Source organism: Komagataeibacter xylinus (genome assembly GCF_004302915.1).
Lineage (GTDB): Bacteria > Pseudomonadota > Alphaproteobacteria > Acetobacterales > Acetobacteraceae > Komagataeibacter > Komagataeibacter xylinus_C.
On the sequence record NZ_QQBI01000027.1, the window covers coordinates 1 to 43,434 of the forward strand.

At 63.5% G+C, this 43,434-nt stretch carries 43 protein-coding genes; 16 read left to right on the top strand and 27 right to left on the bottom strand.

The genetic code is table 11. The features are described from left to right. Nucleotides 1-91 precede the first annotated feature (91 nt). Nucleotides 92-256, top strand: a complete 165-nt coding sequence (locus DV027_RS17645; protein ID WP_165399200.1) for a hypothetical protein — start codon at nucleotides 92-94, stop codon at nucleotides 254-256. Here DV027_RS17645 and DV027_RS13190 read toward each other — a convergent pair. After that, the gene (locus DV027_RS13190; protein WP_130732461.1) at nucleotides 233-427 is read right to left on the bottom strand and encodes a hypothetical protein; all 195 of its coding nucleotides are present in this window, start codon (nucleotides 425-427) and stop codon (nucleotides 233-235) included. The genes DV027_RS17645 and DV027_RS13190 overlap by 24 nt on opposite strands. 58 nt (nucleotides 428-485) lie before the next feature. Between DV027_RS13190 and DV027_RS13195 the strand changes: the two genes are divergently transcribed. The 6 genes from DV027_RS13195 to DV027_RS13220 all read left to right on the top strand — a co-directional run bounded on the left by DV027_RS13195 (nucleotide 486) and on the right by DV027_RS13220 (nucleotide 5,697). Further along, on the top strand, nucleotides 486-1,118 hold the full coding sequence (locus tag DV027_RS13195) for a type 1 glutamine amidotransferase domain-containing protein (RefSeq protein WP_130732462.1): 633 nt from the start codon (nucleotides 486-488) through the stop codon (nucleotides 1,116-1,118). Between the two features lie 15 nt (nucleotides 1,119-1,133). Then, nucleotides 1,134-1,904: a hypothetical protein gene (locus tag DV027_RS13200; protein WP_130732463.1), complete on the top strand. Its 771-nt coding sequence runs from the start codon at nucleotides 1,134-1,136 to the stop codon at nucleotides 1,902-1,904. Nucleotides 1,905-2,156: 252 nt separating this feature from the next. Then, complete coding sequence (locus DV027_RS13205; RefSeq protein WP_130732464.1) at nucleotides 2,157-3,299, top strand: type I restriction endonuclease; 1,143 nt, start codon at nucleotides 2,157-2,159, stop codon at nucleotides 3,297-3,299. A gap of 357 nt (nucleotides 3,300-3,656) precedes the next feature. Then, nucleotides 3,657-3,980 (top strand): hypothetical protein, encoded by a 324-nt coding sequence (locus DV027_RS13210; RefSeq protein ID WP_242621905.1) that lies wholly within the window; start codon nucleotides 3,657-3,659, stop codon nucleotides 3,978-3,980. Next, nucleotides 3,980-5,425 (top strand): PepSY-associated TM helix domain-containing protein, encoded by a 1,446-nt coding sequence (locus DV027_RS13215; protein ID WP_130732465.1) that lies wholly within the window; start codon nucleotides 3,980-3,982, stop codon nucleotides 5,423-5,425. The genes DV027_RS13210 and DV027_RS13215 overlap by 1 nt, the downstream gene beginning before the upstream one ends. Beyond that, on the top strand, nucleotides 5,422-5,697 hold the full coding sequence (locus DV027_RS13220; RefSeq protein ID WP_130732466.1) for a hypothetical protein: 276 nt from the start codon (nucleotides 5,422-5,424) through the stop codon (nucleotides 5,695-5,697). Before DV027_RS13215 ends, DV027_RS13220 begins: the two co-directional genes overlap by 4 nt. Before the next feature lie 44 nt (nucleotides 5,698-5,741). On the opposite strand, the gene DV027_RS13225 is transcribed toward DV027_RS13220, so the two are convergent. After that, complete coding sequence (locus DV027_RS13225) at nucleotides 5,742-6,158, bottom strand: hypothetical protein (protein ID WP_207303491.1); 417 nt, start codon at nucleotides 6,156-6,158, stop codon at nucleotides 5,742-5,744. Nucleotides 6,159-6,457: 299 nt separating this feature from the next. On the opposite strand from DV027_RS13225, the gene DV027_RS13230 reads away from it, so the two are divergent. The 6 genes from DV027_RS13230 (at nucleotide 6,458) to DV027_RS13255 (ending at nucleotide 14,363) form a co-directional block, all read left to right on the top strand. Beyond that, nucleotides 6,458-6,739: a hypothetical protein gene (locus DV027_RS13230; RefSeq protein ID WP_130732467.1), complete on the top strand. Its 282-nt coding sequence runs from the start codon at nucleotides 6,458-6,460 to the stop codon at nucleotides 6,737-6,739. 214 nt (nucleotides 6,740-6,953) lie between these two features. Continuing rightward, nucleotides 6,954-9,293 (top strand): TonB-dependent receptor plug domain-containing protein, encoded by a 2,340-nt coding sequence (locus DV027_RS13235; protein WP_242621906.1) that lies wholly within the window; start codon nucleotides 6,954-6,956, stop codon nucleotides 9,291-9,293. Nucleotides 9,294-9,307: 14 nt separating this feature from the next. Beyond that, nucleotides 9,308-10,954 (top strand): TIGR04028 family ABC transporter substrate-binding protein, encoded by a 1,647-nt coding sequence (locus DV027_RS13240; protein ID WP_242621907.1) that lies wholly within the window; start codon nucleotides 9,308-9,310, stop codon nucleotides 10,952-10,954. 15 nt (nucleotides 10,955-10,969) lie between these two features. Further along, nucleotides 10,970-11,917 carry an ABC transporter permease gene (locus DV027_RS13245; protein WP_130732469.1) on the top strand — a complete coding sequence of 316 codons (948 nt, stop codon included), beginning with the start codon at nucleotides 10,970-10,972 and terminating at the stop codon, nucleotides 11,915-11,917. Next, entirely contained in the window at nucleotides 11,914-12,738 is an 825-nt protein-coding gene (locus DV027_RS13250; RefSeq protein ID WP_130732470.1) for an ABC transporter permease, read from the top strand. Before DV027_RS13245 ends, DV027_RS13250 begins: the two co-directional genes overlap by 4 nt. Then, nucleotides 12,735-14,363 carry a dipeptide ABC transporter ATP-binding protein gene (locus DV027_RS13255; protein ID WP_130732471.1) on the top strand — a complete coding sequence of 543 codons (1,629 nt, stop codon included), beginning with the start codon at nucleotides 12,735-12,737 and terminating at the stop codon, nucleotides 14,361-14,363. Before DV027_RS13250 ends, DV027_RS13255 begins: the two co-directional genes overlap by 4 nt. Before the next feature lie 131 nt (nucleotides 14,364-14,494). Here the strand turns inward: DV027_RS13255 and DV027_RS13260 are convergent, their stop codons facing one another. From DV027_RS13260 to urtA, 8 genes are all read right to left on the bottom strand, one after another. Continuing rightward, nucleotides 14,495-15,478, bottom strand: coding sequence for a LysR family transcriptional regulator (locus DV027_RS13260; RefSeq protein ID WP_165399201.1), 984 nt, complete (start codon nucleotides 15,476-15,478; stop codon nucleotides 14,495-14,497). 59 nt (nucleotides 15,479-15,537) lie between these two features. Next, nucleotides 15,538-17,013, bottom strand: coding sequence for an NAD(P)-binding domain-containing protein (locus DV027_RS13265; protein WP_130732473.1), 1,476 nt, complete (start codon nucleotides 17,011-17,013; stop codon nucleotides 15,538-15,540). A 283-nt stretch (nucleotides 17,014-17,296) separates the two neighbouring features. Continuing rightward, nucleotides 17,297-18,262, bottom strand: coding sequence for a HoxN/HupN/NixA family nickel/cobalt transporter (locus DV027_RS13270; protein ID WP_130732474.1), 966 nt, complete (start codon nucleotides 18,260-18,262; stop codon nucleotides 17,297-17,299). A 23-nt stretch (nucleotides 18,263-18,285) separates the two neighbouring features. Then, nucleotides 18,286-18,981, bottom strand: a complete 696-nt coding sequence (urtE, locus tag DV027_RS13275; protein ID WP_130732475.1) for an urea ABC transporter ATP-binding subunit UrtE — start codon at nucleotides 18,979-18,981, stop codon at nucleotides 18,286-18,288. 35 nt (nucleotides 18,982-19,016) lie between these two features. Then, on the bottom strand, nucleotides 19,017-19,757 hold the full coding sequence (gene urtD, locus DV027_RS13280; protein ID WP_130732476.1) for an urea ABC transporter ATP-binding protein UrtD: 741 nt from the start codon (nucleotides 19,755-19,757) through the stop codon (nucleotides 19,017-19,019). After that, entirely contained in the window at nucleotides 19,754-20,893 is a 1,140-nt protein-coding gene (urtC, locus tag DV027_RS13285) for an urea ABC transporter permease subunit UrtC (RefSeq protein WP_130732477.1), read from the bottom strand. The genes urtD and urtC overlap by 4 nt, the downstream gene beginning before the upstream one ends. Further along, a complete protein-coding gene (urtB, locus tag DV027_RS13290) occupies nucleotides 20,890-22,494 on the bottom strand; it encodes an urea ABC transporter permease subunit UrtB (RefSeq protein WP_130732478.1) in 1,605 nt (534 codons plus the stop codon). Before urtB ends, urtC begins: the two co-directional genes overlap by 4 nt. After that, complete coding sequence (gene urtA, locus DV027_RS13295) at nucleotides 22,487-23,827, bottom strand: urea ABC transporter substrate-binding protein (protein ID WP_130732479.1); 1,341 nt, start codon at nucleotides 23,825-23,827, stop codon at nucleotides 22,487-22,489. The genes urtB and urtA overlap by 8 nt, the downstream gene beginning before the upstream one ends. A gap of 139 nt (nucleotides 23,828-23,966) precedes the next feature. Between urtA and DV027_RS13300 the strand changes: the two genes are divergently transcribed. Further along, entirely contained in the window at nucleotides 23,967-27,278 is a 3,312-nt protein-coding gene (locus tag DV027_RS13300) for a hybrid sensor histidine kinase/response regulator (protein ID WP_130732480.1), read from the top strand. Next, entirely contained in the window at nucleotides 27,275-28,168 is an 894-nt protein-coding gene (locus tag DV027_RS13305) for a response regulator transcription factor (RefSeq protein ID WP_130732481.1), read from the top strand. The genes DV027_RS13300 and DV027_RS13305 overlap by 4 nt, the downstream gene beginning before the upstream one ends. A 56-nt stretch (nucleotides 28,169-28,224) precedes the next feature. Here DV027_RS13305 and DV027_RS13310 read toward each other — a convergent pair whose 3' ends face one another. Both DV027_RS13310 and DV027_RS13315 read right to left on the bottom strand, forming a co-directional pair. Then, nucleotides 28,225-28,665, bottom strand: coding sequence for a hypothetical protein (locus DV027_RS13310; RefSeq protein ID WP_130732482.1), 441 nt, complete (start codon nucleotides 28,663-28,665; stop codon nucleotides 28,225-28,227). A 67-nt stretch (nucleotides 28,666-28,732) separates the two neighbouring features. Next, a complete protein-coding gene (locus tag DV027_RS13315) occupies nucleotides 28,733-29,683 on the bottom strand; it encodes a porin (protein WP_207303492.1) in 951 nt (316 codons plus the stop codon). 244 nt (nucleotides 29,684-29,927) lie between these two features. On the opposite strand from DV027_RS13315, the gene DV027_RS13320 reads away from it, so the two are divergent. Beyond that, nucleotides 29,928-30,188, top strand: coding sequence for a hypothetical protein (locus tag DV027_RS13320; protein ID WP_130732483.1), 261 nt, complete (start codon nucleotides 29,928-29,930; stop codon nucleotides 30,186-30,188). Here DV027_RS13320 and ureG read toward each other — a convergent pair. The 15 genes from ureG to pstC form a co-directional block, all read right to left on the bottom strand. After that, nucleotides 30,166-30,780 (bottom strand): urease accessory protein UreG, encoded by a 615-nt coding sequence (gene ureG, locus DV027_RS13325; protein WP_130732484.1) that lies wholly within the window; start codon nucleotides 30,778-30,780, stop codon nucleotides 30,166-30,168. The two genes, DV027_RS13320 and ureG, sit on opposite strands and share 23 nt — an antisense overlap. Continuing rightward, complete coding sequence (locus tag DV027_RS13330; protein ID WP_242621913.1) at nucleotides 30,777-31,442, bottom strand: urease accessory protein UreF; 666 nt, start codon at nucleotides 31,440-31,442, stop codon at nucleotides 30,777-30,779. Before DV027_RS13330 ends, ureG begins: the two co-directional genes overlap by 4 nt. A gap of 10 nt (nucleotides 31,443-31,452) precedes the next feature. Beyond that, nucleotides 31,453-31,968, bottom strand: coding sequence for an urease accessory protein UreE (locus DV027_RS13335; RefSeq protein ID WP_130732485.1), 516 nt, complete (start codon nucleotides 31,966-31,968; stop codon nucleotides 31,453-31,455). After that, nucleotides 31,968-33,674 (bottom strand): urease subunit alpha, encoded by a 1,707-nt coding sequence (ureC, locus tag DV027_RS13340; RefSeq protein ID WP_130732486.1) that lies wholly within the window; start codon nucleotides 33,672-33,674, stop codon nucleotides 31,968-31,970. Before ureC ends, DV027_RS13335 begins: the two co-directional genes overlap by 1 nt. Further along, complete coding sequence (locus tag DV027_RS13345) at nucleotides 33,671-34,015, bottom strand: urease subunit beta (protein WP_130732487.1); 345 nt, start codon at nucleotides 34,013-34,015, stop codon at nucleotides 33,671-33,673. Before DV027_RS13345 ends, ureC begins: the two co-directional genes overlap by 4 nt. Beyond that, the gene (locus DV027_RS13350) at nucleotides 33,999-34,301 is read right to left on the bottom strand and encodes an urease subunit gamma (RefSeq protein ID WP_078527481.1); all 303 of its coding nucleotides are present in this window, start codon (nucleotides 34,299-34,301) and stop codon (nucleotides 33,999-34,001) included. Before DV027_RS13350 ends, DV027_RS13345 begins: the two co-directional genes overlap by 17 nt. Nucleotides 34,302-34,335: 34 nt before the next feature. Beyond that, nucleotides 34,336-35,169 carry an urease accessory protein UreD gene (locus DV027_RS13355; protein ID WP_242621909.1) on the bottom strand — a complete coding sequence of 278 codons (834 nt, stop codon included), beginning with the start codon at nucleotides 35,167-35,169 and terminating at the stop codon, nucleotides 34,336-34,338. Between the two features lie 167 nt (nucleotides 35,170-35,336). After that, the gene (locus DV027_RS13360; protein ID WP_130732488.1) at nucleotides 35,337-36,311 is read right to left on the bottom strand and encodes a threo-3-hydroxy-L-aspartate ammonia-lyase; all 975 of its coding nucleotides are present in this window, start codon (nucleotides 36,309-36,311) and stop codon (nucleotides 35,337-35,339) included. Between the two features lie 120 nt (nucleotides 36,312-36,431). After that, nucleotides 36,432-37,802, bottom strand: coding sequence for an NAD-dependent succinate-semialdehyde dehydrogenase (locus DV027_RS13365; protein WP_130732489.1), 1,371 nt, complete (start codon nucleotides 37,800-37,802; stop codon nucleotides 36,432-36,434). A 413-nt stretch (nucleotides 37,803-38,215) separates the two neighbouring features. Then, a complete protein-coding gene (locus tag DV027_RS13370; protein ID WP_130732490.1) occupies nucleotides 38,216-38,572 on the bottom strand; it encodes a hypothetical protein in 357 nt (118 codons plus the stop codon). Between the two features lie 100 nt (nucleotides 38,573-38,672). Further along, on the bottom strand, nucleotides 38,673-39,719 hold the full coding sequence (locus tag DV027_RS13375; RefSeq protein ID WP_130732491.1) for an aldo/keto reductase: 1,047 nt from the start codon (nucleotides 39,717-39,719) through the stop codon (nucleotides 38,673-38,675). A gap of 115 nt (nucleotides 39,720-39,834) precedes the next feature. After that, a complete protein-coding gene (phoU, locus tag DV027_RS13380) occupies nucleotides 39,835-40,530 on the bottom strand; it encodes a phosphate signaling complex protein PhoU (RefSeq protein ID WP_205836730.1) in 696 nt (231 codons plus the stop codon). Between the two features lie 17 nt (nucleotides 40,531-40,547). Next, nucleotides 40,548-41,348, bottom strand: a complete 801-nt coding sequence (gene pstB / locus DV027_RS13385) for a phosphate ABC transporter ATP-binding protein PstB (RefSeq protein WP_242621910.1) — start codon at nucleotides 41,346-41,348, stop codon at nucleotides 40,548-40,550. Continuing rightward, a complete protein-coding gene (gene pstA, locus DV027_RS13390) occupies nucleotides 41,345-42,241 on the bottom strand; it encodes a phosphate ABC transporter permease PstA (protein ID WP_130732492.1) in 897 nt (298 codons plus the stop codon). Before pstA ends, pstB begins: the two co-directional genes overlap by 4 nt. 14 nt (nucleotides 42,242-42,255) lie before the next feature. Beyond that, nucleotides 42,256-43,233, bottom strand: coding sequence for a phosphate ABC transporter permease subunit PstC (gene pstC / locus DV027_RS13395; protein ID WP_130732493.1), 978 nt, complete (start codon nucleotides 43,231-43,233; stop codon nucleotides 42,256-42,258). Nucleotides 43,234-43,434: the final 201 nt, after the last annotated feature.

Genomic DNA, 43,434 nt, shown 5'->3' on the forward strand with positions numbered 1-43,434 from the left:
ATCCGGTTTACGGCTATCCGCCGCCGCCCTACCCGGTCTATGCCTATCCGCCGCCCCCACCCCCGCCACTGCAGAACAAGGACGCATGATCATGAACAGCAGTCCCGACCCCAAGGAAGAAAAGCCGCCCACCCCCGCCGAGGAACATGAAGACGAGGGCCGCGACGAAGCGCTTGACGAGAGCTTTCCGGCCAGTGACCCACCCTCGCAGGGGCGCACCACCGGTCCGCGCTCACAGCCGCACAATACGAAGTGAGCCGTCATCCTCATTCAAGATGAGGATAGCCGTTAAAAGGGCGCCACCTTTTTTCGAAGCTTTTTGAAAAAGCTTCAGCAAAAACTTTTTAGCGGCAGGCAGGCCCTCTGCCTGCCAGACCCTTTCGAGGCGGGAACGCGAGCATCCCGCCCTTTTGCGGGCGCGGTTCATGCCTGTGCAGGCACCAGCCCACAGTAACATTCTATTTTACAGCACACGGAGAACAGTCATGGCCATCCATGCATCCGGCGCGATGTCAGCCTCATCCACACACAATTCCAGCCCGCAGGCTCCCACGGCCCACGGCACGCTGGCCGGGCGCACCATTGCCTTCCTGGCCACCAATGGCGTGGAGGATGTGGAATTGAGCGAACCGGCGGCGGCCCTGCGCGCGGCGGGCGCCCATACGGTGCTTGTGGCGCCCGAAGCGGGTGAAATCCAGGCCATGAAGGCCGATGTAAACCCCACCCGGCGGCTGCATGTGGACATGCCGGTCAATGAGGCCAAGGCCGATGATTTTGACGGTCTTGTCCTGCCCGGCGGCACGACCAGCCCTGATCACCTGCGCATGGACGAGCAGGCCGTAGGCTTCGTGCGGGCGTTCGTGCAGGCTGGCAAGCCCATTGCCGCCATCTGCCACGGCGCATGGACGCTGATCAACGCCGGGGGCGTGCGCGGGCACACGCTCACCTCATGGCCCTCGCTGCGCATGGACCTGACCAACGCAGGCGCGCACTGGGTGGACCGCGAGGTGGTAAGCGATGGCACGCTGGTCACGTCGCGCAACCCGCATGACCTCAAGGCGTTCTGCCCGGCCATCATCACCCTGTTTGCCCAGGCTCCCCACCGCGCAGCACATTAAACGGAGGGCAGCGAGATGATGAAGAACCCGACTTTCCTGCGTTATTATGCCTCCACCATGCTGTGCGCGGGTGCTGCCACGCTGGGGGCCGGTTTCGTGGCCTGGTGGCGCGGGCGCAAGGTTGCAGCCGATGCCCCCGTGGCCACGCCGCATGCCGCCCCACCTGCAGCCCACCCCGAACCCCATGAGCGCGAACCCGCCGAGACCGACACGACACGGCAGGTCGCGCGCAAGATGATACAGTATTTTGTCATTCCGCTGTGGCTGACAGCGGGCCTGACCGACTGGTGGTGCCACCGCCGCACGGATATCGAGCACACGACCGGGCTGAAAGAAACCGGCATCCATCTGCTCATGCTCGGCGAGGCCGCCTTCCCTGTGCTGGCGGGCCTGTTCCTGGAAATCGACGCCCCGGTGCTGTCACTGATGATCGCCTCATTTTTCGTGCATGAAGCCACGGCGATGTGGGATGTAAGCTATGCCGTAACCCGGCGCGAGGTGCAGCCCGTCGAGCAGCATGTGCACAGCTTCCTGGAAATGGTGCCGCTGCTGGCCGTGGCGCTGGTGGCCGTGCTGCACTGGCCGCAGCTTCAGGCGCTGCTGGGGCGCAAGGTGATCCGCTCCCACCCCATCCGCCTCAAGCGCGTGCCGCTGGGCCTGCGCTATGCCCTGGGCGCGCTCGGGGCCATGGCCGTGTTCGAGGTGCTGCCCTATTGCGAGGAAGCCCTGCGCGACTGGAAAGCCAATCCCGGCCGCCTCACGCCCCCTGCGGCGCAGCCGGTATAAAATATTTTCAATATCATTTATTGTTCAGACGATATAGTTGGATAATCATTGATTATCCAACTATATTTTTATCTACTTTTTATAAAATACAATAAAAATGTAATTTGCCGTATTTATTATTTACCTATCAGAAAATTCAAAATACTTAAAGAATTATTATATTTAAAAACTGAATATCTGTAATTTCCTGAAAAGATTTCCATAAAAACGCCTTAATTCGTAACTTTTAAAAAATTTCCAGGCGAGACAGATATGTCAGACGATTTTCGGCAAAAATTTAAAGTATTTTCAGAACGTATGGTTGGTCTCGCACCACGTTGCAGCAATGAAGAAGCCACTAAAATGTTTCTTGTGCTGCCATTTTTGCAATTCCTGGGTTATGATATCATGAACCCGGATGAAGTCTGCCCGGAGCATCATGCAGACTTTTCAGAAAAATATAAAAACAGAGTTGATTATGCGGTTCTCCGTGAAGGTCATCCCGTCATTGCTATCGAATGCAAGGCGCTTGGCGCGCCGCTCAAAGATGACAGAGGCCAACTGAAATCATATTTCAATGCAGCCCACACTGTAAAAATGGGTGTCATTACCGATGGTCTGGTTTATGAGTTCTATGCGGACTCTGACGAGCCTAACATGATGGATCCAAATGCTTTCCTTTCATTTGATCTACGCGAAATTGCCAAAGGCAAAATTGAAGATTCCGTTGTTGACGGGCTGAAAAGCCTACAGAAATCCAACTTTGACCCAGAAAATATTGGCGCTGAAGCCAAGCGCAAACTTGTTTTCCAAAATCTGGTTCAACAGATTGAAGAACTGGCTGTTACCCCCAGTGAGGCTTTCGTCCGCCTTCTTTTGCAAAATATTGGACTTAAACATGTCCGGGCCAAGGCGGTTGTCGAATATACGGAATTAACCAAGAACGCATTTGCTGAATTTGTAAATTTACGCATCCTTCAGCGATTGGACCTGCCGGTAAAAGATAAAGAAACGGACAAGCCTGTTCTCGTTCCAGATACATCAAAAAGCGATGCGGATACAAAACCGGGCGATGGGCCGGTTATTACCGATACAGAATTGCAGGTATATGAGTATGCCAAGAGACGTTTGGCATTTTTATCCGATAATGATGATCTTTTTGATGCAATTCCAGGAGTGGAATACAAAAATTACAAAGGTAAATTTGTTGTTTTTTATCGAAAAGAACGTGCTGGTCGTCTTTTCGATTTTTACGAAAACAAAGGCACGAAATATACATTTGATTTTGGTGAAGAATTCGGTGGGGAGTTTGGTTCTGATGAACTAGGCGGCCTGGACGAACAACTTCTTAAGGTTTTTAAAACGCGCGTCGAAGCCATGGGTATTAAAGGAAAGCGCATAAAAGGAGAGAACTGACAAAAGAAATGGTTCTTTCCTAACCCTGCGGAACAGCAAGCATGGCGGAGGCATTCTGAATCGGCACAAGCAGGATTGTGATCGTGACTGAGAGAATGCCTTCCGACACCAAATAGCAGGCCCCTGACCGACCTTCATATAGAAGGATATCGTAATGGTCGCTGCCGTCATGTTCATACTGCTACACTGAGTGCCGGATCAGATATACTGCCCCTCTCAAAACACATATAGAAAACTCCAAGCCACGCATGGAAACATGACGTGGCGTCATGTTAAGCCCCCCGCCCCTGTGGCATGGAATAATATCGTTCTGGGGTTCGCAGTGCAGGCATTATGTGGCATAGGCACATAATGCAAATGCGTCGCATTCATGAGCCTGCCTCTCACCCGCGCTCCACCATGGCCCCTGACCGGCGCGCGCGCGCCGCACGCCTTGAGCGCAACAGGGTGGCCTGCGCCGTGGTGGCCTGCCTGCTGGCCTATGGGGTCGCCCGCCTGCTGGTAGCGGGCATTGCCGCAGATGGCGGGACCGACCGCGTCCATCTGGGCCAGATGATCGCGCTTTTGGGCCTGCCGGTCATGGTGGTGGTGGGCTTTGGCGCATGGAAACGGCACGCGGGGCTGCTGATGGTAGGGGCCTGTGGCTGCCTTGCCGCGGGCCTGGGGCTGTTCGCAACCTGATGCGCGAAACCCTGCGTACCCGCCTTGGCTGGCTGCATGGCTGGCTTGGCTATGGAGCCGGGCTGGTGCTGACCTGCATCTTCGCCACCGGCAGCGTGGCGGTGTTCAATATGGAAATCACGCGCTGGATGCAGCCGGAAGTGCAGCTGGCGGCCCCTGCGCCACCCAGTCCCCCCGCGCTCGATGCGGCGGCGCGCCTCGTCGCGGCTGGGCAGGCCCATGGCGTATCGGCCTTTATCGCCCTGCCCTCGGCCCGCTCGCCAACGCTGGACGTGCTGCATTACAACGGCCATGAATTTGTTGGCGCGCGGCTCGACCCGGCCACGGGCGCGGTCATACCGGCGCGGATTACGGCGGGGGGCGGGCTGTTCTACAATTTTCACCACACCCTGTTCCTTGGCCCACAGATGGGCACCATTATTGTCAATATTGCCGGAATGGCCCTTCTGGTGGCCGTTGTGTCCGGCGTGGTCATTCATATCCACGCGCTGGTGCCCGATATCATCATGCTGCGCCTGTCTGCGGCCCGGCTGCGGGCCTGGCTTGATGCGCATCTGCTGGCGGGCGTGCTGTTCCTGCCCTTCATCGTCATGATGGCCTATACGGGCGTACTGGTTAAGGCGGACATGATCGTGCCCGCGCCCGTACGGCCCATGCAGGCAAACGCCCCCGCCCCCGCGCCGATGCCGGACATGACGCAACTGCCACTTGCCCCCCTGCTGGCCCAGGCGCGCGCCAGCCTGCCGGGACAGGCGCCGGGTTTCATCCTTTTTGCGCCGCAGCGCGTGTCCATCTCCGCAAGCGATGCCAGCAGCGCGTTCCTGACCCGTGACCATGCCGATTTCAGCCTGCCCGGGGGCCGCCCCCTCCCGGTTGATACAACCGCCACACCCATCGCCCGCACCATGCAGTTCATGCACGGGTTGCATTATGCCCGTTTTGCCCCGCCGGGCTTGCGGTGGCTGTATTTCCTGTCCGGGCTGTGCGGCACCGCCGTCATGGCCAGCGGGCTGGTCCTGTTCGTGATGAAGCGCCGCCGCCATGCGGGCCACAGATGGGCCCACCGGCTAGCCGATGGGCTGAACGTGGCCGTCATTGCAGGGCTACCCGCCGCCATGCTGGCGTTTCTAGAGGGCAATCGGCTTGTCCCCGCCAGCCTGCCCGGGCGTGAGGACTGGGAAACCAGGATTTTCTTTAGCGTATGGGCGCTGTGTGCGCTGCATGCGCTGTTTCAGGCCCTGCGGGGGCAGGCACGCCTGGCATGGCGGGCGCAGCTTGGCCTTGTCGGGCTGCTGGGGGCCGCCCTGCCGGTGCTGGACGTGCTGGGCTGCCCCGCCGCATTCCGTGCGCTGCCGATGCTGCATATGGCGGTGGATGGCATGGGGTCAGGGGTCGCGATCATGGCACTTTACGCCCGCCACAGGCTGGGGCGGCGGGGGGCATGACCTTCGTGCTTCTTCTCGCGCTGTGGCTGGCAGCCTTCATGTGCCATGCCGTCCTGTGGTCCGCACGCTACAGGCTGCCCGCTCCCGGCCCTGGCGGCCAGCGCCTCGCCCGCATGATGCGGTCCGGGCTGCCGCTTGTGGCCCTTGGGCTGGCCGTGGGCGTGCAGGGGCCGGTTACGGGGCTGCTCTCATGGTTTGCCGCCCTGTCGCTTGGCGGCCTGCTGGCGGCCAGCCTCCTTGCCATGAGAGACAGGCTGACCGACCGCCCGTAAGGAATATCTTTGGCGAGGCTGCCTTCAGGCCGCTTCAGCCGGATTTACCACCCGCCCCAACCCCAGCCCCCGACATAACCGCCATAGGGGTAGTAATAGCCGGGATAACCATATCCATACCCATATCCCTCGTATGGATAGGGCGGCGGTCCGTACCAGCCGGGGCCACGATCCCAGCCGCCACCCCAGCCACCGCGATCCCAGCCGCCACGATCCCAGCCACCACCGCGTGGGCCACCACCCGGACCGCCATGCGGCCCACCCCGGAAACCACCCCCACCGGGGCCGCCAAAACCGGGGCCACCACCGTGGCCACCCGGGCCGCCGCCAAATCCGCCGCCATGGCCTCCACCGCCACCGGGGCCGTGCTGGGCATGCGCAATGGAGGGACCTGCCACGGGCGCAAGTGCCAGCGCCATCGCAACAAAGGCCACGGTCCATGATTTTGTACGAGTCATCATCCTTACTCCTTATGTTGCCATCGTGCTGGCCCGGCACGACAAAACAATGGCGGATTGTCACAGTCCTGTATCATTCCCCCGCCAGAGGGCGGGTGCAGGCATGCCGCCGCCGCATGACCCGGCCCGCCGTATCCTGCCACGCTTACCCTCGCATACTCCCCCCTGAACACAAAGGCGGGCCAGAGGCCGAACTTTTCCAGTTACTTGGTCCGGCGGGTGCGCACACGGCTCCCGGGCGTGTGACATAATTAACGATTCCAATAGTAAAATTGTTCCACCTGCTTATTCATGCTGGTGGCATGCATGAAAAACATGTTTCAAAAACAAAACAAGCAAACGCAATGACCACTTGTTCGTTGATCACGATACAGGTTAAAACCGTCAGGATGGCGATCATGGCCATACCACCATCATGCAGTTTTACAATAACCTTTGCGGCTTATGATGATCTGGGCCTTCAGGTTACCTGTTCCCGTTTTCTGGCTGCCGGTCTTTTCCATACAGACAGAATGGCACGGGCGCAGGGTGACATGGTTGCGGGGGCAAGTGTGGCTATTATGCACATGGGGCATCATAAATAACGTAATTACACGGTAAAACCATATTCACTCGTTGACCGGGTTATTTTTGGCGAATTATACACACATCCATGTTGTGGAATTAATATAGCACGACACAAAACAGGACTCTGCACCAGGCCCGCACCGGGCTTCAGTCTAGGAAAGACGCAGGATGAACACGCACCACAGGCCGGTACGGCTCTCGAAAATTGTCCTTCTGACGGGTGTGGTATCCGTGTCCTGCTCTCCTGTCTGGGCCTGGGCCGATCCGGTGGTCGAACGCATCACCACCACGAAGGACGTGGGCGATGTCTCGCCCGCCTTCCGCACCTCCACCCCGCGCCACAGCACCACGCGTGTCGCGATCGTGACGGGGGCCGACCTGCTCAAGACCGGGCAGACAAACGTGATCGCGGCGCTGCAGCAGTCCTCGCCCGAGATCAACGCCCCTCCGGGTGGCGGTGGCGGTGGTTATTCCACCACCCCTACCCAGACCGTCATCCTGCGCAACCTCAACGCGGATGAAACCCTCGTGCTCGTCAATGGCGTGCGCCGCCATGCCAGCGCAATTGGCAACTGGAACTATGGCCCGGCCCAGGGCACGGAACCGGCTGACCTGAGCCTGATCCCGCTCAGCGCGATCGACCATGTGGAAATCGTGACCGAGGGCGCCACCGCGCTGTACGGGCAGGACGCCATTGGCGGCGCGATCAACATCGTGCTCAAGGCGGGCAACCGCAATGGTGGCACCGCCAACATCCAGAACAGCGGCTATTACAAGGGTGACGGCCAGGGCATTACCGCCTATGGCGACCTTGAGCGCCAGCTTGGCAGCAAGGGTGGCGGCATGGACCTGGCCTGGCAGGTGCAGAACCAGCTCCCCACCCACCGCGATGGCATCAACCCCACGCTTGGCGATGTCAACCGCATCGAGGGCCTGAGCCGCTCGCTGGCCGAGCTGTTCAGCTTCAACGCACACATGCCCATCAGCCGCTCGGTCGAGGCCTATGGCACCGCCACCCTCGCCCATCGCAGCACCGACCGCATCGGCTTCATTCGCGGGGCGACCAACATCAATAACGTGCCATCGCTCCACCCCAACGGGTTCGAGCCGATCGAGACGTTCGATGAAATGGATTTCCAGGTCAATGGCGGCCTGCGCGGCACCATGCCCGCGGGTGTTGCGTGGAACACCTATGCCTCGTTCGGGCGCGAACAGGTCAATGAGGGCGTGTATGACGACAACAACCCCACCTTTGGTGCGCTGAGCCAGACCAGCTTCAACCAGGGCAAGATCGTCAATGCCGAGCTGATTGGGGGCGCCAAGTTCTCCAAGCGCTTCACAAGCCGCGCGCTGCCCAAGCCCGCCGTGCTCGACTGGGGGCTGGAATACCGGCACGACACCTACCAGATCGGCGCGGGCGACTACCAGTCATGGGCCACGGGGCCGGATTACACCGGCAGCAACTCGCCGGGTGCGACCGGTTATAACGGCTTTCAGCCCAGCAATGCGGGCAACTGGTCGCGTGACATTTTCGATGGCCATGTGGGGCTGGACATTTTCGTCACCCCCAAATGGGAATGGACGATCGGCGGCCATGTGGTGAATTATTCCGACACCACCACCGCGCCTACCGGGTCGATCGGCACGCGCTACAACTTTACCAAGAATTTCTCGATCCACGCCAACGTCAATACCGGCTACCGGCCGCCCACGCTGGGCGCGATCCATTACGATGCCACGAGTTCAGGGCCGGGCTATACCACCGTCAACCTGTCACAGACCAACGATGTCGCGCGCCTGCTCGGCTCGCACAACCCCAAGGGCGAATACTCGCGCAGCTACAGCATCGGGCTGGACTGGAAGCCGGTGCGCGACCTGCAGCTCTCGATTGATGGCTACCGCATCGACATCAATGACCGCATCGAGAGCACCAGCGCCTTTTCCGGCACGGTCATGGCCGACTACCTCTCGGCCCATGGCGTGGGCGACAACATCACCTATGCCAGCTACATGACCAATGTGGGCAACACCACCACCAATGGCTTTACGGCCAAGATCAGCTATAAATTCCCCATCAAGCCCTCATACGGCGTGCTGATCGGCTCCGTGCAGGCCAATGCGGCCGATACGGAAATGACCCACTACGCCTCCACGCCGGGCATCCTGACCACGCTGGGGCAGACCTACTTCTCCAAGGCGGCCGAGACGGAGCTGCTGCGCTCATCGCCCAAGAACAAGGAATCCTTCTCGCTTAACTGGAGCAAGGGACGCTACAGCGTCTTTGTGCAGGAACAGCGTTATGCCGGGGTGGCGTGGCTGGTCTACCAGAGCGATCCGGGCGCCTACTGGACCCATGTGCGCCCGCAGGTGATAACAAACCTTGAAGCCTCGGCGCGGGTGGGCCATGGTTTTGTCATTACGCTGGGGGCCAACAACCTGTTCAACAAATACCCGACCCGCACCAACAAGCAGGCGCTCAAGGAAAGCAGCGGCGTGTTCGCCTACCCCATGACCGCGCCCGGCGGGTATGAGGGCGGTTATTACTACGCCCGCCTTGGATACACGTTCTGACCGGCCCGCACTGCATGCTTCATCCGTTCCGTGCCGTCATGTCCTTATCGTGGCCAGTGCCTGCGCTGGCCGCGTGCCTGGCTTTTCACGCCCTAGCTCCCGCACGTGCCGCCGATGCCACATCTGGCGGTACGCTGCTCTACCTGGAAAAGCAGCCGCACAAGAACCTCTACCCCCCCGCCGGTGGCTTCTACCCCAATGGCGGCATTCTGGCCCAGATCACGGATCGGCTGACATGGCAGAACACCGACACGCTCGCAATCGAGCCATGGATCGCAACCACGTGGAGCGTGAATGAAAATAGCACCGTCTTTACCTTCACGCTGCGCCCCGGCGTTACCTTCTCTGACGGTACGCCGGTTGATGCGGCGGCCGTAGCCCTCAATTACGATACCTTTGGCAAGGGCAACCGGGCGCTGCACCTGCCGCCCTCCGAAGTCATCAACAATTACGAGCGCAGCGAGGTCATCGACCCGCTGACAGTGCGCTTTTACTTCAGCAAACCCTCGCCCGGGTTCCTGCAGGGCACGTCGGTCATCGGTTCGGGGCTGGTCTCGCCCGCAAGCCTGCGCCGCCCGCTGGATGAATGGGGCGACGCGCCGCATGTGATCGGCTCCGGGCCGTTCGTGGTGCGCGACGAGGTGCCGGGCAAGTCGGTCGATCTGGTCACGCGCGCCGATTACGCCTGGGGGCCTGCCCAGCTTGCCCCGCAGGGGCCGAGCCGACTGGCGGGCGTGCGCATCATCGTGGTGCCCGAGGACAGCATACGCATTGGCGCCTTCATTGCAGGCCAGGCCGATTTCGCCCGCGCAGTCGAGGCCTATGATGAAGAACAGATCACCCGCCATGGCGATACGATCTACGCCGCCTCCACCCGTGGGGTGAACAATAGCGTGGTCTTCCGCCCCGATAACCCGCTGGTGGCCGACCCGCGCGTGCGGCTGGCCCTGCTGCACGCCACCGACCGGCCCGACATCCTGCGCACGCTGTATTCCCCCCATTACCCGCTGGCGCGCTCCGTCATTGCCGCCGATGCGCAGGGCTTTGTCGATCACGGCGCGGACCTGGCCTACGACCCCACCCTCGCCGCCCGCCTGCTCGATGAGGCCGGATGGACGATGGACCCCGATGGCTGGCGGCGGCGCAATGGCGTGGCCCTGGCGCTGGCCGTGCATGAGGCCCTGCCCCAGCCACAGAGCCGGAGCATGCTGGTGCTGCTGGCCCAGCAATGGCGCAGGGTGGGCGTGCGGCTGACCATCCTGTCAGGCAGCCCGGCCATGACGGTGCTCGACAACCTCAACCCTGCCGTCACCCCCCTGTTCCATGCCGAGGTGGGCCGCGCGGACCCCGATGTGATCAAGAGCGCGTTCTACCCCACCAACCGCAACGTGCTGCTGCAAAAAGGCGGGCAGAGCCGCCATGTGGACCACTTTGTCGACCCCGAACTCAACGGGCTGCTTGACCAGGTCGCCTCCGACACCGATTCCACCACCCGCCTGGCTGACCTTGCCCGCGTGCAGGCTGATATTCTGGCCAAAGGCTACAGCATTCCCATATTCGAGGAGCCGCAGGTCTATGCGGGGTCGGCCCGCGTGCATGACATGCATTTCGAGGCCGTGGGGCGGCCTGTTTTCTACCGTACCTGGCTGGCAAGGCCGTAGGATGAGGCGCCACCCATGACACGTTACATTCTCTCCCGCGCCCTCCAGGCGCTGCTGGTGCTGTGGGGGGCGTTCACGCTCTCGTTCGTGCTGTTGCAGGTCATGCCGGGCGATGCCGTGCTGATCAAGTTCCAAGACCCCGAACTCGGCCTCAGCCCGCAGCAGATCAGCGATATCCGCGCAAGCTATGGCGCCGATGAATCCGCCTTCGTGCAATATGCCCATGTGCTGGGCCGCACGCTGGCGGGCCAGCTTGGCTATTCCATCGAGACCGGGGTGCCGGTCAGCCGCATGCTGCACGCCGCCTACCCCACCACCCTGCGCCTTGCGGTAGTGAGCTTTGGCGGCGCGATCATGCTTGCGGCAGGTTTTGCCACCGCCGCCCTGCTTGCGCCCCTGCGCCCCCTGCGCGCGGCCCTGCGGCTGGTGCCGGGGCTGGCGAGCGGCATTCCCGTCTTCTGGCTCGAGATCGTGGCAATCCAGCTTGTCTCGTTTCACTGGAAGCTGGTGCCGGTGGTGGGCGTTTCAGGCTGGACGGCGGTGCTGCTGCCGGGGCTGGCGCTGGCCATTCCCATCTCGGCACCGCTGACGCAGGTGTTCCTGAGCGCGGCGGAACGGGTCATGGCCCAGCCCTTCATTGACGTGCTGCGCGCGCGCGGCGCCTCGCCGCTGCGCATCCTGTATGCCCACGTGCTGCCCAACGCCCTGCCGCCCACGCTCACCATAAGCGGGCTTGTGTTTGGCGAGATCCTGGCCGGCGCCGTGGTGACCGAGACCGTGTTCGGCCTGGACGGTCTGGGCCAACTGGCCCAGCAGGCGGTGGCCAATCAGGATGTAGCGGTGCTGCAGGCCATCATCCTCATTTCGGTGGCCGGGTTCGTGGTCATCAACTTTACTGTCGATGCGCTCCATCCGCTGATCGACCCGCGTATCCGCCGCACGCAGGCAGGAGGGGCGGCATGAACACGGCCCTTGCCCAGTGGCGCCACCGCCATGACGTGACCCTGCCGCGCCTGCTTGGCGTGCTGCCCGTGCTGCTGCTGGTGCTCGTGGCGCTGTGCCCCGGCCTGTTCACCCCGCTTGACCCGCTGGCAGGCCAGACGGATGAGCGGCTCATGGCGCCATCCGCCACGCACTGGTTTGGCACCGACCAGTTCGGGCGTGATGTGTTCTCGCGCATCATGCATGGCAGTTTCTCCACCCTGTCCGCTGCCGTGCTGGCGGTGGCGATCAGCCTGCTGGTGGCCATTCCGCTGGGGCTTGCGGCGGGGCTGGGCGGGCGCAGGCTGTCGGGCGCCATCCTTGCGGGGGCGGACATGGTGCTGGCCATTCCCGAGCTTTTCCTCTCGCTCAGCATCATCACCCTGATCGGGCCGGGGGCCACGCATGTGGCCTTTGCCGTGGGCATAAGCCAGGTGGCGGGCTTTACGCGCATGATCCGCACGGAAGTGGTGCGCGTGCGCGCGACCGAATATGTCGAGGCGGCCTTTGGCATCGGCTCCACCTTCTGGCAGGTGGTGTGGCGCCATGTCGTGCCCAACAGCCTTGCGCCCGCACTGTCGCTGGCAACACTGCGGCTTGGCACGGCCATCCTGGCCATATCGACCATCTGCTTTCTGGGCTACGGGCCCTCACCCCCCACGCCGGAATGGGGCCTGATGATTACCGAAGGCCGCAACTACCTTGCAACCGCCTGGTGGCTGACCACCTTCCCCGGCCTTGCCATCATCTTCTCCGCATGGGCGGCAACGCTGCTTTCACGCGCCATAAGGATGGACCCATGAACGCTGCCTCCCCCCAGCTCAGCATCCGTGACCTTGATGTGGTGTATGAAAGCCGGGGCAGCGCGCACCATGCGCTCAAGGGGGTTTCGCTGGAGGTCCGCGCGGGCGAAATGCTGGCATTGGTGGGTGAATCCGGTTCGGGCAAATCAACGCTGGGTCGCGCCATACTGGGCCTGCTGCCTGAAAGCGCGCGCATACAGCGTGGCTCGATCATGGTAGGCGATACCGAAATCGTGGGGCTGCCCGAGCGCGCGCTGCGCCGCATCCGTGGCGCGCGGGTGGCGCTCATTCCGCAGGACCCGGCCCATTCGCTCGACCCCGTGCGCACCATCGGCGCCCAGCTTGTCGAGGCGGTGCACCTGCATGAACCCCGCGGCAATACCGCCACAACGCGGCGCATGCTGGTGGGCCTGCTTGAGCGCGTGGGCATAAAGGAGCCGGAGCGGCGGCTACACCAGTACCCGCATGAACTCTCGGGCGGCATGCGCCAGCGCGTGCTGATTGCCGCCGCCATTGCCCAGCGCCCCGCCCTGATCGTGGCCGATGAGCCCACCAGCGCGCTTGATGTATCGGTGCAGGTGCAGATCATGGCGCTGCTGGCCGAACTGCGCCACGAGATGGGCACCGCCATGCTGTTCATCACCCACGACCTGGGCTTGGCCAGCGAGCAGGCCGACCGCGTGGCCGTGCTGCAGCATGGCACGCTGTGCGAAACCGGCGAGACGAAAGCCCTGTTCGCCAACCCGCGCACGCCCTATACCCGCCGCCTGCTGGCCGACCTGCCCCTGTTCCATGAAGCTCGCGCCCCCCGCCGCACGGAAGGCCCGCGTGAGGATGCGATTGTCGTCTCGCACCTGACCTATGCCTACAAGGGGGCCGGCGGCAGGCCGGGGCACAAGGCGGTGCGCGATATTTCCTTTAACGTGGTGGCCGGGCAGACCCATGGCATTGTAGGCGAGTCCGGCTCGGGCAAGACCACGCTGCTGCGCTGCCTGCTGGGGCTGATTACGCCTGATTCCGGGTCGGTGCATATTCTGGGCGAGAACCCGGCGCGGGTCGAAGGCGCCGCCCAACGCGCGCTACGCCGGGCCGTGCAGTTTGTCTACCAGAACCCGCATGTCTCGTTCGACCCCCGCTGCCGGGCCGCGGATATTCTGGCCGAACCCCTGATCAATGCGGGCCTGCATGACCGCGGCGCGCGCACAGAACGGATCCGGACCATGCTGGAGCGGGTACAACTGCCGCCTGCCGTTCTGGAGCGCAGGGCGGCCAACATGTCTGGCGGGCAGAGCCAGAGGCTGGCCATTGCGCGCGCGCTCCTGTGCGATCCCAAAATCCTTATTCTGGATGAAGTGGTCTCCGCACTTGACGTATCGGTGCAGGCCGAAATCCTCACCCTGCTCGAAACACTGCAACACCAGCTCAACCTGACCTATGTGTTCGTATCGCACGATCTGGCCGTGGTGCGGCGCATTGCCGATACCGTCTCGATCATCCGCGCGGGCGAGCAGGTCGAGCATGGCCCGACCGAGACCGTATTCTCCACCCCGCATGATGACTACACAAAGCGCCTGCTTGCGGCGATACCCGGTCGCGACCTGATGCGCCCGGCCGTGCTGGCGTGAAAGAAGGCGGATAAAAGTTTTGGTGAAGCTTTTTTCAAAAAGCTTCGAAGAACGCCGCCTTTTTGAAAAAAGGCAGCACCCAAAAACTTTTATCATTTTTTATCAATGAATTGTTTTCAAACAGTGCCTTATCAGGCGTCCTCAACAGGCTCCGTGCCGTAAAGCGCGCTTTCAATCAGGTCCGCACTTTCGTGCGTGTAGCGCCTGAGGTCGGGCATGAGGCTGCGGGCGGCGTCCTCCACCGCGCGCGACAGGGTCTCGAGCGCGGGTGACGGGGTCAGGCCCGCCGGTGTCACCACGCCAAAAAAGAACGGCAGGTTTACATCAAGCGGGCGTATGGCCAGGTCAGGCTGGTAGAACGCGCCTGCCGTTACGGGGTCGACAATGCCCACCCCGAGGCCCGCCCGCGCCAGCCCCATCAGCACCATGGCCATGTTGGCATCCATGATGGTGGCGGGTGTCCAGCCCATCTGCGCGAAGGCGCGTTCGATCGTATTGCGTATCCTGAACGGGTTGGCCAGGGTGAGCAGCCTGCTTTCAGCCAGGTCATGCAGGCTGACGCGCGCATGGGCGGCCAGCGGGTCATCCGCCCGCATGACCGCAACACAGGGCGCCATGCCAATCCACTGCAATGTCACGCCGGGGTGGTTGAACGGAAAACTGACCAGCCCGAATGTCGCATCCCTGCGGCCCACGGCGCGCACCACCTCATCAGCCGGAACGCTGCGCACATGCACCTCACGCGGGAGGGTGCCCTGCTCCAGGCGACCCAGCGCCATGGGCAGCAGGCCAGATGCCAGCGCGGGGATGGCGCAGATATGCAGGGAATTTTCCACATCATGGGCAATGGCGTGCACATTCTCGCGCAGGCGCTGCACGCCGCCCAGCAGGGCCAGCGCCTCGGGCTGGAAGCGCAGGGCCTGCTCGGTGGGGGTGATACGCGGCCCGTTGCGGTGGAACAGCGTAAAGCCCAGCCCGGCCTCAAGGTCCTGCACCATGCGCGTGACCATGGATTGCGACCGGCCCACAAGGCGCGCGCCCCCCGTCATGCTGCCAGTGGCCATGACGGCGCAGAAGGCCTCAAGCTGTTTCAGATCGGGGAGCGCGCTATCCATGCCACTCATGCTAGCCACCAACAATCATGCCGGCAAACGCAAACGCGGCAGGCCTCCCCTTACCCTATCGCAGGGAGCGGGGTATCGCGCCATTCATCGCCCCTGAGTTCGGGCGTGTCGAACGCCACGAGGTTGGCGTAATGGGTTTCGCGGTCCTCCACGAACAGGGCGCGGGTTATGTGGCGCGCAAGACGCTCGGCCCCGTCGCTTATGGCGGGAATGTCGCCACTGACCTTGCCGTGCGACAGCGTGGCAGGGAAGCAGAAACAATGCACGTATTTCAGCCACGGGCACGAACCGGGCACTTTCTCCAAAAACTCGAACCCCGGCCCGAGATCGGGCGAGGTTGCGAGTTCCGCGTTGACATGGCCCGAGGGCATGTCCTGCGCGGTGGGCGTGAAGCGGTCTTTCCACAGCCGGACATGCGGCGCCATGGCAGCAAGTTCGGGCCGACGGGACATATCCGAACAGAAGCCGGTGGCGGCGATGATGAAATCGGTCTCCATCACGCCGCGCGGCGTGTGCAGGCGCACGGCATTGCCTGCCATCTCAATCCGGTCGATGGGGCAGGACAGATGGAAGAACGCATTGGGGTGGCTGGACACCCGCAGCACGCTTGGCCGTGGCGGCGGGGTCTGGGCATCGAGCACCGTATCCATGAAGCGCCATTTCCACCCGTCGGGCAGGCCGACAAAGCCCTGCACCACGCCCATGCTGCCAATACCGGTGAATTTGTTGACGGCAGGCAGGGTTGCGCGCCGTATGACCATATCCACCCGCGCGGCCCCTGCCTCGAGCGCCGTGGCGGCATTATCCATGGCGGAAGCACCCGCGCCCACCACCACCACGCGGCGGTTCTTCAGGGCTTCGAAATCAATGGGGTCGGCTGAATGGCGCCAGTAATCACGCGGCAGGCCGGCAATGACCGGCGGCACGTAGCTGCCGCCCAGCCCGTCACGCCCCGTGGCCAGTACCAGATGGCGGCACAGAAGGGTTTCGGTTACGCCATCCTGCACCACCGTCAGCGCCAGCACGCCATCAGGCGCGCGGGCCACATTGGTCAGGGTGACGCCATTGCGCACCGGCAGGTCAAGCACATGGCGCAGCCACTCCAGGTAGGCCATCCATGCCTGGCGGGGGATCTTGTCCAGCCCATCCCACGCGACCGTGCCGAAACGCGCTTCGTACCAGGCGCGAAAGGTCAGGCTCGGCAGCCCCATGCACGGGCCGGACAGCGTCTTGGGCGAGCGCAGCGTGGTCATGCGCGCATAGGTGACCCATGGCCCCTCCTCACCTGCGGGTGCCTGATCGAGCACGACATGATTGAGCAGCCCGTAGCGCCTGAGGTAACCCGACGCCGTAAGCCCCGCCATGCCGCCGCCAATCACGACCACGTCGAGCACGTGCCGCCCGTCCACGCTGCGTTCGGGCACCCATGAGCGGGTGGGCAGGTCCAGCCAGGCCAGATCCTGCCGCACGCGGCTTTCCAGCCCTGCAAGACCGCCGGGAATTTCGGGTGGCTGTGAAAACGTCATTGATCGTGGTTCCTAAAACACTGCGCTGGCCGGGCCTCAGCCCATGGCGGAGAGAGCCAATGATGCTGGTGGCGAACGTAAAAATTCCTTCCGCATAGATCAAGACAAATCATGCATGTTATGCGTTAAATAATATATTTATTGCATAAAATGCATGATGAATGACCGCATGTATCGTCTGGCATGAAAAGGCCGATCAAGGTTTCGTGGTGAAGATTTTTTCCACAAACCGCAGGAAACACCGCTTTTTTTCAAAAAAGGCATTCCGGTCCGCTCGCCCCTGTCAGGTCGGGGATACACGATCGGCCTGCCTGCGGCTGACCACGACAGCACCGCCCCACAACGCCAGGAAAACCAGCACGATGCCCGCACCGAGCGCGGCCAGATGGTTGCCAGCCGCCACCAGGCCGCGCATGAGCAGGCTGCCGCCCATGGCCCCCATCTGCGGCCCCATTTCAATCATGCCGATGCCCACTGCCGCCACAAGGGAGACAAGGCTGATGCCCAGATCATAGGCCACGCGCCTGCGGCCCGAGCGCATGCCCCAGCCATAGGCACGGCACATCAGCAGGGTGTCGAGCGTATCAACCAGCGCCATGCCCGCCGTAAAAAGCAGCGGGAACGCCATGACCCCCACGAGACCCAGCCCATGATGGGCCTGAACCGCCGCCATGCCCAGCAGGCCGATTTCACTTGCGGTGTCAAACCCCAGCCCGAACAGGAAACCGAGCGGGTACATCTGCCAGCTCCGGCCAATCCACCGCCCTGCCTGCCCGGACAGAAAGCCTGCGGGGCACGCGGGCAACGGGGCGGGCTGGCGCAGGGCCCGCCACTGGCGCACGGCCATGCGGGCATTGGTCAGGACCGCCACAAGCATGAAACCTGCCGAGACCAGCGTGCCGAAGCCGCCGCCCACCGGATGCCACCGCTCCAGCCAGCCCAGGGCGGGCAGTTCCACCAGCGCAAGGGTGGCGAGAACGACCACGGTGGAATGACCAAGCGAGAAGAACAGCCCCACCAGCAAAGGCGCGCCTCCCGCCTGCATGAGCCTGCGCGTCACCACGTCGATCGCCACGATATGATCGGCATCAAGCCCGTGCCGCAGGCCAAATGCCCATGCCAGCCCGGCTGCGCCCAGCAGGACGGGCGCGCCCCCCAGCGCGGCGACCGCCCACGCCCATGCCACCACGTTGGCCAGCAGCAGGGCGCATATGATGGCGCACGTTCCATGCCGGGCATGCGTGAACATGTCGATTTCCTTGCGCCCGCCGGTCAGATGGTGATGTAGGCGCGCACATCCTCCGCCACGAGGTCGCGGGCCTGGCCTGCCAGCACCACCTTGCCCCGGTCGAGCACGGCAATCGTGTCGGCCAGTTCGTAGGCAAAATCGAAATACTGCTCCACGAGCACGATGGCCATGTCGCCCCGGTCGCGCAGCATGCCGATGATGGTGCCGATATCCTTGATGATGCTGGGCTGGATACCCTCGGTCGGTTCATCAAGCACCAGCAGGCGCGGACGGATGACGAGCGCGCGCGCAATGGCAAGCTGCTGCTGCTGCCCGCCCGACAGGTCGCCGCCGCGCCGGTCGAGCATTTTTGCCAGCACGGGGAACAGGTCGAATATCTCATCAGGCACCCGGCGCTGGCCGCGTGGCAGCAGGCCGAAGCCGGTTTCAAGGTTTTCGCGCACGCTGAGCAGCGGAAAGATGTCGCGCCCCTGCGGCACGGTGGCGATGCCGCGGCGGGCGCGGTCATAGGCGGCGAGCCTGGTAATGTCCTCGCCTTCCCACGTGATCGTGCCGGCACTTGTGGCATGCATGCCGGTTATGGCGCGGATCAGGCTGGTCTTGCCCACGCCATTGCGCCCGAGCACGCAGGTTACCGCCCCTGCCCTTGCTGCGAGCGAAACGCCACGCAGGGCAATCGCCGCGCCATAATGCAGGTGCACGTCGTTAACCTCGAGCATGCGCGTTGCCTCCCTTTACGCCTGTGCGGCGCCCCTCAGCGCCCAAGATAGACCTCGATCACGCGCGGGTCGGCGCTGACCGCGTCCAGCGTGCCTTCGGCCAGCACGCTGCCTTCATGCAGCACCGTCACATCCACGCCCAGAGCGCGCACGAAATCCATGTCATGCTCCACCACCACCACGCTGCGGGTGCGGTTGATCTCGCGCAGCAGGTCGGCGGTGGCCATGGTCTCGGCATCGGTCATGCCCGCCACGGGCTCATCCACCAGCAGCAGGTCAGGCTCCTGGCCCATGAGCATGCCGATCTCGAGCCACTGTTTCTGCCCATGGCTCATGCCGCCAGCAGGCTGGTCGGCCATGGCCTCGAGCCGGGTCAGGTGCAGGAGGCGGTCGATCCGTTCGCGCTCGCCCGCGCTGCGGCGCGCCATGAGCACGGCAAAGGGCGCGCGCACGCCCTTGAGCGACAGCAGCAGGTTCTCGGTTACGCTCAGCGCCTCGAACACGGTGGGCTTCTGGAACTTCCGGCCAATGCCCAGCCGGGCGATGGCGGGTTCATCAAGCCGGGTCAGGTCGCGGCCCTGAAAGCGCACGGTGCCGGTATCGGGGCGGGTCTTGCCGGTGATGATGTCCATCATCGTCGTCTTGCCCGCGCCATTGGGGCCGACGATGGCGCGCATCTCGCCCGGGCGCAGCGCAAGGCTGAGATTGTTGATGGCGCGAAAACCGTCAAACGTCACGCTCACATCGCGCATGTCGAGCAGCAGGTCATCGGTCATGCCTCGTCTCCCTGCGTGTCCGCCACTTCCGGGGTCACTTCCTCAGGTGGCGGTTTACGGACATGCCGCCACAGCCCCATGAGCCCGTTGGGCAGGAACAAAGTGGTGCAGATGAACAGCAGGCCCAGCCCATACAGCCAGAACTCCGGCAGCCACGCGGTGAACAGCGTCTTGCCCAGATTGACCAGTATGGCCCCCAGCACTGCCCCGCACAGCGTGCCACGACCGCCCACCGCCACCCAGATCACGGATTCAATCGAATTGGCGGGCGCGAACTCACCGGGGTTGATGATGCCAACCTGCGTGACATAAAGCGCGCCACCCAGGCCTGCGATCATGGCCGAGAATACCCACACCAGCAGCTTGGCCTGCTCGGGGCGGTAACCCAGGAAACGGGTGCGGCTTTCGGCATCGCGCACGGCCACCAGCAGGTTGCCAAAACGGCTGCCCACCACAAAACGTGCGGCGAGCAGGCTTGCGGCCAGCAGCACGCCGGTCACCACCAGCAGCACCGCGCGGGTCAGCGGCGCATGCAGGTCGGCGCCAAGGATGTCCTTGAAGTCGGTCAGGCCGTTATTGCCGCCAAAGCCCAGCCCATTCTGGAAAAACGCCAGCATGAGCGCATAGGTCAGCGCCTGCGTGATGATGGACAGATACACCCCGGATACGCGCGAGCGGAAGGCAAGCCAGCCAAACACCCCGGCCAGCAGCCCCGGCACCGCCACCACCAGCACGGCGGCCCACGCAAAATGCTCCGAGCCCCACCAGTACCACGGCAGGCTTTTCCATGAGAGGAAGATCATGAAATCCGGCAGTTCGGCATTGCCATAAACGCCGCGCGCCCCGATCTCGCGCATGAGGTACATGCCCATGGCATACCCCCCCAACGCGAAGAACGCGGCATGACCCAGCGTAAGAATGCCCGCAAAGCCCCATACCAGATCCACCGCCAGTGCCAGCATGGCATAGGACAGGTATTTACCCGCAAGCGACACCACGAAGGCGGAGGCATGCAGCGGATTGCCCTCGGGCAGCAGGCTGGCTGCGGCAAGGCCGCCTGCCGCCACCATAACGGCCACCGCCATCCAGATCACGCCACGCAGGGAGCGCTGGGCATGGGTTGAGAACGGGTTCATGATTCAACTCCCCGCCCGCGTACGGGAAACATGCCGCGCGGATGGCGCTGGATATAGAGAATGACCAGCACGAGAATGGCGATCTTGGCCGAGACCGCGCCAATGGTCGGCTCCAGCACCTTGCCGCCCATGCCCAGCGCCAGGGCCGCCGCCAGCGTACCCCACAGGTTGCCGACCCCGCCAAACACCACCACCATGAAGCTGTCGATGATGTAGGACTGCCCGAGGTTGGGGCTGACATTATCAATCTGGCTGACCGCAACGCCCGCAAGCCCCGCAAGCCCTGCCCCCAGCCCGAAGGCCAGCGCATCGACCCGTGGGGTGCGGATGCCCATCAGCGCCGCCATGCGGCGGTTCTGGGTGACCGCGCGCATCTGCAACCCAAGCGGCGTGCGCCGCAGCACCAGCATCAGCCCGCCCAGCACCAGGCCAGCAAAGACAAGGATGGCCAGCCGGTTGAGCGTGATGTCCATGCCGCCCACCGCAACCGAGCCGGAAAGCCAGCCCGGCGTCTGCACCGCGATGTTGGTCGGCCCGAAAATAGAACGCACCGCCTGCTGCAAGATGAGCGAAAGCCCCCATGTGGCCAGAAGCGTTTCAAGCGGGCGGCCATACAGGAAGCGGATCAGCCCGCGCTCGATCAAGATGCCAAGCGCCCCGCACACCACGAACGCCACCGGAATGGCCACGAGAATGGCCACCGGCTCCAGCGCGGGCACACTCGCGCGGATGGCCTGCTGCACCATCCACGTCACATAGGCGCCAATCATCATCATCTCGCCATGGGCCATGTTGATCACGCCCATCACGCCAAAGGTAATGGCGAGCCCCGTGGCCGCAAGCAGCAGCACCGAGCCGTAGCTCAGGCCATAAAAGGCATTCTGCGCAACGCCCCAGGCACGCAGGTGCCAGTCGATGCGGGATACGGCGGCCTGTGCCTCACGGCGCACTGCTGGCGCTTCCGCATCCGACCCGGCAACACCGGCGAGGATGCCACGCGCCTGGGCGCCACCAACCGCGCCGAGCGCGCGCACCGCCTCAAGCCGGGAGGCAAGCGCATCGGGGGCGGGAGGCTGGCCAAGAATGGTCGCGGCCCGCACCTCGGCCAGCCGGGTGCGCACGGCGGCATCCTTTTCCACCGCAAGGGCATGCTCCACAACCGGCAGCATGGCCGGGTCGTGGCGGGCGTAAAGCGCGTCGGCGGCCCTGAGCCGCGTTGCGGGCTGGGGCGCGAGCAGGTCCCTGCCGGCCTGCACGCCCGCGAGTGCCGTGCGGATGCGGTTGTTCAGGCGGATCGGCTTCAGCCCCTCCGGCACGGACACCTGGGGCTGGCCCGTGCGGGCCTCCACGTAGTTTTCGCCGTGGCGGATATACACGCTGCCATCAGGAGCTGCGAACAGGCTCCGCTCGCCCAGCGCCTGCAACGCAGCCCCGGCCTGCGGGTCATCTGACGTGGCAAGGGTGGAAATGGCCGCCGTGACCACCCCGAATTGCGGGCTGGCCAGGTCGGCAAAGGCGTCTGCCCGCGCACTGTGGCCCGGCAGCAGCATTGCCCCGAGCCACAGCGCCGCCAGCAGGCAGGTCGTGCGCGCCTTACGCATGCCTGTGCCCGAGGCACGCCTTGGTAACGGTGTTGTAGTTGCCGCAGGCAATGGGCTTGCGCCAGTCGCCGATCAGGTCTTTCGTTTCCGGCACCCACGGCGACCAGGCCTGCCCGGGCACGAGTGCCGGGGTCTTCCACACCACCGAGAACTGCCCGTCATCCTGTATCTCGCCAATATAGACCGGCTTGGTCAGGTGGTGGTCGGGCAGCATCTCGGCCACGCCGCCGGTCAGGTTGGGCTGGCGGATGCCGATCATGGCGTCAATCACCTTGTCATGATCGGTGGTACCCGCTTTGGTCACCGCCTGCACCCACATGTTGAAGCCGATGTAATGCGCCTCCATCGGGTCGTTGGTGGTGCGCTTGGGGTTTTTGGTGAATTCGTGCCACTGCTTGATGAAGGCGGTATTGGCCGGGGTGTCGATGCTCTCGAAGTAGTTCCACGCGGCAAGCTGGCCCACCAGCGGGGCGGTGTCCATGCCGGCCAGTTCCTCTTCGCCCACGCTGAAGGCCATGACCGGGATGTCGGTGGCTGAAATGCCCTGATTGCCCAGCTCCTTGTAGAACGGCACGTTGGCATCGCCATTGATGGTCGAGACTACCGCAGTCTTCTTGCCCGCCGAGCCGAAAGCCTTGATCTGCGAGACGATGGTCTGCCAGTCCGACTGCCCGAACGGCGTGTAGTTGACCATGATGTCGGCTTCCGCGATGCCCTTGGCCTTGAGGTAATTGGCCAGGATCTGGTTGGTCGTGCGCGGATAGACGTAATCCGTGCCCACCAGCGCGAAACGCTTCGCCCCGCCGCCATCCTCGCTCAGCAGGTAGTCCACCGCCGGTATGGCCTGCTGGTTGGGGGCCGCACCCGTATAGAAGATGTTGCGGCTGCACTCCTGGCCTTCGTACTGCACGGGATAGAACAGGATGCCGTTGAGTTCCTCGAACACCGGCAGCACCGATTTGCGTGAAACGCTGGTCCAGCAGCCAAATACGGCCGATGCCTTGTCCACCGACAGGAGCTGGCGCGCCTTCTCGGCAAAGAGCGGCCAGTTCGAGGCGGGATCCACCACCACCGCTTCAAGCGGGCGGCCAAGCAGGCCGCCCTTGCGGTTCTGCTCGGCAATGAGCATCAGCATGACATCCTTGAGCGTGGTCTCGCTGATCGCCATCGTGCCGGACAGCGAATGCAGGATGCCAACCTTGATCGGTTCGCCCGTGGGCGCTGCCGCCCGCGCCGGCGCCGTGCGCCACATGCCCCCCACAGCAGCCGCCGAGGAGGCAAGGGCAAGACGTCCGAACGCGCGACGGGAAAGGTGAGGCAGTGTGACAGGCATGATGAATGGTCCTTTTGCTGCTGCCTGCATTGTCGGCGTACACAAAAGCGCTTCCCATACGCATTCCTGCGTATGTCCATCACGGGCATTCCGTTACGATTATGCACGCTGCCACCCGTAACACCCGAAAGCCGTGATCTTGCCGCACCCGACCAGCCGCCTGCGCATCGTGCGTCCCCGCCGGGCCTACAGCCGCTGGGCCGCCGACCAGACATTCGAGGACTACGCCCTGCGCTTTACCGCGCGCAGCGCGCGCATGGCCACGCCCATGCGGGCGGCGCGCACGGCACTGGGCTCCATCTCGTTCCTCGCCCTCGAGGCCATGGGCGGCACGCTCACGCTGGCCTTCGGCTTTGCCAACACGGCCGCGGCCATAGCCCTTGTCACGGTGGTCATCTTCACCCTTACCCTGCCGCTATGCGCAACGGCGGCGCGCGCGGGGCTGGATATCGACCTGCTCACGCGCGGCACCGGCTTTGGCTATATCGGCTCGACCATCACCTCGCTGCTCTATGCCATTTTCACCTTCATCTTCTTCGGGCTCGAGGCGGCGATCCTGGCGGGCACGCTGCACGGGCTGCTGGGCATGGAGCTGTGGCTGGCGTACCTGCTGTGCGCGGCCATCATCATCCCGCTGGTGACGTGGGGCATCACGTTCATCGCCCGTTTCCAGATCGCGACACAGCCGGTCTGGCTGGCCCTCAATCTCATCCCCCTCGTGGTGCTGGCGGGCCTGCACCCCGAACTGCTGGGGCAATGGACCCATTTCAGCGCGCCCTACGGGCCGCCCGGGCGCATCGACCCCCTTGCCGTGGGCACCGGCGCCTCGCTCATGATCGTGCTGGTGTGCCAGAGTGCGGAACAGATCGATTTCCTGCGCTTCCTGCCCGAACCCACGCGTTGCAACCGGCGGCAATGGTGGGTGGCGCTGGTGCTGGGGGGGCCGGGATGGGTGGTGCTTGATGCCTTCAAGCTGCTGGCGGGGTCGTTTCTGGCATGGGTGGCGCTGCAGGCAGGCTTTTCACCGCTGCAGGCGGTCCAGCCCGGGGTGATGTACCGTTTTGCCTGGGGCAGTTTCACCCCCGCCCCGGTCGCGACCGTGCTGACGGTGGCGCTGGTGGCGCTGGCGCAGGTCAAGGTCAACATCACCAATGCCTATGCCGGGTCGCTGGCATGGTCGAACTTCTTCTCGCGCCTGACCCACACCCATCCGGGGCGGGTGTTCTATGTCATCTTCAATGTCATGATCGCCCTGCTGCTGATGGAAGCCGGGCTGGTCAGCACCATCCAGACCGGCATCACGCTGTATGGCGTTCTGGCCTGTGCATGGATTGGCGCGATACTGGGGGATGTGACGCTGTGCAAGCCGCTTGGCCTCAGCCCGCCCTTTGTCGAGTTCAAGCGCGCGCTGCTGCCGGACTTCAACATCGTGGGGCTGGGGGCATGGGGTATCGCCGCAGCCACGGGCGTTGGGGCCTTTGCAGGCTATCTGGGCCCGATGGCCGCGGCCTATGCGCCTTTCCTCACGCTGGGGGTAGCCTTTGCCGCGGCACCGGCGCTGGCGTGGCTGACCGGGGGGCGCACCTATCTGGCCCGCCCCCAGCCAGCGGGCTGGAACGACCGGCCCGCCATGACCTGCGTCATCTGTGAGCATACCTTCGAGGCACGGGATATGGCGCCCTGCCCGGCCTATGGCGGCACGATCTGCTCACTGTGCTGCTCGCTGGACGGGCGCTGCCGCGACCGCTGCAAGCCGGTCTCGACCCGCATGGGCAGCCAGCTTGCCGCCCCGCTCCGCACCCTGCCACCCCGCCTGCGCCGGTGGCTCGTGGCGCCTGCGGGGCGCTTTACGCTCATGCTGGCGGGCATGACGCTGGGCATGGGGCTGCTGGCATGGGCAACGGGCCATGCGTGGAGTGGCATCATGGTGCCGGTCTTCCTGGCGGGCACGGTGGGCGCGTGGCTGCTGGTCATGGCGCAGGAGGGACGGCGCACCGCCACGCGCGAGACCCTGCACCAGACCCGCCAGCTCATGAACGAGATCCGCGCCCGCCGCCGCACCGACCATGCGCTGAAGCTGGCCCGCGAAAAGGCCGAGGCCGCAAGCCTGGCCAAGACCCGCTACATCAGCGGCATCAGCCACGAGATCCGCTCGCCGCTCAACGCCATCATGGGCTATATCCAGCTGCTGCAACACGATACGCGCCTGCCGCCCGAGCGCCACCAGGCGCTGGGCATCATGCGCGAAAGTGGCGAGCACATCACCAGCATCCTCTCCGGCCTGCTTGACATCTCGCGCATCGAGGCCGGGCGGATCGAACTGCATGCCGATACCATCGCCCTGCCCGCCTTTCTGGAATCCGTGGCCCAGATGATCCGCCCGCAGGCGCAGGCGCGCGGGCTGGAGCTGGTATGGCGGCCCGGCTACCTGCCCGCCGTCGTCACGTGCGATGAGCACCGCCTGCGCCAGATCCTGCTCAACCTGCTGTCAAACGCGGTCAAGTTCACCCGGCAGGGCACGGTCACATTCGGGGCGAGGTGGCAGGGGCAGATTGCGGAATTCATCATAGAAGACACCGGCCCCGGCATTGCTGCGGAAGATCATGCCCGCATTTTCGAGCCCTTTGAACGCGGCGGCGCCAGCGCGGGCGTGCCGGGCACCGGGCTGGGGCTGACCATCACCCGGCTGCTGACCGAAGTCCTGGGCGGCGAACTGACCTTTACCAGCACGCCGGGCAAGGGATCGCGCTTCAGGGTGCGGCTCATGCTGTCTGACCGGCAGGTGGAGCTACCGCCCCGCCTGCCCGCCTTCCCCACCGGCTATGAAGGGCCACGCCGTACGGTGCTGGTGGTGGATGACAATGCCGAGCACCGCCTGATCATGCGCGAAATCCTTGAACGCTGCGGCTTTGCCTTTGAAGGGGCGGAAAGCGGGGCGGAATGCCTCGACCGCCTGCCGCTGGTGCAGCCCGACCTGCTGCTGCTCGACCTGTCCATGCCGGGCATGGACGGGCGCGACCTTGCCCTGCGCATCCGCAACTCCCCCCATGCCCGCGTGCCGATCATGTTCCTGACCGGCAACCTGGTGGAAAGTGCCAACCGCCATGTCCCCTCGCTTGAGGACTGCCCCGTGCTGGGCAAGCCGGTGAACCTGTCGGTTCTGGTCACCAAAATGGGCCAGATGCTCGGCCTTGAATGGATCTTTCCCGCCACCGGGGCTGACAGTGCGCCACTTCTCCCGCCCGACACACCCGCCACCCTGCCCGAGGCGGAGCGCGTGGCCCTGCTTGCCCTGCTTGATGGCGGTAACCTGCGCCACCTGCGCACCCACCTGGCCACCCTGCGCGCGCAGCACCCGGCCCTGGGCGGCGCGATCGAACCGCTGCTGGCCCTTGCCGCGTCCTACCAGCTTGAAGCCCTGCGCCACCACCTGGAGCGACCCACGCCATGACCGTGCCCGATCCATCCCGCAAATCCGTTCTTGTCATTGATGATGACCCGGCCGTTCTGGGCCTGATGGACGAAAAACTGACCGATGGCGGCTATACGGTGCTGCTGGCGCAGTCCGGCATGGCAGCGCTTGCCGTCGTGGCGCGCACCGTGCCGGACCTGATCATGGTCGATGCCCTCATGCCCGGCATGAACGGGTGGGACGTGTGCGCGGCCCTGCATGACGACCCGCGCCTGAGCCTCGTGCCCATTATCTTCATGACCGGCCTGACCGAGACCGAGCACGTGATCCGCGCGTTTGAGGCCGGTGCCGCCGATTACGTGACCAAGCCCCTGCGGCTGGAGGAAGTCATGGCCCGCATTGGCGTGCGCATGGAATCCGCCGCACGCATCCGCGCGGCCCATGGGGCGCTTGACCATGCGGGCCGCTTCCTGCTGGCCACCAGCCAGGCGGGCGATGTGCTGTGGGCCACGCCACAGGCGGGGCTTGTGCTGCGCGAGCTTTCAGGCCCCGGTGATGCGGGCGCGGCCCTGTCCCTGCCCACGCCCCTGCCCGCGCCCGGCAGCGTGCTCATGCGCCATAATGTGGGTGAAAACGAGCTTGTGCTGACCCTTGTGGGCATGAGCGGACCCGATGAACTGCTGCTGCGCATCAGCCGGCAGCCACTTTTCCCCCAGCGCATATTGCAAGACAGGCTGGGCCTGAGCGCGCGCGAGGCGGAAGTGCTGCTGTGGATCTCGCGTGGGAAGACCAGCCGCGACATTGCCGATATCCTGAAGGTCAGCCCGCGCACGATCGACAAGCATATCGAACAGATCTACAATAAGACCGGACTGAGCACGCGGGCGGCTGCGGCGGCTACCGCATCGCGCCTGCTGCAGGAGCGCTAGGCGCGAAAGGTGCCGCCCTTTTTCAAAAAGGCGGTGTTTCCTGAAGCTTTTATATTTTAGGGCACGACCCTTGCCGCATCATCCGAAAGGCCGTCCTGCTGCATGTCGGGCGTGCCGATTTCAGGGCACATTTTGCGCTGCTCATGGCCACGTATCACGGCCAGTTTCTGGCGTACCTGGTCAAGGCTGCGCTCGGTGGCATCCTCCCGGATCGAGTGGCCCGCTGGCGTAAGCGTCGCCCCTTTCATGATGCCAAAGCCCGGCACGGGATCGAATTTGACAAAAAAGCCCTTCTCCGCCGGGGCCTTGTCCTGCGCCGCGGCCTGGGCTTCGCTGTGGCTGAGGGCCGCCAGCCGGTCCGACAGGCGCACATCCTCGGCCAACAGGTGGCGACAATCCATTTTTTCAGGCGCGGGGGCGGCCTGTGCCAGGCCCGCGCCCATGATCCCTGCCAGCAGGGCAAGGCCATATGTGGCGTTTCGCTTGAGGGTCAGCATTCCGATCTCTCCTGGCGGTGGGTCAGCCCTGCCGCCTGATTAAATGACATGAACAGGCCAGCCGTTTTCAGTACTGGAACTGCATGCCCAGCAAAAAAGCCCCCACCGCGCGCGTGCCCATGGCCTTGTAGCGCACGTAATCGAACGTAAAGCGCAGGTTGTGGCCATCCATGACATAATTGCCGCCCACATCGAACTGGGTGGTCTTTGGGTGGCCGGGACCGTACATGTCCTTCTTGAAGCGGAACTGCTGGTAACGCACCAGCGGCTGGATGCGCCCCCAGCCCAGCCGGTAGGGAATGAGATACGCCGTGCTGGCCAGGAAGGCCGTGCCATCGTTCACGCCACCCACATTGCCATAATCGGCCGAGCGCTGCCCGTAGCCTGCCGCGATGTCCTTCACGCCGCCGGTATAATACTGGTAATACGCGCCCTCGAGTGTATAGACGCCGTATTTCGCGCCCTCGCCAATGCGTTTTTCAAACAGGCCATCAACATTCCACGCCTTGTAGTCGCCCTTGTCCTGCGCGGTGCCCACGCCATCGGTTTCGTACTGGCCTGCAAGGCCAATGGCCAGGATGTCGGCCTTGCCGTAATAGGTACTGGCCGTATAGTAGGCAGGCGACGGCTCGGGATCGAGGAAGTTGTATTCCATGCGCGCGGCAAAGAGCGGGTGCTCGCCATAATTGGAGCCGCCGCGCACCCAGTTATGCCCGCGATAGACACCCGCCACGTAGCGGAAGCGATCCTTGAGCAGCCTGCCCCACACCGAGATGCCATCATCACGGCCCGACCACGCACCCGGATACTGCGATACTATTGGAAAGGCATAGGTGCTGAGGAAGTATGGCCCGTCAAGGTTCGAGCGGTCACTTGGCGTGAGCATGCGCCCGCCCCAGACATTGAACGCCTTCCACCGCTCGACCTGCAGGACACCGTCAAGCACGTTCCAGTTGCCATCACGCAGGCGCTCGAGGTTGAGCGTTGACTTGACGTATTTGTGGAACTGCGCGCCCATGTAGATACGCAGGTCACTGGCACTTGCCGCATCCTTGTTGCCGGGCATGGTGGTGTCGTGGCTCAGATACTGCGCCCGCACGCCCAGGCCCAGCGTAAAGAACTGGTCCTTGCCAAAATTAACCGTGGTGGCCGCGCGGGCATGGGGCATGCTGGCACCAAGCGCCACGCAGGCCGACAGGATACTGCCGCAACGCAGCAGCTTCTTCTTCCGGCTCATCCTGAACCGGGACACAAGCGCAATCATGAACATCCCCTTGTGGCTGCGGTCACCGACCGGCGACAGGGAAACATTACGCAATTGCACCATCAGGACGGGATGCGTGAAATTACTTATAATGGCCGTTTATGAGCTTATTCATGCCACCAACGCGGGGCAGCGCATGCCATCGTGCAATGATCGCTGGCACGCAGATACCAAAAAAGCCGCCTTTTTGGAAAAAGGCGGCCCGCAGGAATATTCATTATTTCAAAGCAATGTTTTTACAGGCCGCCCTGTTCAATGATGAAACGGGCAATATCCTCCACCCCCTCGCCTGCACGGACATTGGCAAACACAAAGGGCCGCTGCCCGCGCATGCGCCTGCTGTCGCGGTCCATCACCCCAAGGTCAGCGCCGACATGGGGGGCGAGGTCGATCTTGTTGATGACCAGCAGGTCGCTGCGCGTAATGCCGGGGCCGCCCTTGCGGGGGATCTTGTCCCCTGCCGAGACATCAATGACATAGATGGTCAGGTCAGCCAGTTCGGGGCTGAACGTGGCGGCAAGGTTGTCACCGCCACTTTCCACCAGCACGAGGTCCAGCCCGGCAAAGCGCTCCGTCAGTTCCGCAATGCCTGCCAGGTTGATGCTGGCATCCTCGCGTATGGCCGTGTGCGGGCAGCCACCGGTCTCGATGCCCATGATGCGCTCGGGCGGGAGCGAGCCCGCGCGGGTCAGGAACTCCGCATCCTCGCGCGTGTAGATATCGTTGGTGATGGCGGCAATATTGTAATCATTGCGAAAGCGGCGGCACAGCGCATCCATCAATGCTGTCTTGCCCGTGCCCACCGGGCCGCCAATGCCCACACGCAGCGGGCCGTGCTTTGCCTTTGTCATGTTCTGAACAACCTCGTTTCCTGGGTTTCGTGATGCATGGCGGCGAGGTCGGCGGCAAAACAGGCCCCGCCCACATCGTCCAGCGTCTGGTGCCTGGCCTGCGCTGCGGCCTGCGCCAGTATGGTTTCAAGCCGGGCCAGCGCGTGCAGCCCGTCCGTCTGGCCCAGCGGCACCAGCCGCACGGCAGCCGACACCAGGGCCGCCACCGCCGCATACCCGCCCGAAAGCACGGCCTGCCCCACGGCCACGCCGCCACGGCGAAACACCAGCCCCTGCACCACCGGCAGCGGCCAGCGCGTGCCTGCCAGCATGGCCTTGGGCGGCACGACATGCCACACCGCCGCCGCCCGCAAAAAGGCCTCGCCCTGATATACCGTCTCCTCATACCGCTCGCGCGAGGCGGCGGAGGCGCAGGCAAAACGGGCAATCTCGCGCAGGCGGGCATCATCCTCACCCGCCTGCCATGCCGCATGCACAATGATCAGGTCATTGCCAAGACTGCCATGGCGCAGCAACGCGCCAACCCACGCGCACAGGGTTTCCACATCACGCACGTCACCGCGCTCGACCGCCCATTCCAGCCCGTGGCTGTAGGCATACCCCCCCGTGGGGAAAGCGGGCGACACCCATGAGAGCAGCCGCAGGAAATCCTGCCCGGCCAGGCCAGCGGGTTCAGTCATGCGCGTGGTGGTGGCCGCCATGCTCATGCGTGTGGGCATGGTCGTGATGGTGGTCATGGCCGTGTGCTGTGCTGCGCCCTGCATAGGCCCCGCTTTCGGGGTCAAAGGCTGCCCTGACGTGGCGCACATGCCCGCCAAGGCCTGCAATCATGTCGGCAATCACATGGTCATGCCGCACGAGGATGCGCTCGGCCCCAATAGCGGCGGGCAGGTGCCGGTTGCCCAGGTGCCAAGCCAGCCGCAGCAGGTGCAGCGGGTCATGGGCGGTGACCTCCATCAGGTCTTCCGGCAGGGCTTCGACGCGAACGACGCGGCCATCATCAAGCACCAGCCCATCGCCATCGGCCAGCAGGCGGGCATGCTCAAGTTCAAGCAGCACGCGCGCACCCGAGCGCAGGGTGAGCATCATGCGTCTGCGGTGGCGGCCTTCATAATCGGCGGCGAACACATCCGCGGCCTCGGCCACGGGCCAGCTTCCCGCTGGCAGGATTTTGGTGACACGGGTCATCAGAACAGGAAATACCTCTGGGCCATGGGCAGGATGTCGGCGGGCTCGCATGTCAGCAGCACGCCATCGGCCCGCACTTCATAGGTTTCGGGATCGACCTCGATATGCGGCATGGCATCGTTATGGATCATGCTGCGCTTGCCAATGCCGCCGCGCGTGTCCGACACGGCGGAAAGGCCCTTCTGCAGACCCAGCCTGCGCCCGATATCATCCTCCAGCGCCGCCTTTGACACGAAGGTCAGGCTGGTATGGGTCCGCGCCCCGCCGTAGCCGCCAAACATCATGCGGCCATGCACCGGCTGCGGCGTGGGGATGGAGGCATTGGGGTCGCCCATCATGGCATAGGCAATCGCACCCCCCTTGATGACCAGATCGGGCTTGACGCCAAAGAACGCAGGCTCCCACAACACAAGATCGGCCAGCTTGCCCACCGCGATCGACCCCACCTCATGCGACAGGCCGTGGGCGATGGCGGGGTTGATGGTATATTTGGCGATATAGCGTTTGACGCGGTTGTTGTCGGCCACGCCATCACCGGGCAGCGGGCCGCGCTGCTGCTTCATCTTGTGGGCGGTCTGCCATGTGCGCAGCGGCACCTCGCCCACCCGGCCCATGGCCTGGCTGTCGGATGACATCATGGACAGCACACCCATGTCATGGAAGATATCCTCCGCCGCGATGGTCTCGCGCCTGATGCGGCTCTCGGCAAAGGCTATGTCCTCGGGCACCTTCGGGTCGAGGTGATGGCAGACCATGAGCATGTCCAGGTGCTCATCAAGCGTGTTGCACGTATAGGGTCGCGTGGGGTTGGTGGAGGATGGCAGCACGTTGGGCAGGCCGGCCACCCGGATGATGTCGGGCGCATGCCCGCCGCCCGCGCCCTCGGTATGGAAGGCGTGGATGGTGCGGCCTTCAAAGGCTGCGATCGTGTCCTCCACGAAGCCGCTCTCGTTGAGCGTGTCGGTATGGATCATGACCTGCACGTCCATCCGGTCGGCAACACCGAGGCAGCAATCGATGGCGGCGGGGGTCGAGCCCCAGTCCTCATGCAGTTTCAGGCAGCTTGCGCCCGCGCGCACCATTTCCTCCAGCGCCTCGGGGCGCGAGGCATTGCCCTTGCCCGCAAATGCGAGGTTGACCGGAAAGGCATCCGCCGCCTGCAGCATGCGCGCGAGGTGCCAAGGCCCCGGGGTGCAGGTGGTGGCCGCCGTGCCCGTGGCAGGCCCCGTGCCGCCGCCGAGCATGGTGGTGATGCCCGAGGCCAGCGCCTCCTCGATCTGCTGGGGGCAGATGAAATGGATGTGGCTGTCAATGCCGCCCGCGGTCAGGATCCTGCCCTCGCCCGCGATGATTTCCGTGCCCGGCCCGATGATGATGTCCACCCCGGGCTGGATATCGGGGTTGCCTGCCTTGCCGATGGCGGCGATGCGCCCGTCACGCAACGCCACATCCGCCTTGACGATGCCCCAGTGGTCGATGATCAGCGCATTGGTGATGACGGTATCCGCCGCCCCCTCCGCCCGCGTGGCCTGTGACTGGGCCATGCCATCGCGGATGGTCTTGCCGCCGCCAAAGCGCACTTCCTCGCCATAGATGGTGAAATCCTTTTCCACCGCCACCAAAAGGTTCGTATCGGCCAGCCGCACGCGGTCACCGGTGGTGGGGCCGAACTGGCCTGCGTAATCATGCCGGGTCAGCCGCGTCATTGGTCCACACTCCCCATCACATCACCCCTGAAGCCGATCACGCGGCGCAGGCCCCGCAGCGGCACCAGTGTGACGTCACGCTCCTGCCCCGGCTCGAAGCGCACCGCCCCGCCCGATGGCACGTCAAGCCGCCAGCCCAGCGCCTGCGCGCGCTCAAAGCACAGGGCCGGATTGACCTCGGCAAAATGATAATGGCTGCCGACCTGCACGGGGCGGTCGCCGGTATTGGTCACGCGCAGGGTGCGCCGGGGCTGGCCTTCATTGAGGGTAATCTCGCCCCCATCGGTCAGGATCTCGCCGGGTATGGCGCCTTCGGGCAGGGGGTCAGCGTATCGGGTCATGGACTGTCACCAGTTTCGTGCCATCGGGGAAGGTCGCCTCGACCTGAACATCATGGATCATCTCGGCCACGCCGGGCATGACCTGCGCGCGGGTCAGCACATGGCCGCCACTGGCCATGAGCTCGGCAACACTCAGCCCGTCGCGCGCGCCTTCGACCACATGGTCGGTAATCAGGGCCACGGCCTCGGGGTAGTTCAGCCGCACGCCACGTTCCAGCCTGCGGCGGGCCACGATGGCCGCCATGGCGATGAGCAGCTTGTCCTTTTCCCTTGGTGTCAGCTTCATGTCGTGCTCCGCCTCCTTGCCTGCCTGTGCTGTATCATGACCGCCATGTGGAGGGCATGGGTCGCCCCGCCCGCAATGCAGGCAGGATATGACGCAGCGCCCCCTCAAGCGCCCAGCCCCCCTTGCCCACGCCACGCACCACCAGCATGCCGTTCCACGCGGATGCGGCAAAGCCCGCGCATTGGGGCGCTGCCAGCCGTTCGCGCACCGGGGCCAGCAGGTCCATCGCCTGCGGGCTGGCCAGCACCAGTGTGGCCACCGCGCCCTGCCCCGCAGCCACGGCGGGCTGGGCCAGCAGGGCCGTGACAGTGGTGCTTTCCAGCCGCAGCATGTCTTCGAGCAGCAGTTCGCCCGCGCGCCTTATGGTCAGCCGGTCGCGCACGTGCAGGCTGGCAAGCTGCTCGCCCGCGCCAAGGCGGCCGAATATCCGGCTCTCGAGAAAGAGGAAGGTGGCGGATTGCGCCATATCCACCACCATGTGGCGGCGCAGGCGGCTGCCATCAAAAAAGATCGTGCCATGCGGCAGCCATTCCAGCCGCGCCCCGGCATCGATATGGCAGGAAACCGCCATGTCCGCCGGGCTGTCTTCGGGGCGGGCGCGGTAGATCCGCTCGGCCGCCTGCGATGTGACCAGTAGCTCCGTGCCGGGACCACAGGACAGCCGCCCGTTGATGCGGTCACCCGCCGCGATGCCGCCCGATATATTGACCGTGGCGGCTTCCAGCCCGTTGCCCTGCACGCGCGGAAACAGCAGGCGGCAGCAGCCTGCCTGCACCAGATCGGCCATGCGGGTGCGGGCGCCATCAGCCCTGACCTCCAGCCCGAACTGCCCCCTTGCGCGCTGGAGTGGGATTATGCCCGCGTTCATTTCCGTCCTGACAGCATTGGGGCCATCGTAGCAGCCGGGTGCGATACGTCCATTGCGTAGAATTACGTAATCCGCGCTACACGGCCACGAGCATGCTTTTTTTCAACAAGGCCACGTTTTTGAAGGCTTTTTTTAAGTCTTCACCAGAAATTTTTTCATGCACGCGGTCAATCGGGCTGCGCGGCCTGAACCAGTTGGCCAAAGCGCATCATGTCCACATTCCCGCCCGATACAATCACGCCAATGCGCCTGCCCTGCCACCGGGGCGCTGCGGCAAGGGCGGCTGCCACGCCAAGGCAGCCGGTGGGCTCGACAACAATCTTCATCCGCTCAGCGACAAGGCGCATCGTGGCGACCAGGGCCGCGTCATCCACCGTGACAATTTCGCGCAGATAGCGGCGCATGATGGCAAAGGTCAGTGGCGAGACGGCAGTTGTCTGCGCGCCATCGGCAAGGGTATGGGGCACCGGAATCCGCACGATATGCCCAACAGCCAGTGACTGGCGCGCATCATCGCCCGCTGCCGGTTCCACGCCGATCACGGCGCAGTCCGGTGCGACCTTACTGGCCACGAGCGCGCAGCCCGAGACCAGCCCGCCGCCACCAACGGGCACGAACAGCGCATCAAGCGGGCCGGTTTCCTCAAACAGTTCGAGTGCTGCCGTGCCCTGGCCTGCGATGATGTCGGGATGGTCGAAGGGGGGCAGAACGGTGGCCCCGCGCCCGTTGGCAATGGCAGTGGCTATTGCCTGGCGGTCCTGCGTGTAGCGGTCATAGAGAACCACTTCCGCGCCATAACCCTGTGTTGCGGCCCGTTTCATGGCCGGGGCATCTTCAGGCATGACGATGATGGCGGGTATGCCTGCATCACGCGCCGCACTGGCCACGGCCTGCGCATGATTGCCCGATGAAAACGCCACCACACCGCGCTGCCTTGCGGCCTGCGGCAGGGCTGCGATGGCGTTTGCCGCGCCCCGGAACTTGAAAGCCCCCACGCGCTGGAAATTCTCGGCCTTGAAAAACAGCGTCGCGCCGCTTGTGCTATCGAGATACCGCGATGTCAGGACCGGCGTGCGATGCGCCTGCCCTTTGATCCGTGCTGCCGCCGCGACCACATCTGCAAATACCGGTAGTGACTGCATCGCTCCCTCTCCCCCAACATGGCTAGGCCATCAGCATGGCCCGGTTCTGTCGCGGCAGCCAGAAGCAATGTCAGGACGGCCGCTCCCATCGCATGACGGGAGCGACCGGCGCCTGATGGCTCAGGGCGTATGGACGAGCTTACGGTTCAGGAATTCCTCGATGCCGAATTCCGAAAGTTCACGGCCATAGCCAGAGTTCTTGATGCCGCCAAACGGCAGGTCGGCCGCCGAGCCGGTCGCGCTGTTGATGAAGACCATGCCCGTATCGATCCGGGCGGCAACGCGGCGACCACGTTCCACATCGCTGGTCTGGATGGAGCCGCCAAGGCCATAGGGCGAATCATTGGCCAGTGCTACGGCTTCATCCTCACTATCCACGGAATGGATGATGGCGACGGGGCCAAAGATTTCCTGGTAGAAGATGGGGTTGTCCTTGGTCAGGTTGGTCAGGATCGCGGCCTTCATGAAGAAGCCCTCGCGCTCGATGCGCTTGCCACCCACAACAAGGTTTGCCCCGTGCGCCACGGCCTTTTCCACCTGGGCTACGGCATGTTCCATCGCCACCTGGCTGCTCATCGGGCCATGGGTCACGCCCTGCTCGAGCGGGTCGCCGTATTTGAAATCATTGATCGCCACCTTGAGGCGCGAGGTGAATTCCTCAACGAGTGACTTGTGCACGATCATGCGCTTGGCTGCCGTGCAGACCTGGCCGTTATTGGACATGCGCGCCTGCACCGCAAGCGGCACGACCGTGTCGAGATCGGCATCATCAAGCACGATGAACGCGTCGGAACCGCCAAGTTCCATCGTGCTTTTCTTGAGCGCGCGGCCTGCCTGGCCAGCCACGGCGCTGCCGGCGCGCTCGCTGCCGGTCAGGGCGACGCCGCGGATTTCGGGGCGCCCGATCAGTTTTTCCGACTGGTCATTGGTAATGAACAGGTTGGTATAGGCCCCTGCAGGCGCACCAGCCTCACGGAACAGCTCTTCAAACGCCACGGCGCATTGCGGCACGCCCGGCGCGTGCTTGACCATGACCACATTGCCCGCCATCAGGTTGGGGGCTGCCACGCGGGCAAGCTGGTAATAGGGGAAGTTCCACGGCTCCACGCAGTAGATGATGCCCAGCGGCTCGCTGGTTACACAGGCATGACCCTGCGACACCGGCAGCTCGCGCGGGGCGAGGAAGGTCTCGGCCTTCTCGGCGTAATAGGCCAGGATATCGGCCGAAAGCGAGATCTCGGCAATGGCTTCGGGCAGGATCTTGCCCATTTCGATTGAAATCAGGCGCGCATGCTTTTCCTTGTCGCGGCGCAGGATCTCGGCTGCCTTGAGCATGATGTCACGCCGCTGGGCGATGGTGCGGCGGCGCCAGTCACCCTCCCAGAACTGATGGGCGGTTTCGAGGCGTGCCAGCATTTCCTTGTCATCATGCAGGTCAAAGACCTTTTCCGTCTTGCCGGTGGCGGGATTAATGGTGCGATAGGGACTCATGTCATCATATCCTTACAGGGTGCGGGCATGGATGGCGTTATAGCCGGGCAAGGGTTGGTGTTGTGTGAACGCGCCAACGGATTGCCACTCTTTGGTTGCAGATTGCGCCATGCCCTGCGTGTTGATGCAATGCTCCCTGTATCGTGACTATATTCCGCCGTAGCGTGTCAATGTCCGCGCCTGACAGGGCAGCCCTGCGCTCATGCACCTGTAAACGGGCTGGAATGGCTGGTTTCAGGGGGCTGGGCAGGCGCTTGCAGGGCGCATGGTGCGAGGTGGCATCACAAGAGTTTGAATTTGAGAGAAAGACCAGCGTATTCCACCTGCCCTGCACGATTCATGGGTATGAACGGCTGCCAGCCCACTTCATGTGCCAGCTCCAAACTGTTCCCTACAGGCAATGGCTGGGTTTATCATTCGCCGTAAAGCTCATCCATCAGATGAGCGTAATCACCGTCTTTCATAACAGGACGCCACCCGGATGATGGATAAAACATGTTCAGATCCAATATCTGATACATATCATCCGAAATATGCACGATCGATATTTCTCCGTTTGCATAGTGAAGATATTGCCCTCCCGTGCCGGCCGGAACCCTTTCGTCAATCAATCCTATATCCCATTCGAATACAATGCCGGTCGCAGGCTGTAGAGGAACCTTGAATTCTATTTCAAAATTATGTGATATTTTACATAAGCAGGGAATAAACTTCTGCTCAATAATAATTTCCGATATACAGTTTTCAGGGAACGATATTTTTAATTTCAATACCAAGATCCATATATAATTGCGCCAATATATGATTTTGTCTCTTCATCCCCCTGATAACAGGAACATCATCAGGGGGCATGTCGGGTGGCAAAAATGGTCAGGGCGCAGGATTGCAATGCACCTGATGGATCGCGTTGATCTTGGCCTCGAGTTCCGGCGTAATGACCAGGTCAACCGAACCGAGAATGGTCCTGAGCTGTTCGATACTCGTGGCGCCAATGATGTTCGAGGTCACGAACGGTCGCGACGTGACAAAGGCAATGGCCATCTGCACCGGGTCGATCCCTTCCGCTTTTGCCAGCGCGATATAGGCGCTGACCGCTTCTTCCACGCCCGGCTTCTCGTAGCGCTGGGCGCGGTTGAACAGCGTGGTGCGCGCACCTGCCGGTCGCGCGCCGTTCAGGTATTTGCCGGTCAGGTAGCCCTGCGCCAGGGGCGAATAGGCCAGCAGGCCCACCTTCTCGCGCAGGGCGATCTCGGCCAGGCCGATCTCGAAGGTGCGGTTGATGAGGTTATAGGCATTCTGGATCGACACCACGCGCGGCGCGCCATGGCGGGATTCGGCCAGATATTGCGAAACACCCCATGCCGTCTCGTTAGAGAGGCCGATATGGCGGATCTTGCCCTCGCGCACCAGGTCGCCCAGCACGCCCAGCGTCTCGGCAATGGGCACCTCGTCAGCCTCGGGCAGGGCGGTGAATGTTGTGCCCCCTGCCCCGAACAGCCCCAGCTTGCGGTCCGGCCAGTGCAACTGGTACAGGTCGATGTAATCCGTGCCAAGCCGGCGCAGCGAGCCATCAAGCGCGTAACGGATCTGCCTGGGCGTCAGCCGGGTTTCCTCCCCGCCGGGGCGGAACCATGGCGATGTGCCCCGACCCACCACCTTGCTGGCAATGACCAGCCGGTCACGGCCGCCACGCGCCTTGAGCCAGGTGCCGATGATGGTTTCGGTAGCACCCTGGGTCTCGGCACGGGGCGGGATGGAATAAAGCTCGGCGGTATCGATGAAGTTGATGCCGTGATCAAGTGCGAGATCAAGCTGGGCGTGGCCTTCGGCTTCCGTATTCTGCTGACCGAAGGTCATGGTGCCAAGACAGATCTCACTGACCATGATGCCAGTGCGACCGAGTTCACGTTGCTGCATGTAAAAAACCTGCCTGGTTGATGGGGCGCGGCACGGGCCGTCTGTCAGGGCAAGTGTTGCAAAAGACAGACGGTAGCGCAATCACGCAGGGCCAGGCAGGGATCAGGCAGGCGCTTCAGTCAAACGTGCCGCCACGGGGGCGGATGATGGGCAGGATATTGCCGGTAACAGAGTAATAGACGCGCTCGGAGATATTGGTGGCGTGGTCACCAATGCGTTCAAGGTTCTTGGCAATGAACAGCAGGTGGGTGCACGGGCCGATATTGCGCGGGTCTTCCATCATGTAGGTCACGAGTTCGCGGAAGAGCGACACATAGAGTTCATCCACCGCCGTATCGGACTGCCAGACAATGCGCGCGAGTTCGGGGTCGCGCTGGTCCATCGCATCGATAGTGCGGCGCAGGTTTTCCTGCACCAGCCGGCCCATGCTGTGCAGCCCCGTAAGTGATATGGGGCATGACAGCAGTTCGTTGCGCATGGCCCGGCGCGCGATGGAGGCCGCACAATCCCCGATCCGCTCAAGGTCGCCCGACATTTTCAGCGCCGCCACCACCTCGCGCAGGTCGCCCGCCATGGGCGCGCGCAGGGCCAGCAGGCGGATGACCAGCGCCTCGGTCTGGCGTTCGAGTTCATCGACATGCGGGTCCATTTCCGGCGCGTCGAGGGCTGCGACCTCATCATGCTCGACCACCGCCGTAATGGCCTGCGCCACCTGGCGCTCGACCATGCCGCCCATCTTGTTGATGAGCGAACGAAGCTGTTCAAGTTCCTGTTCGTAACTCTGAACAGTGTGCATTGATTCCTGTGGCATCATCACGTCTTTCGTCATCAACCGAAGCGGCCGGTAATGTAATCCTGGGTGCGTTTTTCATGCGGTGCGGTGAACATCTTGTCCGCCGTGTCCACTTCAACCAGTTCGCCCATATAGAAAAAGGCTACGCGATCCGCGCAGCGGGCCGCCTGCTGGAGGTTGTGGGTGACGATGGCAATCGAGAATTCCTGCTTGAGCTCATCAAGCAGTTCCTCGATCCGGGCAGTCGAGATCGGGTCGAGCGCGCTGGTCGGTTCATCCAGCAGGATGATCTCGGGCCGGGTGGCAATGGTGCGCGCAATGCACAGGCGCTGCTGCTGCCCGCCCGACAGGGCGGCGGCGGAGGCATTGAGCCGATCCTTGACCTCGCCCCACAGGGCCACGCGGCGCAGCACGTTCTCCACGCGCTGGTCCATGTCAGCGCGTGAGAGGCGCTCATGCAGCCGCACGCCAAAGGCGATGTTGTCATAGATCGACATGGGGAACGGCGTGGGCTTCTGGAACACCATGCCAATGCGCGAGCGCAGCACGTTCACGTCGATGCCGGGCGAGAGGATGTTGCGACCATCGAACAGCACCTCGCCCATGGCGCGCTGGCCGGGGTAGAGGTCATACATGCGGTTGAGGATGCGCAGCAGCGTTGACTTGCCACACCCCGAAGGCCCGATCATGCCAGTCACCTGCCGGGTGGGGAAATCAAGCGAGATGCCGCGCAGCGCATGGTTTTCGCCATACCAGAAATCAAGGTTGCGGATGGCGATGGCCGGGACCGACGACTGTGCCGGGGCGGGCCTGTTATCCATGGTGAGGGTATTCATGATGATGCGGTTCCATTACGCGAGAGCCACCAGCGGGCGAAGATGTTGGTTGCCAGCACCGCAACCGTAATCAGCAGCGCGCCGGTCCAGGCCATCTGCACCCAGTCATCATAGGCCGAACCGGCATATTGATAGATGGTGACAGGCAGGCTCGCCATCGGCGCGTTGAGGTTGGTGGACCAGTTCAGGTTGCCAAGCGAGGTGAAGAGCAGAGGCGCCGTCTCGCCCGAGATGCGGGCCAGTGCCAGCAGGATGCCGGTCATGATGCCGCCGCGCGCCGCGCGCAGGCAGATGCTCACGATCACCCGCCACCCCGGCGCGCCCAGCGCATAGGCCGCCTCGCGCATGGCGCGGGGCACGAGGTGCAGCATGTCTTCGGTCGTGCGCACCACGATGGGAATGAACAGGATGGCCAGCGCCAGCGTGCCCGCAATGCCCGAGAAATGCCCCGCGGGCTCCACCACCACCAGGTAGACGAACAGCCCGACAAGGATGGAAGGCACGGACAGCATCATGTCCGACACAAAGCGCACGAACGAGACAATCTTGCCGTCATGGCTGAATTCCGACAGGTAGATGCCAGTCAGCATGCCAATGGGCGTGCCGAGCAGGGCGGCGAGCAGGGTCTGCTCGCAACTGCCGATAATGGCGTTGGCAAGCCCGCCCCCGCTGCCGGGAGCTGCCGTGCTGTGCACGAAGGTTGCAAGCGACAGCCCCGCCGCGCCGCGCGTGACCAGCGTCCATAAGATCGAGAACAGCAGGAACAGGACAACCACGGTGGCGATGGCGCACAGCACGTTGACCAGCCGCTCGACAATCCTGCGCCGCACGGCCTGCGCGCCACCGCGCTGCCACCCGTCGGTGGCCACGGCCTGTACTTTCTGGGCTGACATGTAAGGCTACTTCCCTAGTTCTTTATGCCGCGCTGGAGGAACATGCGCGAGCAGGCCAAGGTAATGAATGAAATGACCATCAGGATCGCGCCCAGCGCCAGCAGCGCGGAGAGCTTGAGGCTGCCGGCCGAACTTTCGGGGAACTCAAGCGCAATCAGCGAGGCGATGGTGTTGCCCGGCGCGAACAGCGACCAGCCCAGCCGGTTGCTGTTGCCAATGACAAAGGTCACGGCCATCGTCTCGCCCAAAGCGCGGCCCGTGCCCAGCATGATGCCGCCCATCACCGCCTGCCGCGACCACGGCAGCACCACCTTGCGCATCACCTCCCACCGGGTCGCCCCCAGGCCAAAGGCGCTTTCCTTCAGCACGGTGGGGATGGAGACGAACACATCGGCCATGACCGAGCAGATGAAGGGCGTGACCATGATGGCCAGGATGAGGCCGCCGGTCAGCAGCCCCGTGCCATAGGGCGCGCCACGGAACAGCAGCCCGATGCCCGGCACATGGCCCAGATAGTGCGTGGCCACCGGCTCGACATAATGCGCCATGAACGGCACCACGATGAAGAACCCCCACATGCCGAAGATGATGGACGGCACGGCGGCGAGAAGCTGCACGGCCGTCTCGATCACACGGGCGAGTGCCGGGGGCGCCATTTCAACCAGCCAGAACGCCACGCCAAAGGCGAAGGGCACGGCAAACACAAGGGCTACGACCGTTGTGACCAGCGTGCCGAAAATGGATGTCGCCGCGCCAAAATTGTGCGTAATGGGGTTCCATGCCTTGCTGGTGATGAACCCCGGCCCGAAGGTGGCAAAAGCCTGCCACCCGCCACTGACCAGCACGATGATGATGCCCGCCATGACCAGCAGGATGGACCACCCGGCCAGCCGGGCCAGCACGCCAAAGGCGATATCGCCCGCATTGCCCCCTGCGCTGCGCCCGGAGGCGGCCGCGCCAGGGCCTGTGGTGGTGGATGGCACTTCCATCATGTAGTTCCTGATATGCATGACATGAATGCAGCACTAAGCGGATTAACTGACTCGTGACAATAATAACGTGCGGCATTTTTCATGAAGTTTTTATGACACCTGCCATTACATGCATGTGTGCCTGACTGTCTGAATCAAAAAGCGACCTGATTGATTTTCCGCAGCACTCTGCGGATATGAGCGATCATAAGCCAAGCTTCA

Coding starts and splice junctions, on each gene's coding strand:
- DV027_RS17645 (WP_165399200.1), top strand. CDS start 92: ATGAACAGCAGTCCCGACCCCAAGGAAGAAAAGCCGCCCACCCCCGCC.
- DV027_RS13190 (WP_130732461.1), bottom strand. CDS start 427: ATGAACCGCGCCCGCAAAAGGGCGGGATGCTCGCGTTCCCGCCTCGAA.
- DV027_RS13195 (WP_130732462.1), top strand. CDS start 486: ATGGCCATCCATGCATCCGGCGCGATGTCAGCCTCATCCACACACAAT.
- DV027_RS13200 (WP_130732463.1), top strand. CDS start 1,134: ATGATGAAGAACCCGACTTTCCTGCGTTATTATGCCTCCACCATGCTG.
- DV027_RS13205 (WP_130732464.1), top strand. CDS start 2,157: ATGTCAGACGATTTTCGGCAAAAATTTAAAGTATTTTCAGAACGTATG.
- DV027_RS13210 (WP_242621905.1), top strand. CDS start 3,657: ATGCGTCGCATTCATGAGCCTGCCTCTCACCCGCGCTCCACCATGGCC.
- DV027_RS13215 (WP_130732465.1), top strand. CDS start 3,980: ATGCGCGAAACCCTGCGTACCCGCCTTGGCTGGCTGCATGGCTGGCTT.
- DV027_RS13220 (WP_130732466.1), top strand. CDS start 5,422: ATGACCTTCGTGCTTCTTCTCGCGCTGTGGCTGGCAGCCTTCATGTGC.
- DV027_RS13225 (WP_207303491.1), bottom strand. CDS start 6,158: ATGATGACTCGTACAAAATCATGGACCGTGGCCTTTGTTGCGATGGCG.
- DV027_RS13230 (WP_130732467.1), top strand. CDS start 6,458: ATGCATGAAAAACATGTTTCAAAAACAAAACAAGCAAACGCAATGACC.
- DV027_RS13240 (WP_242621907.1), top strand. CDS start 9,308: ATGCTTCATCCGTTCCGTGCCGTCATGTCCTTATCGTGGCCAGTGCCT.
- DV027_RS13245 (WP_130732469.1), top strand. CDS start 10,970: ATGACACGTTACATTCTCTCCCGCGCCCTCCAGGCGCTGCTGGTGCTG.
- DV027_RS13250 (WP_130732470.1), top strand. CDS start 11,914: ATGAACACGGCCCTTGCCCAGTGGCGCCACCGCCATGACGTGACCCTG.
- DV027_RS13255 (WP_130732471.1), top strand. CDS start 12,735: ATGAACGCTGCCTCCCCCCAGCTCAGCATCCGTGACCTTGATGTGGTG.
- DV027_RS13260 (WP_165399201.1), bottom strand. CDS start 15,478: ATGGATAGCGCGCTCCCCGATCTGAAACAGCTTGAGGCCTTCTGCGCC.
- DV027_RS13265 (WP_130732473.1), bottom strand. CDS start 17,013: ATGACGTTTTCACAGCCACCCGAAATTCCCGGCGGTCTTGCAGGGCTG.
- DV027_RS13270 (WP_130732474.1), bottom strand. CDS start 18,262: ATGTTCACGCATGCCCGGCATGGAACGTGCGCCATCATATGCGCCCTG.
- urtE (WP_130732475.1), bottom strand. CDS start 18,981: ATGCTCGAGGTTAACGACGTGCACCTGCATTATGGCGCGGCGATTGCC.
- urtD (WP_130732476.1), bottom strand. CDS start 19,757: ATGACCGATGACCTGCTGCTCGACATGCGCGATGTGAGCGTGACGTTT.
- urtC (WP_130732477.1), bottom strand. CDS start 20,893: ATGAACCCGTTCTCAACCCATGCCCAGCGCTCCCTGCGTGGCGTGATC.
- urtB (WP_130732478.1), bottom strand. CDS start 22,494: ATGCGTAAGGCGCGCACGACCTGCCTGCTGGCGGCGCTGTGGCTCGGG.
- urtA (WP_130732479.1), bottom strand. CDS start 23,827: ATGCCTGTCACACTGCCTCACCTTTCCCGTCGCGCGTTCGGACGTCTT.
- DV027_RS13305 (WP_130732481.1), top strand. CDS start 27,275: ATGACCGTGCCCGATCCATCCCGCAAATCCGTTCTTGTCATTGATGAT.
- DV027_RS13310 (WP_130732482.1), bottom strand. CDS start 28,665: ATGCTGACCCTCAAGCGAAACGCCACATATGGCCTTGCCCTGCTGGCA.
- DV027_RS13315 (WP_207303492.1), bottom strand. CDS start 29,683: ATGGGCGCGCAGTTCCACAAATACGTCAAGTCAACGCTCAACCTCGAG.
- DV027_RS13320 (WP_130732483.1), top strand. CDS start 29,928: ATGAACATCCCCTTGTGGCTGCGGTCACCGACCGGCGACAGGGAAACA.
- ureG (WP_130732484.1), bottom strand. CDS start 30,780: ATGACAAAGGCAAAGCACGGCCCGCTGCGTGTGGGCATTGGCGGCCCG.
- DV027_RS13335 (WP_130732485.1), bottom strand. CDS start 31,968: ATGACCCGTGTCACCAAAATCCTGCCAGCGGGAAGCTGGCCCGTGGCC.
- ureC (WP_130732486.1), bottom strand. CDS start 33,674: ATGACGCGGCTGACCCGGCATGATTACGCAGGCCAGTTCGGCCCCACC.
- DV027_RS13345 (WP_130732487.1), bottom strand. CDS start 34,015: ATGACCCGATACGCTGACCCCCTGCCCGAAGGCGCCATACCCGGCGAG.
- DV027_RS13350 (WP_078527481.1), bottom strand. CDS start 34,301: ATGAAGCTGACACCAAGGGAAAAGGACAAGCTGCTCATCGCCATGGCG.
- DV027_RS13355 (WP_242621909.1), bottom strand. CDS start 35,169: ATGAACGCGGGCATAATCCCACTCCAGCGCGCAAGGGGGCAGTTCGGG.
- DV027_RS13360 (WP_130732488.1), bottom strand. CDS start 36,311: ATGCAGTCACTACCGGTATTTGCAGATGTGGTCGCGGCGGCAGCACGG.
- DV027_RS13365 (WP_130732489.1), bottom strand. CDS start 37,802: ATGAGTCCCTATCGCACCATTAATCCCGCCACCGGCAAGACGGAAAAG.
- DV027_RS13375 (WP_130732491.1), bottom strand. CDS start 39,719: ATGCAGCAACGTGAACTCGGTCGCACTGGCATCATGGTCAGTGAGATC.
- phoU (WP_205836730.1), bottom strand. CDS start 40,530: ATGCCACAGGAATCAATGCACACTGTTCAGAGTTACGAACAGGAACTT.
- pstB (WP_242621910.1), bottom strand. CDS start 41,348: ATGAATACCCTCACCATGGATAACAGGCCCGCCCCGGCACAGTCGTCG.
- pstA (WP_130732492.1), bottom strand. CDS start 42,241: ATGTCAGCCCAGAAAGTACAGGCCGTGGCCACCGACGGGTGGCAGCGC.
- pstC (WP_130732493.1), bottom strand. CDS start 43,233: ATGATGGAAGTGCCATCCACCACCACAGGCCCTGGCGCGGCCGCCTCC.